Source organism: Streptomyces sp. NPDC043908 (assembly GCF_056435525.1).
This window is the reverse complement of sequence record NZ_JBWKEI010000009.1, coordinates 252,398-310,068: the sequence shown is the minus strand read 5'-3', so window position 1 is coordinate 310,068 and position 57,671 is coordinate 252,398. Positions and strand designations below refer to the sequence as shown.

Annotated in this window: 38 protein-coding genes, 1 tRNA gene and 1 riboswitch (2 of these 40 running past the window's edge); of the genes, 9 read left to right on the top strand and 30 right to left on the bottom strand. The window is 72.2% G+C overall.

The window, feature by feature from the left end:
* On the bottom strand, positions 1–518 hold the 5' end (the start) of the coding sequence (locus AC069K_RS21565) for a hypothetical protein (protein WP_478618612.1). Its footprint begins 838 nt before the window's first position; 518 of the gene's 1,356 nt are visible here — the first part of the coding sequence; it begins with the start codon at positions 516–518; the stop codon falls past the left edge of the window.
* Between the two features lie 133 nt (positions 519–651).
* Here AC069K_RS21565 and AC069K_RS21560 point away from each other — a divergent pair, with 133 nt between their 5' ends.
* Positions 652–1,041, top strand: a complete 390-nt coding sequence (locus AC069K_RS21560) for a hypothetical protein (RefSeq protein WP_478618609.1) — start codon at positions 652–654, stop codon at positions 1,039–1,041.
* Here AC069K_RS21560 and AC069K_RS21555 read toward each other — a convergent pair.
* A complete protein-coding gene (locus tag AC069K_RS21555; RefSeq protein ID WP_478618606.1) occupies positions 1,038–1,361 on the bottom strand; it encodes a hypothetical protein in 324 nt (107 codons plus the stop codon). The genes AC069K_RS21560 and AC069K_RS21555 overlap by 4 nt on opposite strands.
* Before the next feature lie 135 nt (positions 1,362–1,496).
* On the opposite strand from AC069K_RS21555, the gene AC069K_RS21550 reads away from it, so the two are divergent.
* Complete coding sequence (locus tag AC069K_RS21550) at positions 1,497–1,727, top strand: DUF4287 domain-containing protein (RefSeq protein WP_101388640.1); 231 nt, start codon at positions 1,497–1,499, stop codon at positions 1,725–1,727.
* A gap of 133 nt (positions 1,728–1,860) precedes the next feature.
* Here the strand turns inward: AC069K_RS21550 and AC069K_RS21545 are convergent, their stop codons facing one another.
* Positions 1,861–2,718, bottom strand: a complete 858-nt coding sequence (locus tag AC069K_RS21545) for a Bax inhibitor-1/YccA family protein (RefSeq protein WP_478618602.1) — start codon at positions 2,716–2,718, stop codon at positions 1,861–1,863.
* Positions 2,719–3,108: 390 nt separating this feature from the next.
* Positions 3,109–3,190 (bottom strand) — tRNA-Leu (locus tag AC069K_RS21540).
* Between the two features lie 409 nt (positions 3,191–3,599).
* Between AC069K_RS21540 and AC069K_RS21535 the strand changes: the two genes are divergently transcribed.
* Complete coding sequence (locus AC069K_RS21535; protein ID WP_365105782.1) at positions 3,600–4,370, top strand: ABC transporter ATP-binding protein; 771 nt, start codon at positions 3,600–3,602, stop codon at positions 4,368–4,370.
* A 68-nt stretch (positions 4,371–4,438) separates the two neighbouring features.
* Positions 4,439–6,967 carry an ABC transporter permease gene (locus AC069K_RS21530; RefSeq protein WP_478618598.1) on the top strand — a complete coding sequence of 843 codons (2,529 nt, stop codon included), beginning with the start codon at positions 4,439–4,441 and terminating at the stop codon, positions 6,965–6,967.
* A 67-nt stretch (positions 6,968–7,034) separates the two neighbouring features.
* Here AC069K_RS21530 and AC069K_RS21525 read toward each other — a convergent pair whose 3' ends face one another.
* From AC069K_RS21525 to AC069K_RS21460, 14 genes are all read right to left on the bottom strand, one after another.
* Positions 7,035–8,303 (bottom strand): phospholipase D-like domain-containing protein, encoded by a 1,269-nt coding sequence (locus tag AC069K_RS21525; RefSeq protein WP_478618595.1) that lies wholly within the window; start codon positions 8,301–8,303, stop codon positions 7,035–7,037.
* A gap of 99 nt (positions 8,304–8,402) precedes the next feature.
* A complete protein-coding gene (locus AC069K_RS21520) occupies positions 8,403–9,707 on the bottom strand; it encodes a class I SAM-dependent methyltransferase (protein ID WP_478618592.1) in 1,305 nt (434 codons plus the stop codon).
* A gap of 187 nt (positions 9,708–9,894) precedes the next feature.
* Complete coding sequence (locus AC069K_RS21515; RefSeq protein WP_358833757.1) at positions 9,895–11,274, bottom strand: NAD(P)/FAD-dependent oxidoreductase; 1,380 nt, start codon at positions 11,272–11,274, stop codon at positions 9,895–9,897.
* 380 nt (positions 11,275–11,654) lie between these two features.
* Entirely contained in the window at positions 11,655–12,578 is a 924-nt protein-coding gene (locus tag AC069K_RS21510) for a Ppx/GppA phosphatase family protein (protein ID WP_478618588.1), read from the bottom strand.
* On the bottom strand, positions 12,575–13,111 hold the full coding sequence (locus tag AC069K_RS21505; RefSeq protein WP_358833759.1) for a DUF501 domain-containing protein: 537 nt from the start codon (positions 13,109–13,111) through the stop codon (positions 12,575–12,577). The genes AC069K_RS21510 and AC069K_RS21505 overlap by 4 nt, the downstream gene beginning before the upstream one ends.
* 56 nt (positions 13,112–13,167) lie before the next feature.
* Entirely contained in the window at positions 13,168–13,644 is a 477-nt protein-coding gene (locus AC069K_RS21500) for an FtsB family cell division protein (protein WP_358833760.1), read from the bottom strand.
* A gap of 102 nt (positions 13,645–13,746) precedes the next feature.
* A complete protein-coding gene (gene eno / locus AC069K_RS21495) occupies positions 13,747–15,048 on the bottom strand; it encodes a phosphopyruvate hydratase (RefSeq protein WP_478618583.1) in 1,302 nt (433 codons plus the stop codon).
* A gap of 469 nt (positions 15,049–15,517) precedes the next feature.
* On the bottom strand, positions 15,518–16,201 hold the full coding sequence (locus tag AC069K_RS21490; protein ID WP_478618581.1) for a transglycosylase family protein: 684 nt from the start codon (positions 16,199–16,201) through the stop codon (positions 15,518–15,520).
* A 2-nt stretch (positions 16,202–16,203) separates the two neighbouring features.
* Positions 16,204–16,401: riboswitch (cyclic di-AMP (ydaO/yuaA leader) on the bottom strand.
* 259 nt (positions 16,402–16,660) lie between these two features.
* Positions 16,661–17,647 carry a transglycosylase family protein gene (locus AC069K_RS21485; RefSeq protein ID WP_478618578.1) on the bottom strand — a complete coding sequence of 329 codons (987 nt, stop codon included), beginning with the start codon at positions 17,645–17,647 and terminating at the stop codon, positions 16,661–16,663.
* Between the two features lie 132 nt (positions 17,648–17,779).
* Positions 17,780–19,015, bottom strand: a complete 1,236-nt coding sequence (locus AC069K_RS21480) for a cytochrome P450 family protein (RefSeq protein WP_365105902.1) — start codon at positions 19,013–19,015, stop codon at positions 17,780–17,782.
* A 134-nt stretch (positions 19,016–19,149) separates the two neighbouring features.
* Entirely contained in the window at positions 19,150–20,121 is a 972-nt protein-coding gene (locus AC069K_RS21475; protein ID WP_365105808.1) for a nucleoside triphosphate pyrophosphohydrolase, read from the bottom strand.
* A 44-nt stretch (positions 20,122–20,165) separates the two neighbouring features.
* On the bottom strand, positions 20,166–20,825 hold the full coding sequence (locus AC069K_RS21470) for a SurA N-terminal domain-containing protein (RefSeq protein WP_358833894.1): 660 nt from the start codon (positions 20,823–20,825) through the stop codon (positions 20,166–20,168).
* 68 nt (positions 20,826–20,893) lie between these two features.
* Positions 20,894–21,328, bottom strand: a complete 435-nt coding sequence (locus AC069K_RS21465; RefSeq protein ID WP_365105811.1) for a GtrA family protein — start codon at positions 21,326–21,328, stop codon at positions 20,894–20,896.
* Positions 21,325–22,320: a glycosyltransferase family 2 protein gene (locus AC069K_RS21460; protein ID WP_478618575.1), complete on the bottom strand. Its 996-nt coding sequence runs from the start codon at positions 22,318–22,320 to the stop codon at positions 21,325–21,327. The genes AC069K_RS21465 and AC069K_RS21460 overlap by 4 nt, the downstream gene beginning before the upstream one ends.
* A gap of 182 nt (positions 22,321–22,502) precedes the next feature.
* Here AC069K_RS21460 and AC069K_RS21455 point away from each other — a divergent pair, with 182 nt between their 5' ends.
* Positions 22,503–24,977, top strand: a complete 2,475-nt coding sequence (locus tag AC069K_RS21455; protein WP_478618572.1) for a YfhO family protein — start codon at positions 22,503–22,505, stop codon at positions 24,975–24,977.
* A 19-nt stretch (positions 24,978–24,996) separates the two neighbouring features.
* On the opposite strand, the gene AC069K_RS21450 is transcribed toward AC069K_RS21455, so the two are convergent.
* The 6 genes from AC069K_RS21450 to AC069K_RS21425 form a co-directional block, all read right to left on the bottom strand.
* Complete coding sequence (locus AC069K_RS21450) at positions 24,997–25,875, bottom strand: glycoside hydrolase domain-containing protein (RefSeq protein WP_478618569.1); 879 nt, start codon at positions 25,873–25,875, stop codon at positions 24,997–24,999.
* A gap of 109 nt (positions 25,876–25,984) precedes the next feature.
* The gene (locus AC069K_RS21445; RefSeq protein WP_478618566.1) at positions 25,985–26,566 is read right to left on the bottom strand and encodes a hypothetical protein; all 582 of its coding nucleotides are present in this window, start codon (positions 26,564–26,566) and stop codon (positions 25,985–25,987) included.
* Positions 26,567–26,579: 13 nt separating this feature from the next.
* Positions 26,580–37,343: a LamG-like jellyroll fold domain-containing protein gene (locus AC069K_RS21440; RefSeq protein WP_478618564.1), complete on the bottom strand. Its 10,764-nt coding sequence runs from the start codon at positions 37,341–37,343 to the stop codon at positions 26,580–26,582.
* 337 nt (positions 37,344–37,680) lie between these two features.
* On the bottom strand, positions 37,681–39,117 hold the full coding sequence (locus tag AC069K_RS21435) for a serine/threonine-protein kinase (RefSeq protein ID WP_478618561.1): 1,437 nt from the start codon (positions 39,115–39,117) through the stop codon (positions 37,681–37,683).
* Positions 39,114–39,536 carry a hypothetical protein gene (locus tag AC069K_RS21430; RefSeq protein ID WP_478618558.1) on the bottom strand — a complete coding sequence of 141 codons (423 nt, stop codon included), beginning with the start codon at positions 39,534–39,536 and terminating at the stop codon, positions 39,114–39,116. Before AC069K_RS21430 ends, AC069K_RS21435 begins: the two co-directional genes overlap by 4 nt.
* A gap of 155 nt (positions 39,537–39,691) precedes the next feature.
* Positions 39,692–41,812 carry an N-6 DNA methylase gene (locus AC069K_RS21425; RefSeq protein WP_478618555.1) on the bottom strand — a complete coding sequence of 707 codons (2,121 nt, stop codon included), beginning with the start codon at positions 41,810–41,812 and terminating at the stop codon, positions 39,692–39,694.
* 138 nt (positions 41,813–41,950) lie between these two features.
* Here AC069K_RS21425 and AC069K_RS21420 point away from each other — a divergent pair, with 138 nt between their 5' ends.
* Positions 41,951–42,661 carry a hypothetical protein gene (locus AC069K_RS21420; protein ID WP_365105837.1) on the top strand — a complete coding sequence of 237 codons (711 nt, stop codon included), beginning with the start codon at positions 41,951–41,953 and terminating at the stop codon, positions 42,659–42,661.
* A 32-nt stretch (positions 42,662–42,693) separates the two neighbouring features.
* Here the strand turns inward: AC069K_RS21420 and AC069K_RS21415 are convergent, their stop codons facing one another.
* On the bottom strand, positions 42,694–43,389 hold the full coding sequence (locus AC069K_RS21415; protein WP_478618552.1) for an HNH endonuclease family protein: 696 nt from the start codon (positions 43,387–43,389) through the stop codon (positions 42,694–42,696).
* 144 nt (positions 43,390–43,533) lie between these two features.
* Positions 43,534–47,103: a transcription-repair coupling factor gene (gene mfd, locus AC069K_RS21410; protein ID WP_365105843.1), complete on the bottom strand. Its 3,570-nt coding sequence runs from the start codon at positions 47,101–47,103 to the stop codon at positions 43,534–43,536.
* A gap of 303 nt (positions 47,104–47,406) precedes the next feature.
* Between mfd and AC069K_RS21405 the strand changes: the two genes are divergently transcribed.
* The gene (locus AC069K_RS21405; RefSeq protein WP_478618549.1) at positions 47,407–48,567 is read left to right on the top strand and encodes an acyltransferase family protein; all 1,161 of its coding nucleotides are present in this window, start codon (positions 47,407–47,409) and stop codon (positions 48,565–48,567) included.
* Positions 48,568–48,648: 81 nt separating this feature from the next.
* Here the strand turns inward: AC069K_RS21405 and AC069K_RS21400 are convergent, their stop codons facing one another.
* Together AC069K_RS21400 and AC069K_RS21395 are read right to left on the bottom strand one after the other, a co-directional pair.
* A complete protein-coding gene (locus AC069K_RS21400) occupies positions 48,649–51,228 on the bottom strand; it encodes an ABC transporter permease (protein ID WP_478618546.1) in 2,580 nt (859 codons plus the stop codon).
* Positions 51,225–52,013, bottom strand: coding sequence for an ABC transporter ATP-binding protein (locus AC069K_RS21395; RefSeq protein ID WP_358835702.1), 789 nt, complete (start codon positions 52,011–52,013; stop codon positions 51,225–51,227). Before AC069K_RS21395 ends, AC069K_RS21400 begins: the two co-directional genes overlap by 4 nt.
* A 685-nt stretch (positions 52,014–52,698) precedes the next feature.
* Here AC069K_RS21395 and AC069K_RS21390 point away from each other — a divergent pair.
* Together AC069K_RS21390 and AC069K_RS21385 are read left to right on the top strand one after the other, a co-directional pair.
* Positions 52,699–53,031: a DUF485 domain-containing protein gene (locus AC069K_RS21390; protein WP_358835703.1), complete on the top strand. Its 333-nt coding sequence runs from the start codon at positions 52,699–52,701 to the stop codon at positions 53,029–53,031.
* Positions 53,028–54,626 carry a sodium/solute symporter gene (locus AC069K_RS21385; protein WP_365105854.1) on the top strand — a complete coding sequence of 533 codons (1,599 nt, stop codon included), beginning with the start codon at positions 53,028–53,030 and terminating at the stop codon, positions 54,624–54,626. Before AC069K_RS21390 ends, AC069K_RS21385 begins: the two co-directional genes overlap by 4 nt.
* Positions 54,627–54,725: 99 nt before the next feature.
* On the opposite strand, the gene AC069K_RS21380 is transcribed toward AC069K_RS21385, so the two are convergent.
* On the bottom strand, positions 54,726–55,628 hold the full coding sequence (locus AC069K_RS21380; RefSeq protein ID WP_358991632.1) for a coiled-coil domain-containing protein: 903 nt from the start codon (positions 55,626–55,628) through the stop codon (positions 54,726–54,728).
* A 246-nt stretch (positions 55,629–55,874) separates the two neighbouring features.
* Positions 55,875–57,671 carry the 3' portion of an SUKH-4 family immunity protein gene (locus AC069K_RS21375; RefSeq protein ID WP_478618542.1) on the bottom strand. Its footprint extends 1,197 nt past the window's final position, so 1,797 of the gene's 2,994 nt are visible here — the last part of the coding sequence; its start codon lies off the right edge, out of view; the stop codon is at positions 55,875–55,877.

Here is a 57,671-nt window from a genome sequence, read left to right as displayed (position 1 = left end):
AGGATGTCCGCGATCTTGTCCGTCATCCTGCGCACCGACTCGACCTGGCCGGCCCCGATCCGGACGGTCCGCTTGCCCGGGGACACGGGCGCCGCCTCCGCCGCCCGCGCGGCCTCGGAGAACAGCGGCACCGCCAGGGCGGCGGAGAAGAGCCCGGCCGCGGCGACCACGCCCCGGCGGGACGGGTCCATGTCGGCCCTGCCCAGATCGACGATCTCCTCCACGGTGTCGGCACCGACCGCCGCCCGGTCGCCCGGCGCGGGCGGCAGGCCCGCCTCCGCGTGCGTCACCGTCCGCTGGAGCCTGCGCGAGAAGGCCTCGACGATCAGCCGTCTGACCTTCGGCCGCGGCACGGTCCCGGCGACCCAGTGGGACACGGCCGACTGGTCGTAGCGCAGCTCCAGCCCCGCTTCCGCGCCCAGGCGGTTGACGGCGAGCGCGAGCTGGGAGCGGGACCACGCGGCCTGCTCCAGCAGACGGTTCAAGCCCTCGTTCGCGGTACGTGTCCGGTTGGCCATGCCTCAACTCCCGTTGGCGCGCGTGGCGTTCATGGCTTTCATGCTCCGACCGTCCTTCCACGGTACCGCTGTGCGTGGTCGTGCGGTTGCGTAGAGGCAGGAGTAACCCGGTCGGGGAACGGAGCTGACGGCCATGGACGAAGTCGAGTACCGGTGCTGGGTCACGGCCGTCGCGGACGACGAGCCGTACGCGGAGAAGGCCCTCGGCGCCGCGCGCACCCCTTCGCTGCTCCTCGCCGCCTCCTGGCTGCGCGCCCAGGCCTCGCTGCTCGTCTGGCGGCTGGAGCCGCACACCCCGGCCGCCGCGCGGCTCGCGGCCTGGCGCGACGACGCGCGGCGGCAGTGGCAGGTCTCCGACTCCCTGGGCTCCGGTGAGGACGTCCGCTTCCGGGTCCGCCACGGGGAGATGACGTACGAGCTGGCCGCGCGGCGCTTCGGCGGGGCCGGGGCCCCCGGCACGGGCACGGGTCCGGACCGCGAAACCGGCGCGACGGACCGCGACCGCGCCCGCCCCGCCCCCTAGCCGAACGCCCTCCGCGCCGCGTCCTGCACCAGCCCGACCGCCTCGGCCAGAGCGTCGGCCGGGGCCGCGCCCGTGCGGAGGACCTCGGCCATGTCGCGGCCCGCCACCGACACTTGGTCCGCGACCGCGAACGCCCCCGCGTCCGGCATCACCCGGGGCTCGGCGCCGGGGGTCTCGGCGCGCTGGGCGCGGGCCGACAACTCCCTGGCCAGAGCGAGCGCCTCGGCCGCGGCGCCACGGCGCAGCCGGCTTTCGGGGGCGCCGCGCAGACGGTCGGCGAAGCGGTCCACGGCGGCGAGGAGCGGGGTCACATCAAGCACGCCGCGACCCTACGCGCCGCCCCGGGACTGTTGCCAATACGCGCACGCTCAGGCACGGTGACGTGAAGGACCATCCCCCGCGTTCCGGCCCCCGTCCGGACAGGGGACCCCCAGGCAATGCGTCCGGAGGCGCCGATGTCCCAACTCTTCTCCGAAGAAACCCATCGCAACCTGCTCTCCCGCATCCCGCACTGCACCGGTCGTGAAGTCTCCGACTGGCTCCGCACCGTCGACGAAGGCCCCTCCCTCGTGAGGTTCGAGGAGAAGGTCAGCTGGCTCCGCAGCGAGCACGACCTCGCGTACGGACACGCCAAGGCGATCATCCACGAGTACGACCTGAGGCGGGCCGCGCGCCGCCTGCTCTAGGAAGGAACCCCCGTGTGCTGCGCCCCGCCGCGACCCCCGGTGGGGCGCAGTGCTGCCGGCCCGCGCCGGCCCCTACGCGCGGGGGCCCGCCCGGCTGCTGCCGGACGGGCCCCTGCTCGGTGCGGTGCGGGCGTCAGTCGTCGCCCTGGAGGATCGCCACCAGTCGCAGCATCTCCAGGTAGATCCAGACGAGCGACATGGTCAGGCCGAAGGCGGCCAGCCACGACTCCTCGCGCGGAGCGCCGTAGGTGATGCCGTCCTCGATCTGCTTGAAGTCCAGCGTCAGGAAGAAGCAGCCGATCAGGATGGCCAGCACGCCGACCGCGAAGCCGAGCGGGCCGAAGCTGCGCAGACCGCCGCCGTCGGCGCCGCCGAAGGCCACGACCAGCAGGTTCACCATCGTCACCAGGACGAAGGCGATCGCGATGGTCATACCGATGCGCGCGTACCGCGCGGTCACGCGGACCCAGCGCTGCTTGTAGGCGAACAGGGTGGCTCCGGACACCGCCAGGGTGCCCAGGACCGCCTGGAAGGGCGCGCCGGACCAGCGCTCGTTGTACATCTCGCTGATCACGCCGAGGAAGACGCCCTCGAACGCCGCGTAACCGATGATCAGCGCGGGGACGGGCTTCGCCTTGAACGACTGGATCATGGCGAGCACGAACGCCACCAGCGCCGAGCCGACGGCCAGGCCGTAGCTGCTCGACGAGACCGGCAGCAGCGTCCAGGCGAGCACCGCGGCGACGGCCACGGTGCCGAGCGTGATCGCGGTGCGCGAGACGACGTCGTCCATCGTCATCACGCTTCCCCGGGCCGGGGCCTGGGGGGCTCCGTACTGCGTGTCCTGCTGGGCGTACGGATTCGTCGCGTACGGGTTCGTCGGTGCCTGCGCGTACGGGTTGCCCCCGGCCTGCGGCGCGGTGTTGAAGCCGGCGTAGCCGTTGTCGCGGCTGAACCCCCGTCGCGAGAAGACCGGGTTGCTGCTCCTCATCTCACTCCTCCATGGCCGCCGTGTGCGACCTTGCTGTCAAGGGTAATGGGAAAGCAAAACAATCACCCTAGTGCTCTGGGAGGATCTTTCCTCGCCAGGCGGGACGTACACCAGGGGGCTCGCGGTCACAAGAGTGCCACGGGTGGTGCCCGGGCGGCGGCGGCCGGAAGCGAGCGGCGGGCCGGGCGGGGCGCCCGGGTCTTCTCGGGCGGGGCGCCCTGAGCTTCCCGGGCGGGTCGGGGCGCGTAGGAGGGGCGGTCTCGGGGGGCGCGCGGAACCGTTCACCCACGCGCCGCTCATTCGCCGGTAATCGGCCATACGGACCGTCGCCCGGTCGTTCCGCCCACCGAATTATCGGTTCTCCACGCTCTCCCCCGAGGGGGCGAGAGGTGCCCGGAGCCGGACTTGAACCGGCACGGCCCTAGGGCCAGCGAGGTTTAAGCTCGCCGTGTCTGCTTTCCACCATCCGGGCTGGTCGCGCGGTTCCTGCGTTCGCCCGAAGAGCCTATCGGGACGGCTCCCCCGCCCGGCGGAACGATGGCCGATGTTGTCTTATTTTATTGACGCTTGAGGGGGCGTCAGTCCGCCCGAGAACCCTTGCGGCACATGCCGGAGGCGGTTGGCAGGCATACCGGTCAGCCGGACTGTGCGTAGCGGAATGACGCGAATTCGACTGCCGCCGACGGGCCGCGCGGACAGCCGTCGAGGGCGGGGGCGGCCGGCGCGGCACTAGGGGACGGTGTCATACCGCAGGAGGAGGCGGGAGGCGTCCGCATAAGACTCAAGACGGCCCGCGAACGGGCACAGGGATGGACGATCCCGGGGCCCGGCGGCGACGAGGATGGAGGAGTCCCCGCACCACGTCCGACAGGAGCCCTCCGTTGACCACCATCCCCACCGCACACCGCGCCACCGCGGTGGCCGCCCGCGCCACCGAGCTGTCGAAGGTCTACGGCGCGGGCGAGACCCAGGTGGTCGCGCTCGACCGGGTGACGGTCGACTTCCACCAGGGCGAGTTCACCGCGATCATGGGCCCCTCGGGCTCCGGCAAGTCCACGCTGATGCACTGCGTGGCCGGGCTCGACTCGTTCAGCTCCGGCTCGGTCCGCATAGGCGACACCGAGCTCGGCTCGCTCAAGGACAAGCAGCTCACCCAGCTGCGCCGCGACAAGATCGGCTTCATCTTCCAGGCGTTCAACCTGCTGCCGACGCTCACGGCGGCCGAGAACATCACGCTGCCGATGGACATCGCCGGCCGCAAGCCGGACAAGGAGTGGCTCCAGCAGGTCATCGACATGGTGGGCCTGTCCGGGCGGCTCTCCCACCGGCCCACCCAGCTCTCCGGCGGCCAGCAGCAGCGCGTGGCCGTGGCCCGCGCCCTGGCCTCCCAGCCCGAGATCATCTTCGGTGACGAGCCGACCGGAAACCTGGACTCCCGCTCGGGCGCCGAGGTCCTGGGCTTCCTGCGCAACTCCGTGCGTGAGCTCGGCCAGACCGTCGTCATGGTCACCCACGACCCCGTCGCCGCCTCCTACGCCGACCGCGTGATCTTCCTCGCCGACGGCCGGATCGTCGACGAGATGCTGCGCCCGAGCGCCGACGGCGTGCTGGACCGCATGAAGGAGTTCGACACCAAGGGCCGCACCAGCTGATCCCGGGGCACCGCCCCGCCCGTTCGCCCCCTTCGCCCGGCCCCCACCCCAGGACTGAGAAAAGCCCCATGTTCAAAACCGCCCTGCGCAACGTGCTCGCGCACAAGGCCAGGCTGCTGATGACCGTGCTCGCCGTGATGCTCGGCGTGGCCTTCGTCTCCGGCACCCTGGTCTTCACCGACACCCTCAAGAGCGCCTTCAAGAACCAGTCGGCCAAGAGCTACGACAACGTGGCCGTGGCCATCGAGTCGTACGGCAGCCGGGATGACGACAAGCAGGACCCGGGCGTCGGACGCCGGACCCTGGACAAGATCGCGGCCCTGGACGGAGTCACCTCGGTCAACGGGCGCGTCGACGGGTTCGCCGGGGTGGCCGACAAGAACGGCAAGCTGATCGGCCAGGGCTGGGCCAACAAGGGCGGGAACTTCTCGCCGAGCCGCGACGGCAAGGACCCCGCCTACACCTTCACCGCCGGCACCGGGCCGGTCCGGGACGGGCAGATCGCGCTCGACGAGGACACCGCCGACAAGGGCGGGTACCAGGTCGGGGACCGGATCCGCGTCGCCACCAACGGGCCGGTGAAGACGTACACCCTCGCCGGTGTGTTCACCACCGAGGACGGCTCGGTCAACGCCGGCGGCAGTCTCGTCCTGTTCGACACCAGGGTCGCGCAGCAGCTCTACCTCAAGCCCGGCTTCTTCCAGAAGGTCAACGTCTCCGCCAAGCCCGGTGTCGACGCCCAGAAGCTCCTCGACCAGGTCCTGCCGACGCTGCCCGAGCACGCCACGGCCCGCACCGGTCAGGCGCTCGCCGCGCAGGAGGCGGACGACATCGAGGAGGGGCTGAGCGCGCTCAGCCAGACGCTGCTGGCCTTCGCCGCCATCGCGCTCTTCGTCGGCATCTTCCTGATCTCCAACACCTTCACCATGCTGGTCGCCCAGCGCACCAAGGAGCTGGCCCTGATGCGCGCGGTGGGCGCCTCCCGCTCCCAGGTGCGGCGCTCGGTGCTCACCGAGGCGTTGGTCGTCGGCACGGTCGCCTCGGCGGTCGGCTTCGGGCTGGGTCTCGGCCTCGCGGTGGGGTTGCGCTCCGCGATGGACTCCTTCGGCGTGAAGCTGCCGGCCGGTTCGCTGATCGTCTCCTCCACCCCGGTGATCGCCGCGCTGGCCGTCGGTGTGATCGTCACCCTGATCGCGGCCCTGCTGCCCGCCTGGCGTGCCGCGAAGATCCCGCCGGTCGCCGCGATGAACAGCGTGCACGCCGCCGCGACCACCAAGTCGCTGGTCGTGCGGAACACCATCGGCGCGATCATCACCCTGGGCGGCTTCGCCTCGGTCCTGGCCGGCGCGGGCGCCGGACGGGACGGCAAGACCATGATCGGCCTCGGCGCCTTCCTCTCCCTGGTCGGCATCATCGTGCTGATCCCGCTGCTCGCGCGGCCGGTGATCGCCGTCGTACGTCCGCCGCTGAGCCGGCTGTTCGGCGTCTCCGGCAAGCTGGCCAGCCAGAACGCGGTGCGCAACCCGCGCCGCACCGGCGCGACCGCCTCCGCGCTCGCCATCGGTCTGACCCTGGTCACCGCGCTTTCGGTGCTCGGCATCACGGTCGGCAAGGCGATCGACAAGACGACCACGGACAACATCAAGGCCGACTACATGGTCGCGATGGCCAGTGGGGACCGGCTGGACAAGTCGGTCGTGCCGGAGCTGCGCAAGGCCCCGGGCGTCACCGCGGCCTCCCCCAAGCAGTCCTCCTACCTCCAGGTCGACGGCGACTTCCGCTCGGTCTCCGGGGTGACCCCGGGCGACATCGAGAAGGTGCTGAAGGTCGAGACGGTCTCCGGCTCGCTCGCCACCCTGGGCCAGGGACAGCTCGCCGTGGACGACGAGACCGCGCGCAAGCGGGGTTGGAAGCCGGGCACGCGGCTGCCGGTCGAGTTCGACGACAAGAAGAAGACGACGCTCACCGTCGGCGCGGTCTTCAAGAAGCAGGAGTTCCTCGACCCGGTGCTCGCCTCGACGGCGGTCCTCGACCCGCACGAGACCCGGCCGCACATCGAGTCGGTCTTCGTGAAGATGTCCGGCGGCGCCACCAAGGCCAACGAGCAGGCGCTGGTCAACGCGCTCGGTGACAACCCGGCGATCAGCTTCATGGACCAGCAGGACATCCGCGACACCTTCGGCGGCATGATCAACACGCTGCTGAACATCATGTACGGGCTGCTCGCGATGGCGCTGCTCATCGCGGTCCTGGGGGTCGTCAACACGCTGGCCATGTCGGTCTTCGAGCGCCAGCAGGAGATCGGGATGCTGCGGGCGATCGGCCTGGACCGGGCCCGGGTCAAGCGCATGATCCGTCTGGAGGCCGTCGTCATCGCGGTCTTCGGCGCGCTGATCGGCGTGGGCCTCGGCACCTTCCTGGCCTGGGCCATCGGCGAGACCATCAAGGGCTCGATCCCGGCGTACGCGCTGGTGATCCCGTGGGACCGGATCGCCCTGTTCATGGCGCTCGCGGGTCTGGTGGGCGTGCTGGCCGCGATGTGGCCGGCCCGCAGCGCCGCCCGGCTGAACATGCTGACGGCGATCAAGACGGAGTAGGGGCGCACGGGCGAAGGGCCCGGGACGGCAACCGCCGTCCCGGGCCCTTCGCGTTTGTCTCCGTGCGTCAGCTCCCGGCGCAGTACGACATCAGCCGGTCGTGGTCGGCCTTGAACTGGTCGTAGACCGCGTCGTCGTTGATCTTCAGGATGGTCTCGTCGTTGGAGCGCAGGGCCTGCCACGAGTAGTTGTGGCTGCCGGTCCAGACGATCTTCTCGTTGGCGACGCCTTCGTAGGTGCCGTTGACCAGCAGGTACTTGGAGTGGATGCCGATGTTGACGCTGTGGCCGGCCGGCGGGGTCTCCCAGCACTCCACGCGCTGGGTGAGCTGCCCGGACAGGATCGACTCGACGGTCTTGCCCATGGACGGCACGCCCGTGCCGCCGCCGTTGGGGTTGCCGTCGGCCGCCAGGTACACCTTGCAGCCCGCGTCCACCATCGAGGCGAGCTTGCTCGCGATCTGGTCGCGGTAGAAGAGGTTGGCCGCCATCCGCACCTCGGAGTGCTGGGTGGAGGAGCAGACGACCTTGTCGAGGATCAGCTTGACCGTGTCGGTGGCCGGGTCCGTGGAGTAGGTGGTGCCGGACGTCTCCTTGCGGGGGAAGAAGTACGTCTTGTAGTCGGGGTTGGTCGAACTGATGGGCGTGGAGTAGTAGTTGTTGTTGCTCGTGCCCGCCGAGCCGTTCGCCACCTGGTCGTCGAAGTACGCCTGGTAGTTGGTGTAGAGACCGGCGTCGACCAGCGTCACGGCGTTGTTGAAGAGGTCGGTGCGCTGGGTGCCCGACATGTTGGCCGAGGTCTGCACGACGACGTTGTCCGCGCCTCCCGTGTGGGAGAAGAGGAAGAACTTGTTGTGGTTGATCGAGCCGTCGTCACCGGAGTTGAGTCTGCGGTTGGCGATGCAGGCGCGGCCCTGCGGGCAGGACAGGATCCAGGACGCCTTGGTGCGGTCGGTGCCGAGCGCGGCGGCCAGGTTCTCGTACTCGCCGCCCTTGGTCAGCTCCGTGCCGTCGGGCTTGAAGTTGTGCGACTTGTAGTCGACGACGAGCTTCACGGCGACGCCGCGGTCCTTCGCGGCGATCAGCGCGGTGCGCAGGACGTCGTCGGTGAACGTGTACATCGACATCCGGACGGTGCTGCCCGCGGGGGCGTCGTTCACCAGCGAGACGACGTAGTCGCGGATCCTGTCCTGGTCGGCGGTGGTGCCCGACGGATCGTTGAAGATCGCCCCGTCGGTGACCGCGACGGTGTCGGCCGAGGCCGCGCCCGGTCCGGCGAAGACGGACATCACGGCAACGGCCAGGCCGAGGAGCCAGGTTCTGCGGTGGCGGTGCACACCGGCCTCCAGTGCATAGGGCTACGAATAGCACGTACATGACAAATCGGACGGCAGGGTTCCGTCCGATCGGTCGAAGGTACCAACGCGGCCCGTCCGCTACCGGTCCGGGCTCCCCCACCGACGCGCCCGCAGCGGCATCCCGGAGGCGCCGCCCCGTGCCGTCTTCACCGCCAGGATCTGGTTGACGCCGATCCGGTTGTGCTCGAAGGAGAGGGCGCAGGCGGCCATGTAGAGCCGCCAGACCCGGGCCCGGCCGGGGCTCGTCAGCTCGGCCGCGCGCGGCCGGTCCGCCTCCAGATTGGCCACCCAGTGGCGCAGGGTCAGCGCGTAGTGCTCGCGGAGAGCCTCCACGTCCCGTGCCTCGAACCCGGCGTCCTCCAGGGTCGCGAGCGTCCGCCCGAGCGGGGCCAGTTCCCCGTCGGGGAAGACGTACGCGTCGATGAACGCGTCCACGTGGTAGCCGGCCTCGTCCCCCTCGGGGCGCCGGGCGATCTGGTGGTTGAGCAGGCGCCCGCCCTCCTTGAGCAGGGCGTACAGATCGTCCGCGTACTCCCGGTAGCGCGCCGAGCCCACGTGCTCGGCCATCCCGATCGAGGAGATCGCGTCGTACGGCCCGTCGCTCACGTCCCGGTAGTCCTGCACCCGGATCTCGACCCGGTCGGCCAGGCCCTCCTCGGCGACGCGCTTACGGGCGTAGGCGGCCTGTTCGGCGCTGAGCGTGATGCCGACGACCCGGGCTCCTTGGTGGCGGGCGGCGTGCAGGGCCATCGAGCCCCAGCCGCAGCCGACGTCGAGCAGCCGGTCGCCCCCGCCGAGGCCGAGCTTGCGGCAGACCAGCTCCAGCTTGTCGTGCTGGGCCTGCTCCAGGGTGGCGCCGGGGTGCTCCCAGTAGGCGCACGAGTAGACCATCGAGGGGCCGAGGACCAGCTCGTAGAAGGCGTTGCCCACGTCGTAGTGGTGGCTGACGGCCTGCCGGTCGCGGCGTCGGGTGTGCAGCGGGCCGGTGCGCCGGCGCAGCTCCTCGGCGGGCGGGGCGGGCGGCGGCAGGGGCCCGCCGAGCCGCAGCAGCTCCCGGGCGGCGGCCCGCAGCCTCGGGTCGCGTACGGGATGGACCGCCCGTCCCGGACCCCTGCCGCGGTCCCAGAGCAGCCCGGCCATCAGGTCGAGGGCCCGGTAGAGGTCGCCCTCGATGTCGAGCTCACCGGCCACCCAGGCGCGCGCGAGGCCCAGTTCGCCCGGCTTCCACAGCAGCCGGCGCAGGGCGCGGCGGTGGCGCAGCACGAGCACCGGGGCGTCCGGCGGGCCCGCCTCGCTGCCGTCCCAGGCGCGGACGCGGACCGGAAGCTCCTCGCCCAGGAGCTCACCGGCGAGAGCGGTCAGCCGCGTCGCGGTGTCGGCCATGGCGCACACCTCCGTGAAGTCGCCCCCGGGGGGCCCGGCACCCCGCCCCGGACAAGATTGCCCCGGGCTCCGGCCGTCCCGCTACAGCGCCACGGGCGTACGGAGGCGGCGCGCACACCGAAGGGGCCGCCCGCACCACGGATGGCGGACGGCCCCTTCGGGCGTTGCTACGGGAGGCTGACCGGGGTCAGGAGGCCTTCGCCTTCTCCTCGACCTTCGCGGCCGGGGCCGGGGCGGGCTTGGCGGCCTCGTAGAACTCCTCGCGCGGAGTCTCCATGGCGCCGAGCGAGACGACCTCGCGCTTCAGGAACATCGCGAGCGTCCAGTCGGCGAAGACACGGATCTTGCGGTTCCAGGTGGGCACGGCCAGACCGTGGTAGCCACGGTGCATGTACCAGGCGAGACGGCCCTTGAGCTTGATCTTCATCTTGCCCATGACGATCATCGCGACGCCCTTGTGGAGGCCGAGGCCCGCCACCGCGCCCTTGTTGGCGTGGGCGTACTCCTTCTGCGGGAAGCCCCGCATGCCGGAGACCACGTTGTCGCCGAGGACCTTGGCCTGGCGCAGCGCGTGCTGGGCGTTCGGCGGGCACCAGGCGTTCTCCACGCCGGCCTTGCGGGCGGCGAGGTCCGGGACCTGGGCGTTGTCGCCCGCAGCCCAGATGTAGTCGGTGCCCTGGACCTGGAGGGTCGGGGCGGTGTCGACGTGGCCGCGCGGACCCAGCGGCAGGCCGAAGCGGGCCAGCGCCGGGTTGGGCTTGACGCCCGCGGTCCACACGATGGTGTTGGAGTCGACCTCCAGGCCGTTCTTCAGCACCACGTGGCCGTCGACGCAGGAGTCCATGGACGTCGAGAGGTAGATCTCGACCCCGCGGCCCTCCAGGTGCTCCTTGCCCCACTTGCCGAGCTGCGGCCCGACCTCGGGGAGGATCTTGTCGGCGGCGTCGACCAGGATGAAGCGCATGTCCTCGCGCTTCACGTTGGTGTAGTACTTGGCCGCGTCGCGGGCCATGTCCTCGACCTCGCCGATCGTCTCGGCGCCGGCGAAGCCGCCACCCACGAAGACGAAGGTCAGGGCCTTGCGGCGGACGTCCTCGTCGGTCGTGGAGTCGGCCTTGTCCAGCTGCTCCAGGACGTGGTTGCGCAGGCCGATGGCCTCCTCGACACCCTTCATGCCGATGCCCTGCTCGGCGAGGCCGGGGATCGGGAAGGTGCGGGAGACCGCGCCGAGGGCGACGACCAGGTAGTCGAAGGGCAGCTCGTAGGCCTCGCCGACGAGCGGCGAGACCGTGGCGACCTTGCGGTCCTGGTCGATGCTGGTGACACGGCCGGTGAGCACCTCGGCTCCGCGAACGACGCGTCGCAGCGGGACGACGACGTGGCGCGGGGAGATGCTGCCTGCGGCGGCTTCGGGGAGGAAGGGCTGGTACGTCATGTACGACCGCGGGTCGACGACCGTGACGGTCGCCTCGGCGTAGCGCATCTTCTTGAGAATGCGCCGTGCCGCGTACAGGCCTACGTACCCACCGCCTACGACGAGGATTCGGGGACGCTCCGTGGTGCTCATGCCATCGAGTATCCACCCCCCTGTGGAGCCTCGCTCGTGCGCCCCTTCACAAGGTCCGACGGGGTCTCTGCTACACTTCGCGGCCCACGTGACCGAGGTCATGGTGGCCCGAGGGAACCACGGTACCGGGGAGAACGTTGTTCACCCCTCCTGAACTGGCCCTCACACCCGCGCGCGGACTGGACCACCGGGTCGGGAAACACGCTCGTAACACGGGGTCGACCCCCTGGATCGCGCCCTGTTGAGCCGTTGGACCTACAGAAGAGAGGCCTGCGGCCCTCATTCGAGGTCAACGGACGGGTTTTCCTTGTGAAGAACTTCACGAACTTTCTCGCGGAGGGTGCTCCGAAGGGCCCCGTAAGGGCCCTCCGGAGCCCATTTCACGCGATCGACCAGGCGATTCCGTCGAGGATGTCGTGCTCGCTGACCACGACCTCCGAGGCGCCCGTGCGCTCCATGACGGCCTCCAGGACGAGCGCGCCCGCCGCGATCACGTCGATCCGGCCCGGGTGCAGCACCGGGATCGCCGTGCGCTCCTCGTGGGTGGAGGCCAGCAGGCGCTCGGTGACCCGCTTGACGTCCTCGTAGGGGATACGGGAGTGGTGGATCGCCGCCGAGTCGTACGCGGGCAGGCCCAGCGCGATCGCGGCGACCGTGGTCACCGAACCCGCCAGACCCACCAGGGTGCGCGGCTCGCGCAACGGGACCGTCTGCCCGGCCAGGTCCAGGGCGGCCTCGATGTCCGCCCGCATGGCCGCGATCTGCTCGGGCGTGGCCGGGTCGCCGGGGTGGTGGCGCTCGGTCATCCGCACACAGCCCACGTCCACCGAGCGGGCCGCGCGCACCCGGCGCGAGCCGACCACGAACTCGGTGGAGCCGCCGCCGATGTCGACCACCAGGTAGTCGCCGTCGGCGTGCAGCTCCCTGGTGGCGCCGGTGAAGGAGAACTCCGCCTCCTGGTCGCCGGTGATCACCTCGGGCTCGACGCCCAGGATGTCGACCACGCCCCGGACGAACTCGTCCCGGTTCTCGGCGTCGCGGGAGGCGGAGGTGGCCACGAAGCGCACGCGCTCGGCGCCGAACTCCTCGATGACCGCCGCGTACGCGCGGCAGGCCGCGAAGGTGCGCTCCAGGGCCTCGGGGGCGAGGCGGCCGGTGCGGTCCACGCCCTGGCCCAGGCGCACGATCGTCATCCGGCGGTCCAGCTCGACGAGTTCACCGCCGTCGCCGCCGGACGCGGTCGCGTCGGCGACGAGGAGGCGGATCGAGTTCGTCCCGCAGTCGATGGCGGCGACCCGGGTCACTTCTCGCCCTCCCCGGGCACGCAGGGGGTGACGCAGGGGCCCTTCGCCCACCACTCGGGGAGCATCGCGATCGCCTCGTCGCCCAGCGGGTTGACGCCGGGCCCCGCCGCCAGCGAGTGGCCGACCAGCACGTGCAGGCACTTCACCCGGTCCGGCATGCCGCCCGCGCTCGGGAAGCCCTCCAGGACCTCGATGGCGTCGCGGCGGGCGATGTAGTCCTCGTGGGCGGCGCGGTAGGCCGCGGCCAGCTCGGGGTCGGTCGCCAGACGCTCCGTCATCTCCTTCATGACGCCGTTGGCCTCCAGCGTGCCGATCGCCGACGCGGCCCTCGGGCAGCTCAGGTAGTACGTCGTCGGGAAGGGCGTGCCGTCGGGCAGCCGGGGGGCCGTCTCGACCACGTCGGGGTTGCCGCACGGGCAGCGGTGCGCGATCGCGCGCAGTCCGCGCGGCGGGCGGCCCAGCTGCTCCTGGAAGGCGGCGATGTCCGCCTCGGTCGGCTCGGTGCGGGGAGTGCGGGGCGGGGGCGTTTCCATCGCGGTGTCTGTCTCAGTCTCTGTCTGTCTGGATCGGTCGCTGGCGGTTCACGTCGTCAGTCGCCGGGGCGGTCGGCCTTGTCCACACCGTCCCAGAGGTTCTGGTGCCAGGGGCGGCCGGTGGAGGCCTTGCCGTCGCGGCGGCCCTTGCCGGCCGACGGGTCGGTCACGGTGTAGCCGGTCTCGCCCGGGAACTGCATGTGCAGGTGCTCACGGGCCAGCCGCTTGATGTACGCGTCGTCCTGGAGCCGCGCCTTCTCGTCGCGCAGCCGCTCGACCTGCGCGGCCGCGTCGTGCTCCTTGCGGCGCTCCTCGGCGATGTCGCCGCGCTGCGACACGTACTGGCGCATCGGGTACGCGAGGGCCACCACCAGGGAGCACATCACCAGGGCGAGCAGCGCGGCCCGCCCGGTGAGCCGGGAGCGGCGTGCCTGGCGCTTCTTCTGCGACCGGTAGACACGGGCCGCGGTCTGCTCGCCGAGCACCTTGAGCCGGGCCGCGGTGGAGAACCGGTCCCGGTTGCCCTTGGCCATGTCGCCCCGCTTCCCTCACGTACGTACAACGTCCCCGGACACGGTACGGGACCGCGGCCGGGGACGTACGGACGACTGGCTGGGCCAGGCCCGGGTCGGTTCTCAGCCCCGGGCGTCCTCGACGGCGCCCTTGAAGCGCGGGAAGGCGCTGCGGCCGGCGTACACCGCGGCGTCGTCGAGGATCTCCTCGATGCGCAGCAGCTGGTTGTACTTGGCGACGCGCTCGGAGCGGGCCGGGGCGCCGGTCTTGATCTGGCCGCAGTTGGTGGCGACGGCGAGGTCGGCGATGGTGACGTCCTCGGTCTCGCCGGAGCGGTGCGACATCATGCACTTGAAGCCGCTGCGCTGGGCGAGCTCGACGGCGTCGAGGGTCTCGGTCAGCGAGCCGATCTGGTTGACCTTCACCAGCAGGGCGTTGGCCGACTTCTCCTCGATGCCGCGGGCGAGGCGCTCGGGGTTGGTCACGAACAGGTCGTCACCGACGAGCTGGACCCGGTCGCCGAGCTTGGCGGTGATGGTGTTCCAGCCGGTCCAGTCGTCCTCGAAGAGCGGGTCCTCGATGGAGACCAGCGGGTACGCGTCGACGAGCTCCGCGTAGTACTCGGTCATCTCGGCGGCCGTGCGGGACTGGCCCTCGAACTCGTACTTGCCGTCCTTGTAGAACTCGGACGCGGCGACGTCCAGGGCGAGCGCGACGTCCTTGCCCGGGGTGTAGCCGGCCTCCTTGATGGCCTCCAGGATCAGGTCCAGGGCGGCGCGGTTGGAGTCCAGGTTCGGGGCGAAGCCGCCCTCGTCGCCGAGGCCGGTGGACAGGCCCTTGCGCTTCAGGACGGCCTTGAGGGTGTGGTAGACCTCGGTGCCCCAGCGCAGCGCCTCGGAGAAGGACTCCGCGCCGATCGGGGCGATCATGAACTCCTGGATGTCGACGTTGGAGTCGGCGTGCGACCCACCGTTGAGGATGTTCATCATCGGAACGGGCAGCAGGTGCGCGTTCGGGCCGCCCAGGTAGCGGAAGAGCGGCAGGTCGCTGGCCTCGGAGGCGGCGTGGGCGACGGCGAGCGAGACGCCGAGGATGGCGTTGGCGCCGAGCGAGCCCTTGTTGTCCGTGGCGTCCAGGTCGAACATCGCCTGGTCGATCAGGCGCTGCTCGGTGGCGTCGTAGCCGACGAGCTCCGGGCCGATCTGCTCGATCACGGCGAGGACGGCCTTCTCGACGCCCTTGCCCTGGTAGCGGCTGGGGTCGCCGTCACGCAGTTCGATGGCCTCGAAGGCGCCCGTGGAGGCGCCGGAGGGGACGGCGGCACGGCCGGTGCTGCCGTCGTCGAGGCCGACCTCGACCTCGACCGTGGGGTTGCCTCGGGAGTCCAGGATTTCCCGGGCTACGACGACGTCGATGGACGGCACGAGCATCTCCTTCTGGGATGTGACGCGGAAACGCCGGGCCGCTTGGTCCGGCACCCCTGAGCCTAACCGGCTCCGGGGCATCCACCAGCCGACCGACCGGCCCGTGGGACGAAACGGGGGGCAAAATGTTCCCGAACAAAACAAACCCCCGCGCCGCACGGGGGTGGGGGCGGGGTGGGGTGCGTGGTTCGGCTGCGGCGCGGTGGGCGGCTGGTCGCGCAGTTCCCCGCGCCCCTGAGGGTGCGTGTCCGGCTGCGGCCCGGTGGGGGCTGATCGCGCAGTTCCCCGCGCCCCTGAGGCGTTCGGCCCCGGCCGGAGAACCCGGCTCAGCCACAGACTGCCAGGGGCGCGGGGACCGCGCGAGCAACCCACCCCCGGCCCGCAGACGAACACCCCGCCCACAAGGGGCGCGGGGAACCGCGCGAGCAGCCACCCACGCCCCGTGGGCGCATCCCCGGCCGGACGGGGCTCAGCTCAGGTGGAGCTGCTGGTTCACGTAGATCAGGTTCGCGTCCTTGACGACGTCCTTGTTCAGCTCGAACAGCTTCTCCCAGCCGCCCTTGACGCCGTGCGCCGAGGCGATGGAGCCCAGGGTGTCCCCGGCCTTCACCTTGTACTCGCCGTCACCGGTCTTGACCGGGGCCGGACGGGACTCGCCGCGCGAGGCGGGGGCCGACTCGCGCTGGGGGGCGGGGGCGGCCTTGGGCGCGGCCTTCTTCGGCGCGGCCTTCTTCGGCGCGGCCGGGGAGCCGGACGTGTCGACGTCCGCGGCCGAGCCGCCGGCGGTCAGGTTGCCCGCGCCGGCGCAGGACCAGGCGCCCGGCCCCTGCATGGCGAGCAGCTTCTCGGCCGTGGCGATCTGCTGGCCCTTGCTGGCCAGGTCGGCGCGGGAGGCGTACTGCGTGCCGCCCGCCGCGGCCCAGGAGGACTGCGAGAACTGCAGACCGCCGTAGTAGCCGTTGCCGGTGTTGATGGACCAGTTGCCGCCGGACTCGCACTGGGCGACGGCGTCCCAGGTGGAGACGGAGGCGGCGGAGGCGGAGCCGGCGGCCATCAGCGGGGCGGCGACGGCGGCACCGGTGACACCGGCCAGCGTGACGACTCGGACGGCCTTGGACGGGCGGCGGTGCTTGCCCTTGCCGGAAAGCAGCATGGAGTTCTCCTCACCGACGCCTGCGAGGTGAGCTGTCGGGTTCGGGCGAGTGAGTGGCCCGGCCGCGCCTGGTGGCGCGTCTTCACCCCAAGCCGTTCCCTGGCCGCTTCGTACGTCTCGCCGTATGGCGTACGTCCCTCAACGGCCGGGCCCGGCGCTTACCTTGGGTCCCCCGCTCCTGCCTACGGCGCTTGGAGCGTCGACTGTTCCCCACGACCGGCGGCAGGATTCGGCGTTCCCGGTCGAAGGGGCCCGTGGTGACGAGCGCTTCGACCGTAAACACACCAACCCCTGATGTTCAAAGGGGCACATCAGGGAGAAATCGCCCCTCGCGGCCCTTCCGTAACCCCTGTTTCCGCAGGTCGGGGGCGTAACGCCCGTACCGGACGGACGGGACACGGCAGTTGACGGAAAGAGACCCTTGTCTCACTTGCACAGAAGTGGACATAGGCCCCTGAACTACCCCTTGGCCGGGGCCGGGTTGTCCGTCTTTGCCAGGTTCAGATCAAGGTTCTGGCCAGGCACGATGAGGTTCGGGTCGGCGCCGATCGTCTTCTCGTTCGCCTTGTAGAGCGCGGACCAGCCGCCCTCGACCTTGTGCGTGCGCGAGATGTCCCACAGATTGTCGCCGGGGCGGACGGTGTAGTCGCCTTCGGCGGCCAGTACGTCGCCCGACTCGCGTGACTCGGCGTCACCTCGCGAGGCGTGACGCCCCGATTCATGAGCGTTGTCCGTATTGCCCGGCTCGGTGGCCGCGGGCGTGCCGGTCTCGGCCGGGTCGGGGGTGCCGCGGTGCTTGCCGCCGGAGGCGGAGCCGGTGCCCGCGTCGGCGGTCCCGGCCGGGGCGCTCGCGTCGGCGGAGCCGGGCTTGGCGCTCGCGCCCGTGGACGGCGCCGAGGGCGTCGTGGAGGGCTTGGGGGCGGTCGAGGACGACGGGGACGGCGTGGTGGACGCCGGCGGCTTCTTGGCGGGCGCGGACGGCGTGGCCGTGGCGTCCGGGGTCGCGGCCCCCTCCTCGGAGGGGACGTACGGCGAGGGCGTGGCGCCCGGGTCGACGGCCGGGGCGCCGCCGCCCGCGGTGAGCCCGGAGATCCCCGAGCAACTGGTGAAGGCCTTCGGGCCCTTCGCCGCGAGCACCTTCTCGGCGACGGCTATCTGCTGCGCCCGGCTGGCCAGGTCGGCCCGCTCCGCGTACGCCGTACCGCCGTAGTTCTGCCAGGTCTCCTGAGAGAACTGGAGCCCGCCGTACAGTCCGTTGCCGAAGTCGGCGCTCCACGCGCCGCCGCTCTCGCACTCCGCCACGCTGTCCCAGGTGGACGCGGTGGCGGCGCTCGCGCCGCTCGCCGCGAAGAGCGGAAGGGCGAGGGCCGAGCCGGTCACCCCCGCCGCGACGACGAGTGCGGGAGCCTGGCGGGGTCGGCGGTGCCGTCCGTTCCCGGAGCGCATGCTGTGGCCTTCCGTGTGACTACGTCTGTGACCGCCGGGCCGGGCGGTGCGCCCGGTGTGGCGAGTCGAGGGGTGAACGTAGCCGTACTCGAACGCTTGTCACAAGTCGATGCACCCGCGATAACGCCAAAGTCACAGTTTTGACGGATCGTCAGTTCCGGCGGGCGTGAACGCGACCGGAAGGGTGCGCAGTCCGCGCATGATCAGCCCGCCCCGCCAGCGCAAATCGGCAGGATCCGCCGCGAGCCGCAGGTCAGGAAGGCGTCGCAGCAAGGTGGCCAGCGCGGTCCTCGCCTCCAGTCTGGCCAGGGGCGCGCCCAGGCAGTAGTGGATGCCGTGGCCGTAGCCGAGGTGCTGGTTGTCGCGGCGGCCGAGGTCGAGCGTGTCCGGGTCGGGGAAGCGGTCGGGGTCGCGGTCGGCCGCGGCCAGGACGACCAGCACCGGGTCGCCCGCCGCGATGTCCTGGCCCCCGATCGACAGCGGGCGGGTGGCGAAGCGCCAGGTGGCCATCTCCACGGGCCCGTCGTAGCGCAGCAGTTCCTCGATGCCGGTGTCCAGCAGCTCCGACTCCCCGGCCGCGAGCGAGCGCTGCAGCCGCTCGCGCTGCCCGGGGTTGCGCAGCAGCGCGTACATCCCGTTGCCGATGAGGTTCACGGTCGTCTCGAACCCGGCGAACAGGAGGATGAAGGCCATCGCCGCGGCCTCGTTCTCGGTGAGGTGCTCGCCGTGGTCGCTGGCGCGGATGAGGCCGGAGATGAGGTCCTCGCCCGGGTTCTCCCTCTTGCGGTGGATGAGTTCGAGGAGGTAGCCGCGCATCTTCTTCACCGAGCGGGCCACCCCGCCGCGCGGGCCCTTGCCGTGCCGGATCATCATCCCGGCCCAGTCCCGGAAGTCGTCCTGGTCCTCGCGCGGCACGCCCAGCAGGTCGCAGATGGCGTAGATGGGCAGCGGGAACGCGAACTCGTGGATGAGGTCGGCCTCCCCTGCGGCCGCGAACCGGTCGATGAGGGTGTCCGTCAACTCCTGCACCCGGGGCGCGAATTCGGCGACCGTACGGGGCGTGAACGCCTTCGCCACCAGCCGCCGCAGCCGGGTGTGGTCCGGCGGGTCGATGTTGAGCAGATGCGTCATCAGCTCGGCCTTGCGCTCGCCCGGGATGCCCGTTCTGCCCCGGGCGTGCGCGGGCTCGTCGTGGTGCGCCGGGTTCTTGGACAGCCGCTGGTCGGCGAGGGCCTGCCGGGCGTCCGCGTACCGCGTCACCAGCCACGCCTCGACCCCGCTGGGCAGCGTGGTGCGGTGCACGGGCGCGTGCTCCCGCAGCCAGCCGTAGGCGGGGTAGGGGTCGGTGGCGAACTCCCAGGTGAACATCTCGGGGGCGGGGGGTGCCCCTGGCGGGGGCGGGGTCTGGCCCGGGCCCTGGTCCTGGCCCGGTGGCGTGTTCGGGGCCTGGTCGGGGTGTGCGCCCGGGTCCCGGCCCGGCGGGGGCGAAGGGTGTGTCACCGTCAGCTCGTCTCGGCCGTGCGGATCGCGTCCCGGTACGCGCGCGCCGCCGCCCGCAGGGCCGCCTCCGGGTCCGTGCCGTCGGCCTCCGCCGCCACCGCCAGGGCGAGCAGCCGGTAGCCGATGCCCTCACCGGAGGGCAGCGGCACGTCGAGGCCCGCCGTACGGACCCGGGACGCCAGCTTGGCGGCGAGGGCGAGGCCGGGCTGGCCGAGGGGAACGCCGTCGGTCACCGACGCGCGCCCCTTCTCCGCCGCCTTCTGGCGCAGCCAGTGCTCCTTGACCTCCTCGGGCGTCTCCGCGTGCGCGTCGCCGAAGATGTGCGGATGGCGGTGGATCAGCTTCTCCACGATCGTGCCGGCCACGTCGTCGATGGAGAACGGGTCCGCCCCGTCCTCCGCGTCCCCCTCCTCCGCGATGCGGGCGTGGAAGACGACCTGGAGGAGCACGTCCCCCAGCTCCTCGCGCAGCTCGTCGCGGTCGCCCTCCTCCACCGCCTCGACCAGCTCGTACGCCTCTTCCAGGGCGTACTTCGCCAGCCCCTTGTGGGTCTGCTGGGACGACCACGGGCACTCGCGGCGGATGCGGTCCATGACCTGGACGAGGTCGAGCAGCCGGGCGCCGGGCAGGTCGTAGGAGCCGGGCAGCAGCTCCAGGTCGGGCATGGCGACCCGGCCGGAGCCCGCGAGCCGGGCCAGCCCGTCGGTGAGCCGGCGGTCGCCCTCGCCGGAGGGGAGGACGACGACCGTACGGCCGCCGGCGCACGCCTCGACCAGCTCCTGGGCGTCCGGCTCCGCGATCTCGGCCTCGACGCCCGCCTCGCGCAGATACGGCAGCTGCGGGTGGCCGGGGTCGGCGCAGAGCACCCGGTCGGCGGCGCGCAGCGTCTGCCACGCGGGCCAGGACAGCAGTCCGGGGGCCACCCGGTGGCTGGCGGTGAGCAGGACGACGCGGCCGGGTTCTTCGAGAGTCACCTCTCGAACCTACCCCGGCCGCCCGCCGCGCCCGCTCCGCCCCGTCAGCCGGTGACGGGGGCCTCCCGCTCCGGGGCCTGCTTGGTGACCTGGGCGATCCACGGCGTCCTGGTGTCGGCGAGCTGGATCGCCTTGTCGTCCCAGCTCCCGTACCGCGGGTTCACGTCGATGCTCAGCTTCTTGGACGCCTCGGTGAGCGTCCTGGTGACGGAGGCCTGGCCGGTCGGGGTGGCGAGGTCGGCGCCGGTCGCGGCGGCCAGCTTGGTGAGCTGCACCTGCTCGCGCACCGCGTCGTCGATCTGGCCGGGGGCGACCCCGCGCTGCTGGAGGAGCATGGCGGCGAACGCCTGCTCGCCGCCCGCCTGCCGGGCCATCGCGGCCCGCGCCTGCTGGAGTTCCTTGCGGCTGACGCTGACCCCGGCGTCGGCGGCGGCCCGGTCGAGCACCTTGTCGAAGATCAGCCCGTGCAGCTTGGCGCGGCTGAGCTGGCCGGTGTTGCGGATGAGCTGGGCGGACTGCGGCGAGGCCTCCTGCGCCGTACGGACGTCCTTGACCTGCGCCTGGAGCGCGGAGACCGGAATGCGGTCGCCCCCCACGACGGCGGCGGCGCCCGGATGGGCCTCGCTGCCGCAGGCGGTCAGGAGTGGCCCCGCGCCGAGGAGCGCGACACAGAGGGCGAGTGCGGTGCGACGGCGGCGGTGCAAAGGAGCCTCCCGGCGGATCGTGCGACAGTGCAGCGACCAGATGACCTATGACCTTGCGGTGATCGATGTTAGGCAGTCTCGGTGGTGTGGGCCACTGATTCGTCCAACGATTCGGGCGCCGCGCGGGTCTCGGGGCGCAGCATGATCGTCCGGGAGAGGACGAAGGTGACCGGGATCGCCGCCGCCGCGGCGATCAGCGGGGCCCAGGTGCTGCTGAGGCCGAGCAGGTCCACCAGCACGTACATCCCGGTCGTGGTGATCACGAAGTTGGCCGCGTTGGTGAGCGGGAACAGCAGGAACTTCCGCCAGGTGGGCCGGGTGCGGTAGGTGAAGTACGAGGTGAGGAAGAAGGAGCCGACCATGGCCAGCAGGAAGGCCGTGACATGGGCGACCACGTACGGCACCCGCGGCAGGAAGAGCAGGTACAGGCCGTAGTACGTCCCGGTGTTGACCGCCCCCACCAGGGCGAACCGGACGATCTGGGCGGCGGTTCCCCGGGTCATCGGCGGGCGAACTCCCGGCCGGGGCGCGAGTGCGGCAGCCGCCCGTCCGCGGCCGCTTCCCCGGCCGTGGCGCCCCGCACGTTCGTCGCCTGCACCAGGAAGTGCGGACGGCGCTTGACCTCGTAATAGATACGGCCGACGTATTCACCGACCACGCCCAGCATCACCATCTGCACCCCGGCGAGCGCGGTGACGACGACGAGCAGGGTGACATATCCGGGGGTGTCCACGCCGTTCACCATCGCGACACCGACGATCCACGCGGAATACGCCGTGGCGATCCCGAGCAGCAGCATGCCGAGATAGACGGCCGCCCGCAGCGGCTTGTTGTTGAACGAGATCATCCCGTCCAGGCCGTAATTCAGGAGCTTTCCGAACGTCCAGGCGGAACGCCCCTGTTCCCGTACCGCGTTCTCGTAACCGAACGTGGTGGTGCGGAATCCGACCCAGGCGAAGAGCCCCTTGGAGAAGCGGTTGTACTCGGTGAGTTCGAGCACCGCGTCGACCGTCCTGCGGGAGAGCATGCGGAAGTCTCCCACGCCGTCGACCAGTTCCACATCGACCAGGCGGTTGATCAGGCGGTAGTACAGGCGCGCGGTGAGGGTGCGGGTGACGCGGTCGCCCTTGCGGGTGCGCTGGGCGATCACCTGGTCGTGGCCCTGGGCGTGCAGGTCGAGCATGCGGCCGATCAGCTCCGGCGGGTGCTGGAGGTCGGCGTCCATGATCACCACGGCGTCCCCGGCGGCGTGCCGCAGCCCGGCGAGCATCGCCGCCTCCTTGCCGAAGTTCCGGCTGAAGGAGACATAACGGGCGCGCGGGTCGCGGGCGGCCATCTCCTGGAGCAGGGGGAACGTACGGTCCCTGCTGCCGTCGTCGACGTAAAGGAGCTCGAATTCCGCGTCGAGCCGGGAGATTTCCCTGGTCACCTGGTCGTGGAAGCGACCGATGATCTCCTCTTCGTTGAAGCAGGGCACGACAATCGAGATGAGCACGGTTCTCCCCCGTCGATACGGAGTCGTGTGGGCAGTCAACGAAGGACAACCGGGGCAGACGTCCGGGGCGGATTCACCGAATGACGGCGGGGCGTCGATTACGTGAACTGAGCGCCCGCCCCGCTGATTTACCCGCGCCGGTCCGGCATATTCGACGGCAGCGAACAGCAGAGGACCTCCTTATGCCGACTCTCGAAGCCGTCCGGCTTCCCCCCGCCGCCCCGGCCGCGCCCGCCGGATCCGGACGCCCGCGCGCACGGGCGTCCGCACTCGCCGCGCTGCTCACCGCGGTCACGGTGTGCGCGGCCGACGCCGTCGCCCGGACCTTCCCCTTCGGGCGGCACACCCGCGGCGTCAACGACCTGGGCAACCAGTTCGTCCCGTTCCACGCCCATCTGTGGGACCTGCTGCACGGCCGCGCCCACGGCGGCGTTCTGGTCAACTGGCAGTCGGGGTACGGCACATCGTTCCTGCCCGACATCGGTACGTATCTGGGCAGCCCGTTCGCGCTGCTGGTCGGGGTGTTCCCGCGCGACCGGATCGACCTCGCGGTGTATGTGATCACGGTCCTGAAGATGGCCGCGGCGGCCGTCGCCATGACCGTCCTGCTGCTCACCCTGCGCCCGGGCGTCGGCCGGCGCTGGGTGGCCGGGGTGCTGGGGGCGGCCTACGCGCTCTGCGGCTGGTCGGTGATCGAGGCGACCTACAACACCATGTGGCTGGACGGTCTGATCGCCTTCCCGATGCTCTGCCTGGCCGGCGAGTGGGCCCGGACCAGGACCCGCCCGCTGGCCGGTCCTGTGGTGGTGGCGCTGGCCTGGACGGCGAACTTCTACACCGCGTACATGGCGACGATCGGCGCGGCCCTGGTCCTGCTGGTGCGGTTGTTCCTGGAGGAGCCGCCCGAGGGGACGGGGGCCCGGGTGCGGGCCCGGGTGTGGGCGCTTGCCCGCGCCGGGTGGACGACGGCGCTCGGCATCGGACTGTCCGCCCCCCTCCTCTTCACGGTCTTCCTCGGCACCAAGCACGCGTACCCGGGCTGGAACAAGGAGTTCGACCCGGTCCCGTGGAGCGACTTCCTGGCGCGCTGGCTCCCGGCGACGTACAGCTTCTCCAGCCCCGCGCTGTTCCTGGGCACGGGCGCGCTGCTGCTCGCGGGCGCGCTGGCGTTCCACCGCGCGGTGCCGGACCGCGAGCGGTACGCGTGGACGGGACTCGCCCTCCTCGTCGCGCTCTCCTTCCAGTGGAAGCCGACGCATCTGGCCTGGCACGCCTTCCAGACACCCAACGGCAGCCCGTACCGCCAGACGTTCGTCCTGAGCGGCATCCTGGTCATCGCCGCGTGGATCTGCGTGGCGGACGGCCTGCCGGACCGGCGCGCGCTGCTCGGCGGCGGCGGGGCGCTCGGGGCGATCGGCGCCGGCGCGGCCTCCAGCGAACTGGTCTCGCCGTGGTCCTATCCCTTGTACGCCGGTGGGCTCGCGGCGGTGCTCGGAGCGCTGGTGACCGCCCGGCGGGTGCGGGGCCGGCGGGCGTTCGCGCTGGCGGCGGTGGTGCTCCTGGCCGGGGCGCAGACCGCGCAGGCGGCGGTGACGGTGGCGTACGGCGACCGGGAGCGGCTGCACCGGCTCGACAGCTACCCGGCGTGGGGCACGGCGCACGACGCGCGCGAGGAGGCGGTGTCCGGGGCTGACGGCTGGCCCGCGTACCGCACGGACCCCGGCCGGCGCCAGCTGACGGGCAACGATCCGCTGCTGGTGGGCGGGGAGGGCGCGTCCTACTACAGCAGCCTGACGCCGGACGTGCTGACCAGGACCATGACGGCGCTGGGCGGCGGCTGGACCTCGCGCGGCCGGTCCCTCCAGAGCCTGGACAACCCGGTCACGGACGCGGTGTTCGCGGTGGGGGCGCGGGTGCGGGCGGAGAAGAGCGGGGCGGCGACGGTCACCCGCGCCCCGGTGCCGCCGCTGGTGACGGTGCGGGGCGGGAATGGGCCTGTGCGGTACGGGAGTTCCCCCTTCCGCAATCAGGAGATGCTGCTCGGGGCGCGGGTGTACACGCTGCCGCGTACGGTCGCCGAGGGGTGTGCGGCCGGGCAGGAGGCGTTCCTGTGGGCGCCGGAGTACACGGGGTGGGCGCGGCTGGGCACGTCCGGGCGGTGGGTGGAGTTCCGGGGCGGCGCCCCGAAGCGGCGGGCGGCCCTGGCCCCGCTGGGCGTCTCGGCGGGCCCGTCGTCGCGGGTGGAGCTGCGCCCCGCGTACAAGAAGGCCCGGCTCGGCTGTCTGGACCGGGGTGCGCTGACGGCGGCGGTGGAACGGCTGCGGACGACGGGGGCGAGCGAGGTGGAGGTCACCGGCAGCCGCGTACGGGCGGTGCTGCCCGCGGGGGCCGCCGGGACGGCGGTGTTCGCGATGCCGGGGATCGCGGGGTGGAGGTGCGCGGTGAACGGGGCGGCGGCCGAGCCCGCGGGGTCGTATCTGGGCCTGGTGTCGGTGGAGTTGCGCGGGGGCTCCCCCTCCACTGTCGCCTGCGCCTTCCGCCCGCCGGGCCTGAAGGCGGGTTCGGCGGCGGGGGCGGCGGGTCTTGCCGGCCTGGTCGGTACGGGAGTGTGGGCGGCGGTACGCAAACGGCGGGCCGGGACGCCGGTGCGCCCCTGACCCGCCGCGGGTGTACGTCTTACTTCGCCACGACGGCGACCGGGCCGTCCCAGGCGTCCCGGTCGATCGTGAGGGTGACGCCGCCGTACGTCTCCTTCTTGTTGATGGCGTACTGGTGGCCCCGGCGGTGGCCCGCCCACTTGGTCCCGAAGGGGTAGCCCGTGGTGGTCGACTCCACGTCGTCGTAGGCCGCGTACCAGATGGCGTCCGGCATGTCGGTGCCGGGCGTCGATGCGGCGACGGCGGCGGCGCTGGAGGAGGCGAAGCCGTAGTAGCCGGTGCGGTAGCCCTTGGCGTGCAGGGCCTTGTTCCAGGCGCGGGTGTAGGTGAGCACGGTGTCCTTGCAGGAGGTGTTCGCGGTGTCGAACCCCTCCATGTCGAGGTAGACCGGGCTGCCGGGCCGCATCCCGAGCGCCGATGCCTTGGCCCCGGCGTCGGCGCCGTCCGTCGCCCCCAGGGAGGCGGCGGTGGAAGCGGTCATCTTCTCCGGGTTGCTGCCGGACTTGCAGGGCGGCTGCGCGCCGACGTAGAGCGGGATGAGCTTCCACCCGACGGCACTGACCGCCTTCACCCAGTCCGGGGTGAGCTGGGGCTGGGCGCACCCGCGGTTCCTGCCTCCGATGTAGACGGCCGCGCCGCCGTACGGGGAGGCGGTCTTCCACGCCTTCATCTGGGCGAGGGTGGGGGCGGTGCAGGTGTCGAAGGCGCGGCCGGTGTAGGTGGCGGGCTTGGAGAGGGAGACGGGCCGGGCGGGACCAGCGGCAGCGGCCCCGCTCCCGGACGCGCTCCCGCTCCCGGACGCGGCCTCGGCGGTGAGCGCCCCACCCACGAGGAGGGCGGCGCCGCCGAGGGCCATGGCTATGGTGCGGTGGTTTTTGGTGGTGCGGTGCTTGGACACAAAGCTCCTGGAGTACTCGGAGGAGTCGGACGGCCGAAGCCGTTGGGGCGCAGAGCGGAAACAGGGCGACGAGCCGGAGATCCGGCTCGTCGCCCTGCGGAGCGTGTACTCAGTGGGTGTCGCGCACCCAGCTCAGGATCGCCTCGCGGTAGTGCATCGACTCTTCACCGCTCGTCATCCTGAGTTCGAACGCGTCGCGTGGCGTGAAGCCCGCGTCCCGGGCGAATACCCGGGACGCCAGCTCCGCTTGGCCTTCGCTTTCGAAGGCCAGCCAGCAGGAGTGCCCCTCCGGCGGTACCACGCCGTTGCGGTCGAGCTCCAGGGCCACGGCGAGTGCCGCGCCCTGGACCTCACGTACCCGTGGGTCGCCCTCAGCGTGGTACGCGGCGACCGCCCGGGTGGCGTCGAGCGCTGCCGCGACGGCCGCACCGGACGGGTGACCGCTCTCCGCGGCCCGGTCCCGGAGCCGGTCCACCAACGGAACCGACTCCTCCTGGAACGCTGCTTCCTCACCCTGGCCGCCCAGCTCACGCCAAGCCGACTCGACGGACTGGACGGCCGCGAAGGAGTCGTCCTGCCGTGCGTACTTCTCGAAGAAGATCGACACGACCGAGTTGACCCTGGTGGCCACGGCGACCGAGAACCAGCGTTCCGCCGGCAACCGGTCAGCGGGGACTCCATGACTGGACATACGCCTCATCCACCTACCACTTGGCCAATCTCGGGGTGACGATCTTACCGCCGAGTCGCCTGATCAACGGTGCGCAGAACTCCTCGCAGAAGTCGTTGCTGGCGATCAGCAGCTGCGGTGTGACCCCCAGGTTGATGGACTCCGTCAACAGCTTTCCTTCCGCGTGGTTGTGCCCGAGGATCAGCGGCGCCTTGGACTTGCTGGGCAGCCGCGGATAGACGCGCAGCCCCTCGTCCGCCGCGTCCGCGAGGGCGATCTGAGCATCGGTGATCTCGCTCCGAGCGCCGACCGCGAACAGGTCCATGCCGTTGCCCTCGGGCACGTGCAGACCGCCGACCGTCTTCCAACGGGCGCCGGCGCCCATCTTCTTGGTCATCGCGTCCACCCGCGCCTGGAGGTGCATCGGGTCCGGCGTGGACGAACCGTTGCAGTTGTGGACCAGGAGCGGAGTGTCCCCGGCCTCCACGTAATACGTGTGGAGACCGCCGACCGTCAGGTCGTACGTGACCGTGTTCGCGTGGTACAGGCGGACGCCCGTGACCTCGGCCGTGCCGGTCGGGGTCTGGAGGACGTCGCCCGCGTGGAGGTCCTTCGCCTCCACGAACGCCGACTGCGTGGCGTCGTAGAACGGGTGGTGGAACGTGGTGGTGAGGTGGTCGCCCTTGGCGGTCACCTCCGCCGCCTGCGCCTTCTGCGGGGCCGCCGTCAGCGCGCCCAGCACCGCCGCCGAGGCCGCGAGGCCCAGCGCCGCCCTGCGGACGGCCTTCTTGACCTTCGCCCCGCGCTTCGCCGCCTTCACCGTGACGTCCACGAAGTCGCGGTCCGTCTTGGTGACGATCACCGCGGTGACCTTGTGCGACTCCGTGCCGGACACACCCGGCACCGCGTTGGCGACCGAGTCGCCGACCTTGATCTTGTCGATGGCCCTGGTCGAACCGTTGGCCATCAGCACCTTGGTGTTGCCGGTGAAGCTGTGCGGAACGCCGACCCTGCAGCCGCCGCCCATCTCGCTGCGTCCACCGGCACCTTCCGCCTGGGCCCGCGACGCCGCCGTCTCCGTGGCGTCCCGTGCCGCGGTCTCCTCCGCGGCCGCCCCCTTGCCGAACAGCCCGCCCACGGCCTTCATCGCCTTGGGCGCCGCCTTGGCCAGGAGGGAACCGCCGATCTTGCCGAGGACGCCGCCCAGCGCGCCGGACGCCGCGCCCTCGATCGCCGAGCCCGCGAACGCGCCGACGCTGCATTCGTCGCCGCCCTTCTGGGCGCACGCGAAGCCCTGGGTGACCAGGGAGCCGACCGCTCCGGCGACCGCCGCGCAGCCGATGGAGCCGACGCCCGCGGTGACCGCCTCGCAGCCCATGAAGACCGCCGTGGAGACCACGAACGAGGTGATCGCGGCCGCGTGGTGCTTCACGAACGTGGCCGTGGTCTTCGCCGCCTTCACGGTGGCGTGATAGGCCGTGCGGGCCGCCTTGGCGACGGTGTGGACCGCTGCCTTGGCCACCTTCTTCGCGGCGTGGACCACGCGCTTCACCGTCTTGGTGACCTTGTGGTACGCGGTGTGCACCGCGTGCACCGCCGCGTGGTAGACGCGCTTCACCTTGCGTACGGCGTAGTGGTAGACGCGGCGCACCACCCGCACCGTGGCGCGGTAGACGTCACGGACGCGGTGGACGACCTTCTTCGCCACGTGCTTGGCGACCTGGACGACCTGGTGCACCACCTGGACGGCGGCGTGGTAGACCGGCGCCGCCACGTGGTGGACGACCGCGGCGGCCTTGTGGGCCACCTTCTTGGCGCCGCACACCACGTCGTACCAGGAGCAGTTGCCGGACTGGTCCGTACCCGCGAGCGGGTTGTCGTTGACGTACGCGAACGGGTTCGCGGACACCGAGTTCGGGACCGGGTTCAGCGAGATGCTGTCCTTGTTGCGGAACTGGCCGGTCGCCGGGTTGTACCAGCGCGAGGCCGTGCCCACGTCGCCCGAGCCGGGCTCGGTCCAGCCGGACTGGAAGCCCAGGTGGCCCAGAACGGTGTTGGTGCCGATCCCCTTGCCCAGCGGGTCGTAGCTCGCCGAGCCGGACAGCGCGTTCGCGCCGGCCGTGAAGGTGCCGATGACGTCGTCGTGCTGGTCGGTGAGGGCCAGCGCGCTGCCGGAGGAGCCGTTGCCGACGCCGACCAGCGAGCCCCCCGCGTCATAGGTGTAGGTGTAGTTGCCGTCGGAGGCGATGGTGTTGCTCGCGCCCGAGTACTGGAAGGTGCGGCTGCCCTGGGTCGCGGTGTCGGTGTCGGTGATGTTCCGCCCGGCCGCGTCCAGGTTGTACGCGTGGGTGCCCGCAGTGATCTGGGCGCCGAACGCGTCGGTGGTGAAGGCGACGGAGCCGTCCGACCCGGCCTGCTGGGTCATCGTGCCGCGCGCCGAGTAGGTGTAGCTGTGGTTGCCGTCCGAGGTCAGCTGGTCGCGGGCGTCATAGGTGTAGACGTCCGCGCCGACCCGGGTGCGGTTGCCGGAGGCGTCGTAGCCGTAGGCGGTCGTCGTGGAGCCGTTGTTCCACGAGGTGAGGCGGTTCGCCCAGTCGTAGGTGTAGGTGTGACTCGCCGCGCCCGGCACCCCGGTCGTCGTCTTCGACGTCAGGTTGCCGTTCTTGTCGTAGCCGTACCCGAGGGAGGCGAGGCCGGTGGCGCCCTGCATCAGGGTGTCGCCGGTCAGGCGGTGAGACGTGTCGTAGGTGAGGGTGCGGGTCTGGCCGGTGGCGCCGTACTTGATCTGGGTGAGCTCGTTGAGCTTGCCGTAGGAGTACGTCAGCCGGTTGTTCGTCGCCGCGTCGTCCAGGGTGGACAGGCGGCCGGCCGTGTCGTAGCCGTACGTCGTCGTGCCGGCCGCGTCGGTGCGGGTCAGCGGCGCCGAGTCGGCGTTGTAGGTGAAGCTGGAGGAGCCGGCCGAACCGGTCGCGGAGAGCAGGTCGCCGCGGTCGTCGTAGCCGAACGCCTCGTGGGTGGCCGACTGGTGGTCGGCGTTGCCGGTGATGCCCGCCTCGGCGGTGTCGGCCGAGGAGACCCGGCCCGCCTTGTCGTAGACGAAGGAGCGGGTGGCGGTCGCCGCGTCGGCGCCCTGGCCGTCCATGGTCAGGACCTGGTCGTTCTTGTCGTACGTCAGGGACGTCGACGTACCGCCGGGCTTGACGGCCTTCACCATCCGGCCGTCGGCGTCATAGCTGAAGGTGGTGGTGGTGTCCGCCGCCGAGGTGTACTGCGCGGTGGACGGCTCGATCACCTTCTCCTGCTGGCCCCACGGGGTGTAGGTGTAGCGCCAGGAGTTGCCCCGCCCGTCGGTGAACCGGGTGCGGTGGCCCGCCTGGTCGTAGCCGAAGCTGGTGGTGATCGACTCGGTGGCGGAGACCGGCTGGATCTCCTGGGTGACCGTGCCCGCCGCGTCGTAGGTGAAGCGGGAGGTGTGGCCGAGGGCGTCGGTCGTGGCGACCGCGTTGCCCACCGCGTCGTAGTCCACGGAGGACTGGGCGAGCAGGGTGCCGGCCGCGTCGTACTGCTTGTTGTACGTCGGCTGCCCGGACGCGTTGTAGTCGGTCTGGGTCCAGGTGTTGTCCGGCAGGATCGTCTTCTGGGGGTTGCCCTGGAAGTCGTAGGTGTACCGGGTGGTGTTGCCCGCCGCGTCCGTGACGGAGGTGGTCTGGCCCGTCCGGTCGTAGCCGTACGAGGTGGTCACCCCGCCGGGCGTCGTGGTCGACGACACATGCGTGCCGTACGGGTTGCCCGAGGTCACCGCGTAGGAGTTGGTGCTGGTCAGCGTCCGGGTGGACGGGAACCGCTCCAGCGTGGTGGAGGTGAGCTGGCGGCCCAGGTAGTCATAGGTCGCCTGGGTGGTGGCACCGGTGCCGTCGGTGACCGAGAGCGGTTCGCCGGCGTTGTCGTACGTGGTGTGCACGGTGGCGCCGTCGGGCCTGGTCACCTGGGCGACCCGGCCCAGCTGGTCGTAGAGGTAGCTGGTGGTGCGTCCGCCCGGGGAGGTCGACGACGTCTGGTTGCCCTCGCTGTCGTAGGTCCAGGTGGCGGGCGCGCTGACCGACGCGGAACCGCCGGCCGGGGTGTACTGCGGCAGGGTCTCGGAGACCTTGTTGCCGTTGGCGTCGTAGGCCGTGGTGGTCACGTCGCCGTTGGGGCCCTGCTCCTCGACGGCCTCACCGAAGGTGTTGAAACCGCTGGTGGTGACGGGCCGCACGGTCAGCGGGTTGGTGCCGTCGTTCTCCGCCTGGACGGCCGGGGCGGTGGTGACCGCCAGGTTCCCGGCCTCGTCGTAGGCGTAGGTGGTGGTGTTCCGGTTGGCGTCCGTCATGGACGTGCGCAGACCGCGCTTGTCGTACGTGTACGTGGTCTTCTGCTCGTCCGAGGAGGCGGCGGTGCCGCCCGCGCGTCCCTTGCCGTAGAGCGAGGTGACGTCGGTCGAGGTGAACGCGCGCTGGTAGACCTGCACGTTCGCGACCCCGCCGGGCAGGGCGTCGACCACGGAGCCGCCGTACTTGGCGGCGCCGATCATCAGCGGCCCGTGCGCGCTCCAGGGAGCGCTGTTGGTGGCGCTGCCGGAGAGCGTGCCGTTGACGTACACCTGCACCGCGCCGTTGGAGGCGTTGTACACGCCCACCACGTGCGTCCAGGCGCCCGCGACGGGCTTCGCCGTGGAGTAGGCGGCCGGGAACGACGGCGAGGCCGCGTCCGAGCTGGTCTGCTCCATGGACCACAGCGGCGCGCCGGTGTGGGCGTAGTTGTACTGGAGCATGAACGCGCTGTTGGTGGTGCCGGCCTGGGCCACGACCGTGGCGTTGTGGGTCGGCAGGGACGCCATGTTCACCCACGCGGAGACCGTGTAGGAGGCGGCGGTGTCGAGCACCGGACCGTTGGTGGCGATCTGCTGGCCCGCGGTGCCCGCGAAGGTGGCCGCGGAGTCGTTCCAGGTCACGCCGGTGGCGGCGGCGGTGTTGCCGGAGCCGGAGGCGTCGGTGACCGTCGAGCCGGAGCTCTGGTCGAGCTTCCACCAGCCGGTCGGGTGCCCGGCGGCGTCACCGTAGAGCGTCTCGGCGATCTTGTTGCCCATCGCGTCGTACGCGTTGGTGACCGTCCGGTCCCAGCCCGAGGAGTCGTGGTCGTTCTCGGTGGCGATCTCGTCGTCCGGCGTGTACGACACGCTGGTCACCCGGGCGACTCCGCCCGGGTCGACGGTGGTGGAGGTGTTGCGGGAGGCCGCGTCGACCGTGTGGGTGGTGACCGTCTCGCCGTTGTCGGTGGCGCTGGAGAGCAGGTTGCCCGCCGCGTCGTAGGTGTTGGACTCCAGGACGGTGGAGCTGGTGCCGTCGGCGCTCTTCTTGGTGACCGTCGACGTCAGACCGTTGTCGGTGTAGGTGTACGAGGTCGTCGAGCCCATGGCGTCGGTGACCGACGCGAGGCGGCCCGCCGGGTCGTAGGCCCGCGAGGACTCGGTCAGCAGCGACGGCGAGCGCGGGCTCACCGGGTCGCCGGCGTACATGACGCCCTGGGTCAGCAGCTGGCCGTTGTCGTCGTAGGTGTAGCGGATCTCGGTCCCGGAGGAGGAGACCTCCTTGGTCTTGTTGCCCTGGCTGTCGTAGGTGTAGGTGACCGTGTTGCCGTTGGCCGCGCCCGCGTTCGCGTTCGCGTCCTTCTTGGTGGCGACGTGGTCGTACGCGTCGTACGTCTGCGTCTCGGTGCGGGTGTAGTCGCCGCCGCTGCCGTCCGCCACCGACTGCGAGGTGATGTTGCCGTCGACGTCGAAGACGGTGGTGGAGACCGCCGCGTGGACCGCGCCGGTGACCCGGTCGGTGAGCTGCGGGTCCTTCTCCTGCACGACCTGGCCGTCCGCGTCGTACGTGTACGTCGTGGTGAGCCCGGCCGGGTAGGTGTCGGAGACGACCTTCTTGCTCAGGACCTGGCCGACACCGTCATAGGTGTACGAGGTGACCAGGCCGCCGGCGTCCGTGGTCGAGGCCACGTCGCCGCTCTTGAAGTAGGAGACGGAGTTGACCGCCCCGCCGGGGCTGATGGTCCTCACCGGCAGGCCCTTGGGGACGCTGCCGCCGTCGGCCGCCGGATAGGTGGCGGTGCCGTCGCTGAAGACGGTCGTGGTGGTGCGCCCGTTCGGGAAGCCCGCCACGGCCGGACCGGTGATGGTGGTCTGGTTGCCCGCGCTGTCGTAGCCGAAGGACGTCAGATACGTGTTGTCCGTCGCGGAGGCCGAACGGCCGTCGCGCCGGGTGAGCAGGATGTCGTTGCGCGGGTCGGCGGTGGTGAGCTGCGCGGTGGTGTCGTCCGGGAAGTAGCTGAAGTACTCCGTGGAACAGGCGTTGGCCGCCTGGTTCTGGCAGGAGGTCGTGGAGACCGTGTTGCCGCGGACGTCGTGGCCGGTGACCGTCATCGCCCCGTTGGGGTTGGTGACGGTGTGCTCGAAGCCGCCCGTGTCGTAGCCGAAGCTGGTGGTGTTGCCGAGGCCGTCGGTCTCGGTCAGCGTCCGGTTGTTGTGGGTGACGTCGTACTGGTACGTCAGGGTGGCGTTGGCCGGGGAGGTGACCTTCACCGTCGAGACCGGCAGCAGGCCCGTGGAGTTCTTCGCGGCCTGGAAGTGCGCGGCCGCGTCCTGGGCGGTGAGCGCCGTCCGGTAGGTGGCGGCCTCCGCCAGCGAGCCGTTGAAGTACACGGTCGCCGGGTAGGGCAGACCGGCCCAGCCGGAGCCGGTGGTGGCCGCGCCGATGTAGTCGGTGGTGCGCCCGCCGGTGGCCAGGGCCGCCGTGCCGGTCTTGGTGGCCGCCTGCGTGCCGTCCAGGTACAGCGTCTGGGCGCTGCCCGTGGCGGAGAGCAGCACATGGTGCCACTTGCCGTCGGTCACCGTGCCGGTGGTGCCCATCTGCACGGAGCCGGAGGTGGTGTAGAAGCCGCCGTAGAGCTTGTTGTCGGTGCCGATCCACAGCTGCGGGGTGGTCGAGGTGACCGTGCCGCCGATCGGCGCGTTCTGCGCGTTCATCAGGATCGCGCCGCCGCGCGTGGTGGAGAACCACAGCTCGGCGGAGGCGGAGGTGCTGCCCGTCTGGACGTCCGGCACCTTCACGAAGGAGCTGGTGCCGTTGAAGGCGGCCGTCTTGTGGTCGCCGAAGGGCCCTGCGGCCCCGAGCGTCACATTGCTGTACGTGCCGTCGCCGCCGCGCGTCTCGTCGACCGCGCTGCCCGCGCCCGCCGCCTCACCGAAGCGGAAGTACGTGGCGGGGGCACCGCCGAGGACCGCGCCCCGGTAGGTCTGGCTGGAGCCGGTGACCGTGGGCGCGCCGATCTTCCAGACGCCGCCGTTCTCGTCGGTGAGCTGGGTGAGCGCCGCGGTGCCCGGGTCGTAGGTCATCGCCGCGTATGTCTTGCCGGACGGGCGGGTGACCGAAGACAGCAGGCTGGAGGCGTGCGTGCCGTAGTTGTAGAGCGCGCTGACGTCGGCGGCGACCAGCGGGCGGTCGTACCACGCGGCGCCCGCGATGGAGCCGTTGAAGTAGGTGGCGTAGCCGGTCTTGCTGGTGCTGCTCTGGTGCGGCTGGTCGGGCCAGTTGCCGCCGAGGAAGCCGGTGCCGAGGTAGTTGAACGGCTGGTTCTTGCCGAAGGCGGTGCCGCTCTTGATGGAGACGGTGCCCGCGAGCGAGCCGACCTTGGCGTTGTCCAGGAACAGCGACTGCGAGTTGCCGGCGGCCGAGAGCACCACGTGGTGCCACTTGCCGTCGGCGACCGAGGCGGAGGTGGTGAGCGGGGCGATGCCGCCGCTGTACCAGAACTCGGCGTTCAGCTTGCCGTCGCTGCCGACGTAGATCGACGGGGTGTAGTAGCCCGCCGCGTTGCCCGCGTCGATGGGCTGCGAGGCGTACGAGTAGAGGACGCCGGGTCCCGCCGAGGTCTTGAACCAGAGCGACAGGGCGCCCGAGTCGGTGTTGTTGCCCGTGTCGTTGGGCAGCGCCACGGCGGAGGTGGTGCCGTTGAAGCCGGCGGCGGTGCCGCCGTTGGGCGGGCCCGCCTGGCCGAGCGTGACGTTCTTGTAGGTGGCGTCGAGGGTGTGCTCGTTGCCGAGGACGGCGTCCTGGGCGACGGTGCCCGAGGCCTCGCCGAGCGGCCACATGGCGCGCGGGTCGAGGTCGAGCGAGGCGTTCTGGTACTGGGAGCCCGCGGTGTAGGTGTACTTGGTGCAGGCGGTGGTGGTGGACGGCGGGCAGACCGAGACGAGCTGGTCGCCGGTGTAGCCGTAGGTCCAGGTCAGCGCGGTGGACGGGGTGCCGGCCACGACCGGGTCGGTGACGACGGTCGCCACGTGGGCCGCGGCGGCGCCGGACGGCGTCGACCAGGTGACGTTCAGGGCGCGTCCGGAGACGGCCGAGGCCATCTTGGTGACGTGGCCGCCGGACCAGGTGAAGGTCAGGGCGCGGCCGTTGGCGTCGGTCACCGAGGTGATGCCGTAGCCGCCGGAGCCGAGCGCCTGGGTGAAGGTGTAGACGGTGTCGTCCTTGTCGGTCAGCGAGTAGCCGCCGGTGACCGACTTGAACGTGGAGTAGCGGCCGGAGCCGGAGGAGAAGCTGCCGTCGCCGTTCTTGCCGTACCCGACCTGCGAGCCGTTCGGGTAGGAGACGACCGCTCCGGTGACCGTGCCCGCGGCGTTGTACTGCTCGGTGGCGCGGGTGTCGAAGATCGCCGACCAGCCGGCGCCGAAGGAGCCGGTCCAGCGCGGGTCGCGGGAGTTGTAGTCGCGCACCACGTCGAGGCTGGGGCCGACGGTCGAGATCGAGGCGTCGGTGTCGCTGGTGGTGTAGTTGCCGCTGGAGGCGTCGAAGCCGTGGTCACCGCTGTTCTGCGACAGACCCGAGGTGATCACCGGCTGGGGCACCTGGATCTGGAGCGCGTACCAGTCGGCGGCCGGGGTGTAGAGCGAGCCGTCGTAGCCCTGGACCGTCCAGTAGTACGTCTGGCCCCACTTGAGCTTGCCCGCCGGGACCGTCCAGTCGCCGTTGGCGATCAGGCCCGAGTCGGCGACCTTGGTGTTGGTGTTGTCGTAGACCTGGAAGACGTACTGGGGGGTGGTGGTGACGTCGTCGCCCGCCCAGGCGGTCAGGTGGGGCGTGGTGGTGTCCGCGACGGCGTTGTTGTTCGGGTACTGCTGGTAGATCTGCGGGGCCGCGTTGCCGGTGTAGGTGACCGACATGTACGGGCCGAGCGCCGGGTCGTTGAACGAGCCGAACTGCTTCCAGTGCAGGTTGTCGTTGGTGGCCGCGTAGACGGCGAGGCCGTTGTCGGCGGTGGTCCCGTTGAACCAGCCCTGGATGGCGCTGGTGGCCAGCGGCACGTCCACCCAGTCGCCCACGGTCCGGTCGGCGCCGGTGTTGGCGCAGGCCTTGGGCACGCTCGGGGTGGCGTTGCCGATGGAGGAGCCGTAGGACGGGCCGGGGTAGCCGGTGACCGTCTCGGGCTTCCAGGCCTGGGTGACCAGGGCGACGTCGAAGCGCTCCGGGGTGCAGGTGGAGGCCCAGGTGTCGAAGAGGTGCAGGGTCGCCGAGGTGACCGTGGCCTTCGTACCGTCCCAGGTGTTGTACCAGTGGTTGACGTAGGCGGCCGCCGAGTGCGGGCCGGAGTCGTAGGAGCCGACCTTGACCGTCTGCTCGGAGGAGTGGTCACCGGGGGCGCCGGACTCGGCGTAGGTGGTGGTCCAGCCGTCGGTGACGGTCGGGTCGACGGTGACCGGGAAGACGCGGGCCCGGTCGTGCAGCCAGCGCGGGTCCAGGGTGACCTTCAGGGCGGTCCTCGCGCCCTGGCGGACCAGCTGGTAGGTCACGGAGTGCGTGGTGGCCGGGTCGCCGGAGCGCGGATCGACCTTCGCGTCGTAGGCGTACGCGGAGGGGATGCGCTCGACGGTCTTGCCGGCGGTGTCCACCAGGTCGATGGAGCCGTCCCGGGCCTGGCGGGGGCTGAGGCCCTTGAGGTCGAGGGGGAAGGTCCAGACGTTGCCGGCCTGCGCGGAGTGCAGGACGATCGCTTCCTTGAGCCCGGTCGCGGTGGGCGCGAGCTCCAGGTCGGTCCCGGGCAGGACGTTTGCGTAGGTGACCCGGGAGCCATGCGCGGTGCCGGTGACGGGGGCCGCGCCCTGGAGGCCGTAGCTGAGGGCGTGCGAGCCGTCGGTGGCGAAGGAGGCGAGGGCGGAGTCCGCGGCCTTGGCGGCGAAGTCGACGTCGAGGGAGTTCGCCTTCTCGTGCCAGCGCTTGTCCGGCCCGGCTCTCACGTCGACGTCGATGGGCTGCCACTTGCCCTCGCCGTCCTTGTAGTTCACCGGCGTCATGGCGACCTGCCGGGTCAGCGTGCCGTCCGCGTTGTCGAAGACCGTGGCGGTACGGGTGGACTTGACCGGATTGCGACGGCTGGTCTTGGAGTTGAAGCCCTGCGCCGAGCGGCTCTTGCCGCCCTTGGTGGCCTTCGCGTACGGGTGGTACGCGTCGAGCTCACCGCGGCCCTTGCCCGGCTTGTGCCCCTTGCCCTTGTTCGCCTTGGTGGCGGCGGCAGTGGTGTGGTGGCCGTGACCGGCGGCCGTACCGCCCTGCTGCTCGGGGAGCGAGCCCCAGTGCGGGTCCTTGAACCAGGCGGTGACGGAGCGCAGACTGGGCAGGGATATCCGGCCCAGATGGGCGTCGTCGGCCATGGCCTGCTGGGTGGTCAGCATCAGCGCGAGGCTGGTGAGCAGCAGCAGCGCCACACGTCTGTGACGGCGGCGGTACAGCGAGGGCCGCCGTGGGGAACGGCGGAACGGGCGCGGGCGCACGAGGCGACTCCTCAGACAGGGGATCGGGGCGAACGGGCCGAAGAGGCCGAAGAGGCCGCGCAGGGCACAGCACGCCCCTGAAGACAGAAACGCGCCGATCTTGTCCGTAAAGAGCACCTAAATGACAGTCAGCAGACGCGTTCTTGGCTGCCGCTTGAGCAACCCATTGCACGAGTGGAATGAGTTGTTCCGTCTGTCCGGTTCGGACTTTCCCGTACTTTTGCCAGAGAAGTACCGCCGCATGCCTGGGCCGGGTAACCCGGGGCGAAGGTCAAGCGCGTCCCGCGCCCGACGGGAGGCGCAGCAGCGCGTCCATGTGCCGCCGGATCTCGGCCGCCCGGTCCGGGTCGCCGGTGCCGTACGGACTCTCGAAGTACGGCAGGACCGCACGGTACTCGGCGAGCGCGGCGGCGGCGTCGCCGAGCTGCTCCAGACAGAGCGCCGCGTCGTGGCGGAACGCCAGCGCCTGCGGGTCGGCCGGGCCCGCCTCGGCGGCCCGCTCCTCGGCGAGCCGGCGCAGCTCGGGCAGCGCCCGGCGGTACTGGCCGTCGTCCATCAGCGTCGCCGCGTACTGCTTGCGCAGGATCCGCACCACCGGGGAGCCCTCGCCGTGCCGGGCCGCGGCGGCCGGCAAGATCGCGCCGAGGATGTCCACGGCCTGGGTGATCCGCCCCTCGCCGAGGAGCCGCTTGGCCTCGTCGACGGCGCCCGCGACATCGGGCCGCGCCGGTCCGGGCGCCTGGGGCGGCACCGGCGGCGCGGCGGGGGGCACGTGCGCCGGCGGCGGGGTGGCCGCGCGGTCCGGCCAGGGGGCGTGTGGGCGCAGGAAGGGGCGTGTCGGGTCGAGCGGGTGGCCTGCCGGGGTCCCGCGCACCGGGAGCAGCGGGGCGAGCGCCTCGTACACCTCCTGCGCGGAGGCGGGCCGGCGCCCCGGGTCCTTGGCGAGCAGCCGCAGCACCAGCGCCTCCAGGGCCTCGGGCACCTCCGGGCGGACCTGGCGGACCGGGAGCGGCGGCTCGTAGAGGTGGCGGTGGAGCACACCGAGCGCGGTGGTCCCGGCGAACGGGACGTTTCCGCTGAGCAGTTCGTGGAGCAGCACCCCGAGCGCGTACAGGTCCGTGTACGGGCCGACCACGCCGCCCATCGCCTGCTCGGGCGCCATGTACGCCGGGGAGCCGATCGGCGAGCCGGTGCGGGTGAGGCGGGTGGTGTCGTGGTCGAGGACCGCGGCGACGCCGAGGTCGAGGACGGTGACCGTGCCGTCGGGCCGCACCATCACGTTGCGCGGCTTGAGGTCGCGGTGGACGATCGGCACCGCGTGCACGGCCGACAGGGCCGCGCACAGCTGGGCCGCGACCGCCACCGCCCACGGCCAGGGGTAGGGCTCGTGCTCGGCGAGGTGGTCGGCGAGGTCGGCGCCCTCCACGTGCTGCATCACGAGGTAGAGGTCGTCGCCGTCGCTGCCCGCGTCGTGGACGGTGACCAGCCCCGGGTGGTCGACCTGCGCGGTCACCCGGCACTCGCGCGCGAAGCGGCGCCGGGTCTCGTCGGCGGCGCTCGCGCCCGCCACCGCGTCGGGGCGCAGCAGCTTCACCGCGACCCGGCGGTCCAGACGCTGGTCGTACGCCGTCCAGACCTGGCCCATCCCGCCCTGGCCGAGCAGCGCCGCCAGCTCGTAGCGCCCCGCGATCACCCGTCCGGCGCTCACCGGCCCTCCTCCTGGGGCAGCAGGCTGCTCAGCTCGTCGAGCTCGGCGCGGACCTGGTGGATGCGCGGGGACGGCCGCGCGGGCGGGTGCGGCGGCGCGGGCGGCGGGGGCGGCAGGCGCCGCTGGTGGAAGTGGATGTCGGCGGCCAGGTAGTGGACGAGCACCACGAGCGCCTGCACCAGCAGGATCACCATGCCCGTGGTGGACACCCAGGTGTCCTTGAAGTGGGTGTGCAGCATCGACAGACAGCCGAGGTTGACCGCGAGCTGCGCCCAGAACAGCGCCCAGGCGCGCCGGGTGCGGCGGAGGATGGCGAGCCGCAGCATCGCCGTCCACGCCAGCAGCCCGAGGGTGAGCACCACCAGCACGGAGAAGACCACCCTGATGGTGATCACCTTCATGCTCGCGGGGCTCGGCATCTGCGCTCCTGACAGGGCGGTACGTACATCGCTGGCCAGAGCGTAGAGGTGACGCGCGGTCAGGGTCCACCCAGGTCGGGGCCCGGGTCGGGGACGCCCGGGCGGAAGCCGACGGTCCGGATCTTCCCGGGATTCGTTCGGGATCCACCCGGGATCTACTCGGGCCGTACGGCGCCGTCCGTGAGCCCGTCGTGCAGCCCCTGCACCAGTTGCTCGCCGAGGCGTCCCGCGAGCCGCAGCGCGTCCTCGAACGCGGCGAGCGCCCGGAACCGCTCGCCGTAGCGGCGCTGTTCGGCCAGCGGCAGCCGCGGCAGCTGGAGCCTGCGGACGTCGAGCCGGGAGGCGGTGGTGGCGTAACTGCTGGCCTGGCGGTTGTTGGCGGTGCCGCGCAGGAACCCGGCGAGGAACCACGGGTCGAGGGCGGCCGGGGCGGGCCGCAGCAGCTGGAGGTTGCGGCCGAGCGCGGCCCCGGCGGCGGCCTCGTCGACGACCCGCGCGACGGTGCCGCCGCCGAGCACCGGCACCACCACGTCCCCGGGTTCGGTCAGGACCGGGTCCTCGGCGGGACCGTCGGGCAGGGTGCCGGAGGGGGCGGTGCCGCTCAGCACGTCCTGTTCGGTCAGGACCGGCACGCCCGCGGCCGCGGCGCCCGTACCGCCGGAGCGCAGCACCAGGGCGCCGGCCCGGGCGAGTTCGCCGACGGTGGTCAGCGGCAGCCGGGTGCCCGGGTGCGGGGCGGGGGCCGCGGCCGGCGGGGTGAGTTCGGCGGTCCGCCGCAGGGTCGCGCCGAGCTCCTCGCGGACGGCCTCCAGGGCGTCGGCGCCGCCCGCCGCGGCCGGGGGCGGCAGATGGCGGGCGGGGGCCAGGTCCACGTCGTCGTCGAGGAGTTCGATGACCGGGACCGCGCGGGAGACCCCGGGCCGCTCCTCGGCGGTGCCGTCCCGGTCGAAGGGCGCCCAGGCGTCGAGGACCGCGCTCCGCACGGTCTGCCAGGGCAGCTTGTCGCGGCCGCCCCCCTCGCCGCCGGGCAGCCCGGCCGCGTCGACGAGCAGCAGCTCGGGCGCGGGGTGGGCGCCCGCGCCCGGCTTGCGCAGCACCCACAGGTGGAGCGGGATGCCGTACGGGGGCGCGGCGCCGGCGGGCAGCGCGATGACCGCCCGCAGGGCGCCCCGGCGCAGCAGCCCGGCGCGGATGCGGCGGCCGGAACGGCGGGAGGCGGCGGCGGGCGGCATCAGCAGGACGGCCGTGCCGCCCTCGCGCAGCCGGGCCAGCGCGTGCTGCACCCAGGCCAGTTCGGACTCGGTGCGCGCGGGCAGGCCGTACTCCCAGCGCGGGTCGTAGGCGAGCTCGTCGTGGCCCCAGTTGCGCTCGTTGAACGGCGGGTGGCAGAGCACCGCGTCGACCGTGAGCGCGGGGAAGGCATCGGCGCGCAGCGAGTCGGCGGCGGCGGTGTGCACCTCGGCGGGGCCGTGCAGGGCCAGGCGCAGCCCGGCCAGCGCCGCGAGCTCCGGGTCGGCGTCCTGTCCGTACACCGCCTCCGCGTGCGGGACCGCGCGCAGCAGCGTGCCGGTGCCGCACGCGGGGTCGAGCACCGAGGCGGCCTGGGAGGCGAGCGCGAGCGCGGCCATCAGCTCGGCGGGGCCGGGCGGGGTGAGCGTGTACTGGCGCGGGTTGGCGTCGAGATGGCGGCCGAGCAGGAACTCGAAGGTCTGCCGGGCGCCCAGCTCGGCGGCGAGCTCCCCGACCGCGCGCAGCAGCGGTACGGACGCGGCGAGCTCGGCCGGGGCGGGGGCGGCCGGGGCGGGGGCGGGCTGGGCTGGGGCGGGCTGGGCTGGGGCGGGCGTGTTCACAGCGCCGCTGTGAACACCCTCTTCCAGCGTCCGCGCCAGCGCCTCGGCGAAGCCGGTGTCCCCGAGTGCGGTGAGCCGGCGCCAGCCGTCCGGGTCGTCCCGGGCCAGCAGGAGCGCCCGGCCCGCGTGGACCAGGCCGGTCACCGCCCCGGCGGGGTGGCCGGAGAGCTGCTGCCAGACGCGTTCGCGCAGCGGGACCTCGGCGAGTTTCCCCTGGTGGCGCAGCCACTGCTCGACCTCGGGCAGGGCGAAGGAGGGGCTGGTCTCGGTGCCGCCGACGGGCTTGGGGAAGTCGGCGTGGCGGCGGCGCCAGTTGCTGACGGCCGCCCGGCCCACCCCGGCGAGCCGGGCGATCCCGGCGGCGGTCACCTCGCCTGCGTTGTCCGGCACGGGCCCGACTCCCCTCGTCTGTGTGCCGCCCAGCATAGCGATCCGCCTCGGAGCACTCCATACACGACCGTGAACAAAGCAATCCCTGTGAACCTTGTTGACTCGGTTCACAGTCTCTGCTGTGATTGACCCATCGGTTCACCAGGCCCCAGGGCCCGACGGAAAGGCACAGCCATGTCCCAGCACCAGCGCAACTGGTTCGCCCGCCACAAGGTCCTCACCGGCGTCGGCGCGGTCGTCGCGGTCGTCGCCGTCGGCGGCGCGGTCGGCGCGGGCGGCGGTTCGGACGACAAGGCACCCGCCACCGCGGCCACGCGGCAGGCCCCCGGGAAGACGGACGGGAGCCCGGCGGGCGGGAAGAAGCAGGAGGCGGGCGGGAAGAAGGAGAAGGGCCTGGGCGACGGCACCTTCCAGGTCGGCCCGGACATCAGGCCCGGCACCTACGTGAGCACCGGCAACAAGGACGGCTGCTACTGGGAGCGGTCCAAGGACGCCTCGGGCAGCACCGACGCCATCCTCGCCAACGACAACGTCACGGGCGCCAGTTACGTCACCGTGGCGGCGAGCGACAAGATCTTCAAGAGCAGCGACTGCGCGGACTGGCACCTCCTCGACCCCAAGGCCCCCGCCAAGGGCGCCCCCAGGACGACGCTCAAGGGCGACGGGGGCATGTTCAAGGTGGGCACCGACGTCGCGCCGGGCACGTACAAGTCGGCCGGCAACAAGGACGACCAGTGCTACTGGGAGCGCGCCAAGGACGCCTCGCACAGCACCGAGGCCATCCTGGCGAACGAGAACGTGAGCGGCACGGCGATCGTGAGGATCGGCGCGGGTGACGCGTACTTCAAGAGCAGCGGCTGCCAGGACTGGGTGAAGACGGGCTGAGCGTCAGCCGTGCCGGGGGAGACGGGCGGGCCTCACCCCGTGGGCAGCTTCTGCTGCGGGCACTCGGTGAGGACCTTCTTCATCGCCTCCTTCTCGGCCTCCGTCACCCACACCCCGTACTTCTTCTTGACGGCCACCTGGTCCGCCACGTACGTGCAGCGGCCGGCCGCGAACGTCGGCAGCCAGGTCGCCGCGTCGCCGTCGCTCTTGCGCCGGTTCTCGCTCGCGTCGACGGCCAGCAGGTTCAGCGGGTCGTTGGCGAACGCCACCCGCTTCTTCCTGTCCCAACTCCGGGCACCCTTCTGCCAGGCGTCCGACAGGGCCACCACATGGTCGATGTCGACCTTGCTGCTGCCCCGGACGAACTTGATGGTCCGGCCGGTGTAGACGTCCTTGGCCAGGGTCCCGGACGCGATGTCGCACTTGTCCTTGTACTTCACGTCCTTGAGATCCCGTTTGAGGATGTCCTCCCGGGTGGCGCAGCCGTTGGCGTCCGTGTCGGTCCAGCCCCGGCCGAACTGGTCGCGCGAGTAACCGGTCTTCGGCGCCCGGCCCTTCACGGTGAGGGTGTCGACGGCCGCCAGGGCGCCGCCCCGCGCGGCGGGCGCGCCGGGCTTCGCCGTCCTGGTGCCGCTGTCGCTGTCGCTGTCGCTGTCGGAGCAGCCGGTGAGGGAGAGCGCGGCCGCGAGCACGGCGGCGCCCAGGGCGGTTCGGTACGTACGCGTCACAACGGGCCGTCCTCTGGCGAAGTTGGCGGAACCCCAAAATCCTAGGGACTCCTACCCGCCGACCCGGCCTCCATAGGGGCTCGAAGGCGGAAAGTCACCGGCGGTCCGGACGCCCGCGCACGGCGGCGCGGGCCCGCACCGCGCTCACGACCCCAGGATCGTGGTGAGGAACTCGCCCGTCCACGCCAGCAGTTCGCGGCCCACCACCGGCTTGCCGCCGATCTTGCCGGCCGTCGGGCGCGGCACCAGGATCTGGCGGGTCGGCGCCTTGATGACCGTGCGCGGGTGGAGCCGCTTCAGCCGCAGCTCCTGGGACTCGCGCAGCTCCACCGGCGCGAAGCGGATGTTGGCGCCCTGGAGCACGATCTCACCGACGCCGCAGGCCCGCGCCAGCATCCGCAGCCCGGCCACCAGGAGCAGGTTCTCCACCGGCTCGGGCAGCTTGCCGTACCGGTCGGTGAGCTCCTCGCGGACGGCCCGGATGTCGTCCTCGGAGGTGGCCGAGGCGATAGCGCGGTAGGCCTGGAGGCGCAGCCGCTCGCCCGGCGCGTAGTCGTGCGGGACGTGCGCGTCGACCGGCAGCTCGATCTTGACCTCCAGCGGGGCCTCCTCCTGCTCCCCGCCCTCCAATTGCGCCCGGTAGTCCGCCACCGCCTCGCCGACCATCCGTACGTACAGGTCGAAGCCGACGCCCGCGATGTGGCCGGACTGCTCGCCGCCGAGCAGGTTGCCCGCGCCGCGGATCTCCAGGTCCTTCATCGCCACGTACATGCCCGCGCCCATCTCCGTGTGCTGGGCGATGGTCGCCAGGCGCTCGTGGGCGGTCTCGGTGAGCGGTTTCTCCGGCGGGTAGAGGAAGTAGGCGTACCCGCGGTCGCGGCCGCGGCCGACGCGGCCGCGCAGCTGGTGGAGCTGGGAGAGGCCGAAGTTGTCGCCGCGCTCGACGATGAGGGTGTTGGCGTTGGAGATGTCGATGCCGGACTCGACGATCGTGGTCGAGACGAGCACGTCGAACTTCTTCTCCCAGAAGTCGACGACGACCTGCTCCAGTTCGGACTCGCCCATCTGTCCGTGCGCGGTGCGGATGCGCGCCTCGGGCACGATCTCGCGCAGCCGCGCCGCCGCCCGGTCGATGGACTCGACCCGGTTGTGGATGTAGAAGACCTGGCCCTCGCGCAGCAGTTCGCGCCGGATCGCGGCGCCGATCTGCTTCTCCTCGTACGGCCCGACGAAGGTGAGCACCGGGTGGCGCTCCTCCGGCGGGGTGGTGATCGTCGACATCTCGCGGATGCCGGTGACCGCCATCTCCAGCGTGCGGGGAATGGGGGTGGCGGACATGGTCAGCACGTCCACGTTGGCGCGCAGCTTCTTCAGCTGCTCCTTGTGCTCGACGCCGAAGCGCTGCTCCTCGTCGACGATGACCAGACCGAGGTCCTTGAACTTGGTCTCGGAGGAGAAGAGGCGGTGGGTGCCGATGACGATGTCGACGGAGCCGTCCTTGAGTCCCTCCAGGGTCGCCTTCGCCTCGGTGTCGGTCTGGAAGCGGCTGAGCGCCCGCACGTTCACCGGGAACTGGCCGTACCGCTCGGAGAAGGTGCCGAAGTGCTGCTGGACCAGGAGCGTGGTGGGCACCAGGACCGCGACCTGCTTGCCGTCCTGGACCGCCTTGAAGGCCGCGCGGACCGCGATCTCCGTCTTGCCGTAGCCGACGTCGCCGCAGACCAGCCGGTCCATCGGGACCGTCTTCTCCATGTCCTCCTTGACCTCGGCGATGGTGGAGAGCTGGTCGGGCGTCTCCACGTACGGGAAGGCGTCCTCCAGTTCGCGCTGCCAGGGGGTGTCGGGGCCGAAGGCGTGGCCGGGGGCGGCCATCCGCGCCGAGTACAGCTTGATGAGGTCGGCGGCGATCTCCTTGACGGCCTTCTTGGCGCGCTGCTTGGTCTTGGTCCAGTCGGCGCCGCCGAGCCGGTGCAGGGTCGGTGCCTCGCCGCCCACGTACTTGGTGACCTGCTCCAGCTGGTCGGTGGGGATGTAGAGCCGGTCGCCGGGCTGGCCGCGCTTGGCGGGGGCGTACTCCACGAGCAGGTACTCGCGGGTGGCGCCCTGGACGGTCCGCTGGACCATCTCCAGGTAGCGGCCCACGCCGTGCTGCTCGTGCACGATGTAGTCGCCCACTTCGAGGGTGAGCGGGTCGATGGTCTTGCGGCGGCGGGCCGGCATCCGGCCCAGCTCCTTGCTGGCCGTGCGCTGCCCGGTCAGATCCGTCTCGGTGAGCACGGCCAGGCGCAGCGCCCCGTCGACGAAGCCGTGGTCGATGGCGCCGCAGGCGACGTGGACCACCGAGGGGGCGATCCCGTCCGGGCCGCCCTTCTCCCGGTCCAGCACGGCGAGGCGGGCGGCGATGCCCTCGCCGCCGAGGACCTCCACGGTGCGCGCGGCCGGGCCGTGCGCCTCGGTGACGTAGACCACGCGCCAGCCGTCCGCGAGCCACTGCTTGGTGTCCGCGAGCGCCCGCTGGGTGTCGCCCCGGTAGGTCTCCGGCGCGTGCATGCCGAGCCTGAGGGTGCCCGCCTCGGCGGCCGCCGCCGTGTCCGGGCCGGTGTCGTCGGCCGCGAAGGGCGAGACGGACCACCACATCATGCCGAGCTCGCGGGCCCGGTCGCGGACGTCCGCGATGCCCCACAGCGAGGCCGCGCCGACGTCGATCGGGGCCTCGCCGCCGCCGGCCGTCGCCGCCCAGGACGCCTGGAGGAACTCCTGGCTCGTCGCCACCAGGTCGGTGGCCCGGGTGCGCACCCGCTCGGGGTCGCAGACGACCGCCATGGAGCCCTGGGGCAGCACGTCGAGCAGCAGCTCCATCTCGTCGACCAGGACCGGCGCCAGCGACTCCATGCCCTCGACCGCGATGCCCTCCGCGATCTTGCCGAGCAGCTCGCCCAGCTCCGGATGGAGCTCGGCGAGGGCGGCGGCCCGGCCGCGCACCTCGTCGGTGAGCAGCAGCTCGCGGCAGGGCGGCGCCCAGAGCCCGTGCTCGGCGACTTCGAGCGAACGCTGGTCCGCGATCTTGAAGTACCGGATCTCCTCGACGTCGTCGCCCCAGAACTCCACCCGGAGCGGATGCTCCTCGGTCGGCGGGAAGACGTCCAGGATGCCGCCGCGGACCGCGAACTCCCCGCGCTTCTCGACCAGCTCCACGCGCGAGTACGCGGCGGCGGCCAGGCCCTCGACGATCGCGTTCAGATCCGCCGACTGACCCGTCCGCAGCGCCACGGGTTCCAGCTCGCCCAGGCCCTTGACCTGCGGTTGCAGAACGGAACGGATCGGCGCGACCACCACGCTGACCGGGCCCGCCGCCGGGTCGTCGTCCCGAGGGTGCGCCAGGCGCCGCAGCACCGCGAGCCGGCGGCCCACCGTGTCGCTGCGGGGCGAGAGGCGCTCGTGCGGCAGCGTCTCCCAGGACGGGAACTCGGCCACCTCGTCCGCGGGCAGCAGGGAGCGCAGCGCCGCCGCCAGGTCCTCCGCCTCGCGCCCGGTCGCGGTCACCGCGAGCACCGGGCGTCCGCTCTCCCGGGCCAGGGCGGCCACCGCGAAGGGCCGCGCGGCGGGCGGGCCGACGAGGTCGACATGCATCCGGTGGCCGTCGGTCGCGGCCTTGACCGCTTCGGCGAGCGCCGGGTCCCGTACTACCGCGTCCAGCAGACCGTGCAGGCTCATGAAGGGCTTCCATCCCGGGGAGAGGGCAACGCGAACCGCCCGACACGTCGTACGGGCCGGGGTTTCCAGCCTACGCCCGCCCGCCGCCCGGCCCCCCGCCCCCCACCGGGGTGCTGCGCGCCGCCCCCGCCGACCGTGTGACACCCGCGCGGGAAGCAGGCCGGGGGGCGCGCGTCAGCAGGTTCACCCCTTCGGCGGTATTCCTGAGTAAAAGGTGAGCCTTTGCAAATGATGGGGAAACCCATAGGCTCCGGCGGACGTGCCGAACGCCTGGCAACACGGCGGCGTCGCGGCGAGACCGCCATGAAATCAGTGCCCGAGGGGAACCCGCTCGACATGCCCGACCAGGCGCGGACAGCGCTCCTTCAGCCCGAGCCGGTGCTCTCCAGCACCGGCATCCCGCAGCGGACCGGCTCCGTCGTCGAGGGGAGCCGCCCGAGCCGCATCTACGCCCTCGACGGCCTGCGCCTGCTCGCGGCCCTGACGGTCGTCATGTTCCACTACATGGCGCTCACCGGACGATGGCCGGAAACCGACTCCCGGGCGAGATTCCCGGTCACGTATCCGGTGGCCGCCTACGGCTGGCTCGGCGTCCAGCTCTTCTTCCTCATCAGCGGCTTCGTGATCTGTATGAGCAGCTGGGGCAAGCCGCTCCAGTCGTTCTTCGTCTCGCGCGTGGTGCGGCTCTACCCCGCGTACTGGTTCGCGGTCATCGCCACCACCGTGGTCGTGACGGCCGTGCCGGGCGGGCTGCGCGCGCACTCGTTCGACGTCGTCGTCACCAACCTCACGATGTTCCAGGAGCCGATGGGCGTCCAGAGCGTCGACAGCGTCTACTGGACCCTCTTCGCGGAGCTGCGGTTCTACCTGCTCTTCGCGGTGGTGGCCTGGCGCGGGCTGACCTACCGCCGCGTCCTGTTCTTCTGCTGCGCCTGGGCCGTGGCGAGCGCACTCGCCTACCAGTCGGATTCCGTCACCCTGCGGATGATCGTCATGCCGGACAACAGCTGGTGCTTCATCGCGGGTGTCGCCTTCTATCTGATGTACCGGTTCCGGCCGAACCTGATGCTGAGCGGCATCGTCCTGTTCAGCCTCGCCGCCTCGCTGCCCGCCACCCGCAGCACCTGGGAGCACGCCCAGGAGCGCCTGAGCCACCCCATGCCGTACTGGCCGGTCGCTGCGATCATGGCGGCGTGCTTCGCGGTCATGGGCCTGGTCGCCACGGGCAGGCTGTCCTGGATCCAGTGGCGCTGGCTGCCGTACGCAGGCGCCCTGACGTATCCGCTCTACCTTCTCCACGAGTACATCGGCTGGGAGATCATCGGCGCGCTCTCCCCCCAGGTGAAGCCCGTCCCGCTGGTCAGCGGGGTGATCGCGCTGATGCTGCTGGTGTCCTGGCTGGTGCACCGGTACGTGGAGCGGCCCCTGGGCAAGCGCCTCAAGCGGGGCCTGACCCGGCTCTGAACGGGCCGCGCCGGAAATGAAGCGGCCCCGGAGAGTCCGTGCGGACTCCCCGGGGCCACCCCGCCGACCCCCGTACGGCGGCTACTCGCTCGCGATCGCTCCGAGCACGTTCATGCGGCCCGCCCGGAAGGCGGGGACCAGGGCGGCGAACAGACCCACGAACGCCGACCCGACGAAGACGGTGAGGATCGTCGGCCACGGGATGTCCAGGACGCCGAGGCCCTCCAGGGCCAGCAGCTTCTGCGCGGTCGTCCCCCAGGCCATGCCGAGGCCGAGGCCGAGCAGGGCGCCGAAGAGGGCGATCACCACCGACTCCAGGCGGATCATCCGGCGCAGCTGGCGGCGCGAGAGGCCGATGGCGCGCATCAGGCCGATCTCCCGGGTCCGCTCGACCACCGACAGCGCCAGCGTGTTCACCACACCGAGCACCGCGACGATGATCGCGAGGGCCAGCAGGCCGTAGACGATGTTCAGGAGCTGGCCGATCTGGTCCTTCAGGTCCTTCTTGAAGTCCGTCTGGTCCTGCACCTTGTACTGCGGGTACTTCTTCAGCGCGTCCTTCAGGGCCGCGTAGGCCTCCTTGGCCTTGCCGTCCTCGGCCTTCGCGAACATGATCATGTTCTTCGGCACCCGGTCGGCGGGCAGATAGCGCTCGGCGGTCGTGACGTTGGTGTACATCGCGCCCTTGTCGACGTTGGTGTCGTCCGAGGTGATCGCCGCGACCTTGAGGTGGGCCGTACGGCCGCCCTTGAAGGCGACGGTCAGCGTGGAGCCGACCTTCACGCCGTGGTCCCCGGCGAACTTGTCGCCGACCGACATCGCGTCCTTGCCGTACGCCTCGGAGAGCTTGCCGGAGACCGTCTCGCGGCGCAGGTCCTCGGCGTAGGTCGGGCTGGCGGCGGCGAGGTCCTCGTCACCGGTCTTCCCGTCCGGGGTGGTGATCCTCACGTCCACCGACTTGTAGTCGGTGACGTGGGCGATGCCCGGGGTCCTGCGCAGGGCGTCGGCGGCCTGCGGCACGATCGGGCGGCCGTCGTTGCCGCCCGACTGGACGATGAAGTCCGCGCCGACCGACTTGTCGAGCTCGGCGGTGGCCGAGGCGACCATCGAGGAGCCGACCACGGCGAGGCAGGCCACCAGGGCGAGCCCGATCATCAGGGCCGCGCCGGTCGCTCCCGTACGCCGCGGGTTGCGCAGCGCGTTGCGCTCGGCCATCCGGCCGACGGGGCCGAACATCCGGAGCACCAGGACGCTGATCACCCGCACCACACCGCCCGCGAGCAGCGGGCCGATCACCACGAAGCCGATGAGCGTGAGCACCACGCCGAGGGCGAGGACGCCCGCGCCGGAGCTCGCCTTGTCGGCGTGGGCCGCGGCGTAGAGCGAGGCGGCGCCGGCGCCGGTGAGGACCAGGCCGATGATCGCCCGGACCAGGCCCGCCTTGCCGTCGGCCGGCGTACCGGCGTCGCGCAGGGCCGCCATGGGCGAGATCTTGCCCGCCCGGCGGGCCGGGAGGTAGGCGGCGAGGACGGTGACGACGATGCCGAGCAGCATGCCGACCACCGGGGTCGTCCACGCGACCGTGAGGTCGTCGGTGGACAGCTCCAGGCCCATCGAACCCATGATCTTCATCAGGCCGACGGCCAGGCCGACGCCCGCGCCGACGCCGAGGACCGAGCCGAAGAAGCCGAGCAGCAGCGCCTCGACCAGGACCGAGCGGTTGACCTGCTTGCGGCTGGAGCCGATGGCCCGCATCAGACCGATCTCGCGGGTGCGCTGGGCGACCAGCATCGAGAAGGTGTTGATGATCAGGAAGATGCCGACGAGGAAGGCGATTCCGGCGAAGCCGAGCATCGCGTACTTCATCACGTCCAGGAAGGAGCCGAGCGAGTCGCGGCCCGATTCCTTGGCCTCGGCGGCGGTCTCCAGCTTGTACGTACCGGCGCCGAGCCGGGCGGCGACGTTCTGCTTCAGCTGCACGTCGCTGACGCCCTCGGCGGCGGTGAGCGAGACGTTGGTGAACAGGCCGGTCCGGCCGAGCAGTTCGCGCTGGGCGGTGGCGGTGTCGAAGTAGACGATCGCCGCGCCCGGGTTGGTCACCTTGAAGGAGGCGATACCGGTGATCTTCGCCGTGAAGTCGCCGGTGACGGCGATGGTGCGCAGCTCGTCGCCGATCTTCAGGTCGTGCTTGTCGGCGGTGTCGGCGTCGACCATCATCTCGGTCGGCCCGCGCGGGGCGTGACCGGAGGTGATCTCCATCGCCTTGAGGTCGTTGCCGGTCCAGTTGGCGGCGATCGTGGGGCCTCCGTTGGAAGACCCCATGTTCTTGTTGTCGGAGTCGACGACCGTGACGCTGGAGCTGGAGACGCCGCCCTCGGCGGACTTCACCCCGGCGGCGCCGCGCGCCTTCTCCAGGACCGAGGCGGGCAGCGTCTCGGGCCGGCCGGTCTGCGGGCGGTCGTCGGCCTTGGCGTTCTTCGGGCTGACGGTGACGTCGGCGGCGGTGGCCGCGAAGAGCTTGTCGAAGGTGGTGTTCATGGTGTCGGTGAAGACGAGCGTGCCGCACACGAACGCCACCGAGAGCAGGACCGCGACGGCCGAGAGGGCCATCCGTCCCTTGTGCGCGAGGAAGTTGCGCATCGAGGTCTTGAGCACGGTCATGACGTCCGCCCCCGCGCGTCGAAGTCCTTCATGCGGTCGAGCACGGCCTCCGCGGTCGGGCGGAACATCTCGTCGACGATCCGGCCGTCCGCGAGGTAGAGCACCCGGTCCGCGTACGACGCGGCGACCGGGTCGTGGGTGACCATCACGATGGTCTGGCCCAGCTCGTCGACCGAGCGGCGCAGGAAGCCGAGGACCTCGGCGCCCGCGCGGGAGTCCAGGTTGCCGGTCGGCTCGTCACCGAAGATGATCTCGGGCCGGGCCGCGAGGGCGCGGGCCACCGCGACGCGCTGCTGCTGACCGCCGGAGAGCTGGGTGGGGCGGTGCTTGAGCCGCCCGGCGAGCCCGACGGTCTCCACCACGCGGTCCAGCCACTCCCGGTCGGGCTTGCGGCCCGCGATGTCCATGGGGAGCGTGATGTTCTCCAGCGCGTTGAGCGTCGGCAGCAGGTTGAACGCCTGGAATATGAAGCCGATGCGGTCGCGGCGCAGCTGCGTGAGCTTCTTGTCCTTGAGGCCGGTGATCTCGGTGTCGTCCAGGTAGATCTGTCCGCCCGTCACCGTGTCGAGCCCGGCCAGGCAGTGCATCAGCGTGGACTTGCCGGAGCCCGACGGGCCCATGATCGCGGTGAACTGCCCCCGCGCGATGTCGACGTCCACGTGGTCGAGGGCCACGACGCGGGTCTCGCCCGACCCGTACGCCTTGACGACCTGGCGCGCCCGAGCCGCGACCGCCGTTTGCCCTCCAGTGCCCCCGTGCCTGGGAATGGTCACAGCCGTTGTCACGGTTCTTCTCCTCGTTGCGAGTCAGTGCGTCCAAGCGTCGGCGGCTCGGCTCGTCCGGTGATCCCGGAGCCTCGTCGCCGCCGCGTGTCGTGCGTACGTCTTGAGTCTGGCGATCGAGGACGCCCGGCACCCTGGTGCCCGGCGGTGTCTTGAGTGGGGGGTTAGCCCCACCTCCCACCTGCGGCCCCCCGCAGCCGCTCGATGTAGGACCACGTTAAAGAACCGCTCCCCCTCTTCTCGTCCTCCGCCAGGACGAACGCCCCCTGCCCTGAAGTAGGGAGGAACCCGTAGGGGCTCTCCACCCCAGGGCTGAGTCCCGTCGGGGGCGTCTCCACCCGGACGCTCTCCGTCGCCGCTCAGGGCGGGGGTGAGGGGGTGGAGACGGGTGGCTCGGGCGCCGGGCGGGCGCGGTGGTGCCGCGGCGTGCGGGGTGGCCCGGGCGGCGGGCGGGCGCGGTGGTGCCGCGGCGTGCGGGCCGCTCGGGTGCTCGCGCGGTTCCTCGCGCTCCTCCGGGCCGGCACCGGCCCCCGGGTGCGGGGACGCGAGAGAAAACTTACCCACGGTAACCAATCCACCCGCCGAAATTTTCCTCCCAAGGACTCCCCAGCCCCCATACCGACCGGTAAGTTCGCCGCCACCCACCAGCGCTTCCGGCTCCCCGTCCCCCCTCTGCAAGGAGCAGCCGATGACGCACCACCACCCCTCCCCGGGCCTCCCCCAACTCCGGTCCGCCTACCGTCTGTTGCGACGCGTCTCCACCCTCACCGCCCTCGGGTACTTCGTCCTCTTCCTGCTCCTCTCCGGGTACGCCCCCGGCCTCCTCTCCCGGCACATAACCGGCGGCCTCACCGCCGGACTGCTGCTCGGGCTCTGCCAGTTGCCCGTGACGCTCGCCGCCGCGGCCGTGTACGAGTGGACCGCCCAGCGCACCGTCGACCCGCTCGCCGCGGCGCTGCGGCACCGGGCGGCACAGCGGCCGGCGCACTCCCGCCGGTACACGGACGGAGGCCCCCGATGACCGAATTCGCCTCCGACGCCCGGGCCATGTCCCTGGTCGCGTTCATCGCGGTGATCACCGTGACCCTGCTCCTGTGCGTGATGACCGCGCCCGACCGCGACGACCTCGGCGAGTTCTACACCGGCTACCGCTCGCTCTCGCCGCTGCGCAACGGCCTGGCCATCGCCGGGGACTACGTCTCGGCGGCCACCGTGCTCAGTACGGTCGGCGTCATCGCCCTGACCGGGTACGACGGTCTCGTCCTCACCCTGAGCACCGCTCTCTCGCTCGTGCTGCTGATGTTCCTGCTGGCCGAACCGCTGCGCAACGCGGGGAAGTTCACCATGGGCGACGCGTTCGCGCGGCGGGCGCCCGGGCCCGCGGTCCGGGTCACCGCGTGCCTGGTCACGCTCGCCGCGCTGCTGCCGCTGATGGTGGTCCAGCTGGCCGGCGCGGGCGACCTCATCGCGTTCGTCCTGGGCTTCGACACCGCGCGGTTCAAGACCGGCTGCGTCGTGATGCTCGGGCTGCTGATGATCGGCTACGCGGCGATCGGCGGCATGAAGGGCACCGCGTTCATCCAGGCGGTCAAGACCGTCGTCCTCGCCGTCTCCTCGCTCACCGTCGCCGCCCTGGTCCTGAACCGGTACGGCTGGAGCCCCGGGCGGCTGCTCGGCGAGGCGGCGCGGGGCAGCGGCGCGGGTCCGGCGTACCTCTCCTCCGGGCTCCAGTTCGGCGGCGACGCGCTGGACATGGTCTCCTCGCAGCTCACGGTGGTGATCGGCGCGGCCTGCCTGCCGCACATCACCATGCGGATGTACAGCGCCCGCAGCGCCCGCGCGGTGCGGCGCTCGCTCTCCTGGGCGGTCTCGGCCGTCGTGGTGATCTGCTTCGCGCTGATCGTGATCGGCTTCGGCGCGGCGGCCGTCGTGGGCCGGCGCGCCCTGACCGCGGCGGACCCGCAGGGCAGGACGTCCATCCTGCTGACCAGCCAGGCGCTCGTCGGCCCGCACGCGTCGACGGCCGGCACCCTGCTCTTCACCGCGGTCGCCACCGCGATCTTCATGACGCTGCTGGCCTCCATCTCGGGGATGACCCTGGCGTGCGCCAACTCGCTCGCCCACGACCTGGTCGCGCACGCGGTGCGCGGCCGGACCGGGGTGCGGGACGCCACCGAGACGAACACGGCCCGGGTCGCCGCGCTCGCCGTCGGCGTCCCGGCGATCGCGCTGGCGACGGCGGCCCAGAGCCACAACCTCCAGCCGCTGGTCACCCTCTCGTTCTGCCTGGGCGCGTCCGCCCTGGCCCCGGCCCTGGTCCTCAGCCTGTTCTGGCGCCGCTACACCCGGGCCGGGCTGCTCTGCACGCTGATCGGCGGCACGCTCTTCACGGTGGTGGTGATGACGGGCACGAAGCTGGTGTCGGGCTCGCCCCAAGCCGTCTTCCCCGCCCATGACTTCGCCTGGTTCCCGTTCACCACGACCGGCATCGTCTCCATCCCGTTCGGCTTCGCGGTGGGCTGGCTGGGCACGGTGCTCAGCCGCCGTGACGTCTACGCCCAGCGGCAGCGGTACGAGGCCGTGGAGGGCTGGATCCTGGCGGGCGCACGGCGCTGACGCGCTGGCCCGAGCCCCCGGTGAGCGGCCTCGGGGTCCGGGCGGACCGGCCCTGCCGCCCCCGGGCCCCGGGCCCCAGACCCCGGGCGCCCCGCCGGATCAGCCCTCCGCCGGGGCCCGCCCCGTCAGCCCCGCCAGGCTGCTGCGTACGTGCGCCATGTGCGCGACGGCCTCTTCGCGGGCCTGGGCGTGCTCCCGCAGCACCCGTTCGGTCTCGCGCGCGATCCGCTCGGCCCGCACCCGCGCCGCCGCGACCAGCTCCGCGGCCCGCGCGTCGGCGTCCTCCTGGCCGTGGCGGGCGGCCTCCCGCTCCTCGGCGAAGGCCCGCTCCGCGTCGGCCAGGGCGGCTTCGGCCCGGGTGGTCAGCTCGGCGTGCCGGGCGTCGAGCTCCGCCTCCCGCGCGGCCGTCTCCCGGTCGAGGGCCTCGAAGCGCGCGGTGTGCTCGCGCTCCTGCTCGGCCCGCGCGGCCCCGGTCCGCTCGCGCACCTCGCGCAGCGCGTCCGCCGCCTCGGCGCGCCACTCGTCCGCCTCGGCCCGGGCCTTCCCGCGGTGCTCGTCGGCGCTCGCCCGGGCCGCGAGCAGCAGGTGCCGCGCCCGCTCCTCGGCCTCGGCGCGGACGGTGTCCGCGTGCTCGCGGGCGCGTTCGCGCGCCCGGCGCCCGGCCGCGTCCGCCGCGTCCCGTACGGCCGCCGCCTCCTCCTGGGCAGCCGCCCGTACGGCGTCGGCCTCCTCGACCGCGAGGGCGTACAGCGCCTGGGCCCGGCGGCCGAGCGCCTCGTACGACTGCGGGCCCAGCGCCGCGGCCCGGTCGCGCAGGGCGGCCGCCTCCGCCTCCATGCGCTTGGCGAGGACGGTGAGCCGCGCCGCGCGCTCCCACGCGGCGTCGCGCTCCTCGCCGAGGACGCCCAGCCGGTGGTCGACCTGGTCGGTCCGGTAGCCCCGGCCGCCCCGCACGACGGCGATACCCCGGGGTGACTGCGGTGGTTCGGGCGCTGCACTCATCGTTGACGTCCTCCGACCTCTCCGGCTTGTCCGGGGCACATCCTGCTGGATCGAAGCGAAGTGGTCATAACGCGACACTCCGCCCATCCATAACGGCCAAGGATGCGTCAACTGCCGTCAGAACCGGAAGCCGTACGGGAACGGATACCGGAACGGCGACGAGGCGCCCGCCGCGCGGTGCGGCGAACGCCTCGTCCTATCAACGCACTTCCTTACGTACGTATACGTACGCCTCCGGCCGCCGGCTCAGAGCAGCCCGTCCCAGAACTGCTCCAGCAGCACCGACCACCAGCTCTCCGGCGAGGCGAGCGCCGCCGGGTCGAGCGCGGCGAGCTGCGCCTGGAAGTCGACCGTCCAGCGGCCCGCCTGCTCGGGGTTGAGCCCGTAGCGCAGCCGCCACATCCGGCCGAGCAGCGCCATGCAGCGGACGAACTCGGGCAGCCCCGAGTTCACGAACTGCGGCGGCACGGACTGGCCGCCCGGGCCCGCCTCCACCGGCACCGCGACGATGTGCGCGGTGCCGTACTGGACACAGATCGCCCGGCCGAAGTCGGAGCCCATGACCAGGTACGAGCCCGCGTCCGGGGCCGCCTGCACCTGCCGCTGGGCGGCCAGTTCGGCGAGGGTCGGGACCGGCTGGCCGGGCACGGCCTGCGCCCAGAAGAACGGCCCGAAGTCCACCGGCAGCCCCGCCCACACCAGCGTCACCGCGACGGCCTCGGGCACGCCCTGGCGGGACACCGCCCGCTGGTCGAAGCGGAAGACGCCCTGCGGGCCGAAGGCACCGGCCAGCTCGTGCGCCACGCCCTCCGGGGGCAGCGGCGGCGCGGGCTGCACCTGCGGCAGCGGCGCGCGCACCGGCTGCGGCCGGGCGGGACCGTCCGCCACCTGCGCCAGCTCCCCCTGGTGGGTGAGCAGGTGCTGGACTCCCTGGCGGCGGGAGGCGTGGTCCGTGCCGTACGGGGCGACGGAGGTGATCCGCACCTGCGGCCAGGTCTCCCGGATCATCCGCGCGCAGTACCCGCCGGGCAGCTCGCACGACGCCAGCTCGGTGTGCAGCTCCAGGACGTGGTCCGGCGGCACGTTCATCTGGCGCAGCTCGTGGAAGATCTGCCACTCGGGGTGCGGGATGCCGGGCGCCGAGCGCCGGATGAGCTGCTGCTCGGACCCGTCGGCGGCGCGGTAGCGCAGCACGGCCTGGTACCCCGGCCCCACGGTCGGCACCCCGGTGGGCTGCTGGGGATAGCCGTACGCGGGCGGCCTCGGGGGCTGCGGCGCGCCCGGCCCCATCTGGGCGGGCCCGGCGAGCATGGTGGCCGCGTGGTGGACGCCACCGGGACCGGCGGGAGCGCCGGGCATCCCGGGCGCACCGGGAGGCTGGGGCGCGCCCGGCATCCCGGGCGGCCCGGGGGGCTGGGGCGCGCCGGGCCGCCCACCGGCCCCGAGCTGACTGGGGTCGGCCAGCATCGTCGCGGCGTGGTGCGCACCGCCACCGGCGCCGGGCACCCCGGGCGCGCCGGGGGGCTGCGGCGCGCCGGGCACACCGGGCGGCCCCGGCGGCTGGGGAGCGCGGGCGGCACCGGGGGCGCCGGGCGGCCCGGGAGGCGCGGGCGGCTGGGGCCCGGCCCCGAGCTGACCGGGGTCGGCCAGCATGGTCGCGGCGTGGTGCACGCCCCCGCCCGGCGGCGGCGTGGGCGGCCCGGCGGGCTGCGGCCCGTCGGGCCCGAGCTGCGAGACCAGCTGCGTGGGTACGTAGGCGGGCGCCCCACCCGGCCGCGCCCCCGGAACCCCGGGCTCCCCGGGCGGCGGCGGAGTACTCCCCCGGGCCCCACGCGGCGGAGCGGCCTTACTGGTGGCGGCGTCGGCGATGTCGGCGGCGGAGGGGGCCGCCGGGGAGGCGGGGGCACCGGGAGCGGCGGGGGTGCCGGGAGCGGCAGCCGCACCGGGGCCGGCCGGGGCACCGGGCGCACCGGGACCGGGGGGCACGCCCGGGCCGACCGGCGCACCGGAACCACCGGGCGCACCGGAAGCACCGGGGCCGGC

What these genes read in the sequence shown, in the direction of transcription:
- AC069K_RS21560 (WP_478618609.1), top strand. Translation starts at nt 652, where the DNA reads ATGGACGAAGTCGAGTACCGGTGCTGGGTCACGGCCGTCGCGGACGAC.
- AC069K_RS21550 (WP_101388640.1), top strand. Translation starts at nt 1,497, where the DNA reads ATGTCCCAACTCTTCTCCGAAGAAACCCATCGCAACCTGCTCTCCCGC.
- AC069K_RS21545 (WP_478618602.1), bottom strand. Translation starts at nt 2,718, where the DNA reads ATGAGGAGCAGCAACCCGGTCTTCTCGCGACGGGGGTTCAGCCGCGAC.
- AC069K_RS21530 (WP_478618598.1), top strand. Translation starts at nt 4,439, where the DNA reads ATGTTCAAAACCGCCCTGCGCAACGTGCTCGCGCACAAGGCCAGGCTG.
- AC069K_RS21520 (WP_478618592.1), bottom strand. Translation starts at nt 9,707, where the DNA reads ATGGCCGACACCGCGACGCGGCTGACCGCTCTCGCCGGTGAGCTCCTG.
- AC069K_RS21515 (WP_358833757.1), bottom strand. Translation starts at nt 11,274, where the DNA reads ATGAGCACCACGGAGCGTCCCCGAATCCTCGTCGTAGGCGGTGGGTAC.
- AC069K_RS21505 (WP_358833759.1), bottom strand. Translation starts at nt 13,111, where the DNA reads ATGGAAACGCCCCCGCCCCGCACTCCCCGCACCGAGCCGACCGAGGCG.
- AC069K_RS21500 (WP_358833760.1), bottom strand. Translation starts at nt 13,644, where the DNA reads ATGGCCAAGGGCAACCGGGACCGGTTCTCCACCGCGGCCCGGCTCAAG.
- AC069K_RS21490 (WP_478618581.1), bottom strand. Translation starts at nt 16,201, where the DNA reads ATGCTGCTTTCCGGCAAGGGCAAGCACCGCCGCCCGTCCAAGGCCGTC.
- AC069K_RS21485 (WP_478618578.1), bottom strand. Translation starts at nt 17,647, where the DNA reads ATGCGCTCCGGGAACGGACGGCACCGCCGACCCCGCCAGGCTCCCGCA.
- AC069K_RS21480 (WP_365105902.1), bottom strand. Translation starts at nt 19,015, where the DNA reads ATGTTCACCTGGGAGTTCGCCACCGACCCCTACCCCGCCTACGGCTGG.
- AC069K_RS21465 (WP_365105811.1), bottom strand. Translation starts at nt 21,328, where the DNA reads ATGACCCGGGGAACCGCCGCCCAGATCGTCCGGTTCGCCCTGGTGGGG.
- AC069K_RS21455 (WP_478618572.1), top strand. Translation starts at nt 22,503, where the DNA reads ATGCCGACTCTCGAAGCCGTCCGGCTTCCCCCCGCCGCCCCGGCCGCG.
- AC069K_RS21445 (WP_478618566.1), bottom strand. Translation starts at nt 26,566, where the DNA reads ATGTCCAGTCATGGAGTCCCCGCTGACCGGTTGCCGGCGGAACGCTGG.
- AC069K_RS21430 (WP_478618558.1), bottom strand. Translation starts at nt 39,536, where the DNA reads ATGCCGAGCCCCGCGAGCATGAAGGTGATCACCATCAGGGTGGTCTTC.
- AC069K_RS21425 (WP_478618555.1), bottom strand. Translation starts at nt 41,812, where the DNA reads ATGCTGGGCGGCACACAGACGAGGGGAGTCGGGCCCGTGCCGGACAAC.
- AC069K_RS21420 (WP_365105837.1), top strand. Translation starts at nt 41,951, where the DNA reads ATGTCCCAGCACCAGCGCAACTGGTTCGCCCGCCACAAGGTCCTCACC.
- mfd (WP_365105843.1), bottom strand. Translation starts at nt 47,103, where the DNA reads ATGAGCCTGCACGGTCTGCTGGACGCGGTAGTACGGGACCCGGCGCTC.
- AC069K_RS21405 (WP_478618549.1), top strand. Translation starts at nt 47,407, where the DNA reads ATGAAATCAGTGCCCGAGGGGAACCCGCTCGACATGCCCGACCAGGCG.
- AC069K_RS21400 (WP_478618546.1), bottom strand. Translation starts at nt 51,228, where the DNA reads ATGACCGTGCTCAAGACCTCGATGCGCAACTTCCTCGCGCACAAGGGA.
- AC069K_RS21390 (WP_358835703.1), top strand. Translation starts at nt 52,699, where the DNA reads ATGACGCACCACCACCCCTCCCCGGGCCTCCCCCAACTCCGGTCCGCC.
- AC069K_RS21385 (WP_365105854.1), top strand. Translation starts at nt 53,028, where the DNA reads ATGACCGAATTCGCCTCCGACGCCCGGGCCATGTCCCTGGTCGCGTTC.
- AC069K_RS21380 (WP_358991632.1), bottom strand. Translation starts at nt 55,628, where the DNA reads ATGAGTGCAGCGCCCGAACCACCGCAGTCACCCCGGGGTATCGCCGTC.